Source organism: Vineibacter terrae (assembly GCF_008039615.1).
Classification (GTDB): domain Bacteria; phylum Pseudomonadota; class Alphaproteobacteria; order Reyranellales; family Reyranellaceae; genus Vineibacter; species Vineibacter terrae.
Window position 1 is genome coordinate 1 of sequence record NZ_VDUZ01000041.1, and the last position, 57,542, is coordinate 57,542.

The 57,542-nt window shown below is 68.7% G+C and carries 48 protein-coding genes, 1 tRNA gene and 2 pseudogenes (1 of these 51 running past the window's edge); 18 read left to right on the plus strand and 33 right to left on the minus strand.

All coding sequences use genetic code 11. From position 1 onward, the window contains the following. Positions 1-86: 86 nt before the first annotated feature. The gene (locus FHP25_RS29135) at positions 87-1,037 is read right to left on the minus strand and encodes a LysR family transcriptional regulator (RefSeq protein ID WP_178133864.1); all 951 of its coding nucleotides are present in this window, start codon (positions 1,035-1,037) and stop codon (positions 87-89) included. Between the two features lie 209 nt (positions 1,038-1,246). On the opposite strand from FHP25_RS29135, the gene FHP25_RS29140 reads away from it, so the two are divergent. The 4 genes and pseudogenes from FHP25_RS29140 to FHP25_RS29150 all read left to right on the plus strand — a co-directional run bounded on the left by FHP25_RS29140 (position 1,247) and on the right by FHP25_RS29150 (position 6,061). Continuing rightward, the gene (locus FHP25_RS29140) at positions 1,247-4,825 is read left to right on the plus strand and encodes an ABC transporter ATP-binding protein (protein ID WP_147850504.1); all 3,579 of its coding nucleotides are present in this window, start codon (positions 1,247-1,249) and stop codon (positions 4,823-4,825) included. Between the two features lie 517 nt (positions 4,826-5,342). Then, positions 5,343-5,483, plus strand: a pseudogene (locus FHP25_RS42720) (transposase); the annotation flags it as partial. A 27-nt stretch (positions 5,484-5,510) separates the two neighbouring features. Further along, entirely contained in the window at positions 5,511-5,780 is a 270-nt protein-coding gene (locus FHP25_RS42725; protein ID WP_231712519.1) for a hypothetical protein, read from the plus strand. A 32-nt stretch (positions 5,781-5,812) separates the two neighbouring features. Beyond that, entirely contained in the window at positions 5,813-6,061 is a 249-nt protein-coding gene (locus FHP25_RS29150; protein WP_178133865.1) for a hypothetical protein, read from the plus strand. 291 nt (positions 6,062-6,352) lie between these two features. On the opposite strand, the gene FHP25_RS29155 is transcribed toward FHP25_RS29150, so the two are convergent. The 6 genes from FHP25_RS29155 to FHP25_RS29180 all read right to left on the minus strand — a co-directional run bounded on the left by FHP25_RS29155 (position 6,353) and on the right by FHP25_RS29180 (position 12,930). After that, positions 6,353-7,261, minus strand: a complete 909-nt coding sequence (locus FHP25_RS29155) for a hypothetical protein (RefSeq protein ID WP_147850507.1) — start codon at positions 7,259-7,261, stop codon at positions 6,353-6,355. Continuing rightward, entirely contained in the window at positions 7,258-8,280 is a 1,023-nt protein-coding gene (locus FHP25_RS29160; protein WP_147850508.1) for an MlaD family protein, read from the minus strand. Before FHP25_RS29160 ends, FHP25_RS29155 begins: the two co-directional genes overlap by 4 nt. Further along, the gene (locus tag FHP25_RS29165) at positions 8,277-8,978 is read right to left on the minus strand and encodes a P-loop NTPase family protein (protein WP_147850509.1); all 702 of its coding nucleotides are present in this window, start codon (positions 8,976-8,978) and stop codon (positions 8,277-8,279) included. The genes FHP25_RS29160 and FHP25_RS29165 overlap by 4 nt, the downstream gene beginning before the upstream one ends. 2 nt (positions 8,979-8,980) lie before the next feature. Beyond that, entirely contained in the window at positions 8,981-9,802 is an 822-nt protein-coding gene (locus FHP25_RS29170) for an ABC transporter permease (protein ID WP_178133866.1), read from the minus strand. Between the two features lie 2 nt (positions 9,803-9,804). Next, entirely contained in the window at positions 9,805-12,183 is a 2,379-nt protein-coding gene (locus tag FHP25_RS29175) for a cache domain-containing protein (RefSeq protein ID WP_147850511.1), read from the minus strand. A 174-nt stretch (positions 12,184-12,357) separates the two neighbouring features. Beyond that, the gene (locus FHP25_RS29180) at positions 12,358-12,930 is read right to left on the minus strand and encodes a nitroreductase family protein (RefSeq protein WP_178133867.1); all 573 of its coding nucleotides are present in this window, start codon (positions 12,928-12,930) and stop codon (positions 12,358-12,360) included. Between the two features lie 168 nt (positions 12,931-13,098). Here FHP25_RS29180 and FHP25_RS29185 point away from each other — a divergent pair, with 168 nt between their 5' ends. Beyond that, positions 13,099-13,650, plus strand: a complete 552-nt coding sequence (locus FHP25_RS29185) for a carboxymuconolactone decarboxylase family protein (protein WP_178133868.1) — start codon at positions 13,099-13,101, stop codon at positions 13,648-13,650. A 55-nt stretch (positions 13,651-13,705) separates the two neighbouring features. Here the strand turns inward: FHP25_RS29185 and FHP25_RS40980 are convergent, their stop codons facing one another. Further along, positions 13,706-14,065, minus strand: coding sequence for a hypothetical protein (locus tag FHP25_RS40980; RefSeq protein WP_178133869.1), 360 nt, complete (start codon positions 14,063-14,065; stop codon positions 13,706-13,708). Positions 14,066-14,360: 295 nt separating this feature from the next. Between FHP25_RS40980 and FHP25_RS29190 the strand changes: the two genes are divergently transcribed. After that, the gene (locus FHP25_RS29190; protein WP_178133870.1) at positions 14,361-15,455 is read left to right on the plus strand and encodes a peptidoglycan-binding protein; all 1,095 of its coding nucleotides are present in this window, start codon (positions 14,361-14,363) and stop codon (positions 15,453-15,455) included. A gap of 86 nt (positions 15,456-15,541) precedes the next feature. Then, complete coding sequence (locus tag FHP25_RS29195; protein WP_147850515.1) at positions 15,542-16,873, plus strand: serine/threonine-protein kinase; 1,332 nt, start codon at positions 15,542-15,544, stop codon at positions 16,871-16,873. 256 nt (positions 16,874-17,129) lie between these two features. On the opposite strand, the gene FHP25_RS29200 is transcribed toward FHP25_RS29195, so the two are convergent. Continuing rightward, a complete protein-coding gene (locus FHP25_RS29200) occupies positions 17,130-17,759 on the minus strand; it encodes an OmpA family protein (RefSeq protein ID WP_147850516.1) in 630 nt (209 codons plus the stop codon). Positions 17,760-18,016: 257 nt separating this feature from the next. Between FHP25_RS29200 and FHP25_RS29205 the strand changes: the two genes are divergently transcribed. Further along, positions 18,017-18,092: transfer RNA gene (locus FHP25_RS29205), tRNA-Glu, on the plus strand. Positions 18,093-18,203: 111 nt separating this feature from the next. Here the strand turns inward: FHP25_RS29205 and FHP25_RS29210 are convergent. The 4 genes from FHP25_RS29210 to FHP25_RS29225 form a co-directional block, all read right to left on the minus strand. After that, positions 18,204-18,935, minus strand: coding sequence for a hemerythrin domain-containing protein (locus FHP25_RS29210; RefSeq protein WP_178133871.1), 732 nt, complete (start codon positions 18,933-18,935; stop codon positions 18,204-18,206). A gap of 17 nt (positions 18,936-18,952) precedes the next feature. After that, entirely contained in the window at positions 18,953-20,305 is a 1,353-nt protein-coding gene (gene hemN, locus FHP25_RS29215) for an oxygen-independent coproporphyrinogen III oxidase (protein WP_147850518.1), read from the minus strand. Between the two features lie 14 nt (positions 20,306-20,319). Further along, positions 20,320-20,757, minus strand: a complete 438-nt coding sequence (locus FHP25_RS29220) for a universal stress protein (RefSeq protein ID WP_147850519.1) — start codon at positions 20,755-20,757, stop codon at positions 20,320-20,322. 256 nt (positions 20,758-21,013) lie between these two features. Beyond that, complete coding sequence (locus tag FHP25_RS29225) at positions 21,014-21,436, minus strand: hypothetical protein (protein WP_147850520.1); 423 nt, start codon at positions 21,434-21,436, stop codon at positions 21,014-21,016. Between the two features lie 150 nt (positions 21,437-21,586). Here FHP25_RS29225 and FHP25_RS29230 point away from each other — a divergent pair, with 150 nt between their 5' ends. After that, complete coding sequence (locus tag FHP25_RS29230) at positions 21,587-21,982, plus strand: hypothetical protein (RefSeq protein ID WP_147850521.1); 396 nt, start codon at positions 21,587-21,589, stop codon at positions 21,980-21,982. Here FHP25_RS29230 and FHP25_RS29235 read toward each other — a convergent pair. Beyond that, on the minus strand, positions 21,889-23,133 hold the full coding sequence (locus FHP25_RS29235) for a CaiB/BaiF CoA transferase family protein (protein ID WP_147850522.1): 1,245 nt from the start codon (positions 23,131-23,133) through the stop codon (positions 21,889-21,891). The genes FHP25_RS29230 and FHP25_RS29235 overlap by 94 nt on opposite strands. Further along, entirely contained in the window at positions 23,130-24,824 is a 1,695-nt protein-coding gene (locus FHP25_RS29240; protein ID WP_231712522.1) for an N-acyl-D-amino-acid deacylase family protein, read from the minus strand. The genes FHP25_RS29235 and FHP25_RS29240 overlap by 4 nt, the downstream gene beginning before the upstream one ends. Before the next feature lie 216 nt (positions 24,825-25,040). On the opposite strand from FHP25_RS29240, the gene FHP25_RS29245 reads away from it, so the two are divergent. Next, on the plus strand, positions 25,041-27,134 hold the full coding sequence (locus FHP25_RS29245) for a hydantoinase/oxoprolinase family protein (RefSeq protein ID WP_147850524.1): 2,094 nt from the start codon (positions 25,041-25,043) through the stop codon (positions 27,132-27,134). 2 nt (positions 27,135-27,136) lie between these two features. Then, entirely contained in the window at positions 27,137-28,798 is a 1,662-nt protein-coding gene (locus FHP25_RS29250; protein WP_147850525.1) for a hydantoinase B/oxoprolinase family protein, read from the plus strand. 348 nt (positions 28,799-29,146) lie between these two features. Here the strand turns inward: FHP25_RS29250 and FHP25_RS29255 are convergent, their stop codons facing one another. From FHP25_RS29255 to FHP25_RS29265, 3 genes are read right to left on the minus strand one after another with little or no spacing between them, the layout of a single operon-like run. Beyond that, positions 29,147-30,064, minus strand: a complete 918-nt coding sequence (locus FHP25_RS29255; RefSeq protein WP_147850526.1) for an NAD(P)/FAD-dependent oxidoreductase — start codon at positions 30,062-30,064, stop codon at positions 29,147-29,149. A gap of 33 nt (positions 30,065-30,097) precedes the next feature. Further along, the gene (locus tag FHP25_RS29260; protein WP_147850527.1) at positions 30,098-31,339 is read right to left on the minus strand and encodes a hypothetical protein; all 1,242 of its coding nucleotides are present in this window, start codon (positions 31,337-31,339) and stop codon (positions 30,098-30,100) included. A 19-nt stretch (positions 31,340-31,358) separates the two neighbouring features. After that, positions 31,359-33,107: a UGSC family (seleno)protein gene (locus FHP25_RS29265; RefSeq protein ID WP_456243305.1), complete on the minus strand. Its 1,749-nt coding sequence runs from the start codon at positions 33,105-33,107 to the stop codon at positions 31,359-31,361. Positions 33,108-33,612: 505 nt separating this feature from the next. Between FHP25_RS29265 and FHP25_RS29275 the strand changes: the two genes are divergently transcribed. From FHP25_RS29275 to FHP25_RS29285, 3 genes are all read left to right on the plus strand, one after another. After that, on the plus strand, positions 33,613-34,623 hold the full coding sequence (locus tag FHP25_RS29275; RefSeq protein WP_178133873.1) for a TRAP transporter substrate-binding protein: 1,011 nt from the start codon (positions 33,613-33,615) through the stop codon (positions 34,621-34,623). A 68-nt stretch (positions 34,624-34,691) separates the two neighbouring features. After that, positions 34,692-35,216 carry a TRAP transporter small permease gene (locus FHP25_RS29280; protein WP_147850531.1) on the plus strand — a complete coding sequence of 175 codons (525 nt, stop codon included), beginning with the start codon at positions 34,692-34,694 and terminating at the stop codon, positions 35,214-35,216. Positions 35,217-35,269: 53 nt separating this feature from the next. After that, the gene (locus tag FHP25_RS29285) at positions 35,270-36,571 is read left to right on the plus strand and encodes a TRAP transporter large permease (RefSeq protein WP_147850532.1); all 1,302 of its coding nucleotides are present in this window, start codon (positions 35,270-35,272) and stop codon (positions 36,569-36,571) included. 21 nt (positions 36,572-36,592) lie between these two features. On the opposite strand, the gene FHP25_RS29290 is transcribed toward FHP25_RS29285, so the two are convergent. The 12 genes from FHP25_RS29290 to FHP25_RS29345 all read right to left on the minus strand — a co-directional run bounded on the left by FHP25_RS29290 (position 36,593) and on the right by FHP25_RS29345 (position 51,365). Continuing rightward, a complete protein-coding gene (locus FHP25_RS29290; RefSeq protein WP_147850533.1) occupies positions 36,593-37,849 on the minus strand; it encodes a thiolase family protein in 1,257 nt (418 codons plus the stop codon). Positions 37,850-37,868: 19 nt separating this feature from the next. Next, entirely contained in the window at positions 37,869-39,422 is a 1,554-nt protein-coding gene (locus FHP25_RS29295; protein ID WP_147850534.1) for a class I adenylate-forming enzyme family protein, read from the minus strand. Positions 39,423-39,444: 22 nt separating this feature from the next. Then, positions 39,445-40,413: a Bug family tripartite tricarboxylate transporter substrate binding protein gene (locus tag FHP25_RS29300; protein ID WP_147850535.1), complete on the minus strand. Its 969-nt coding sequence runs from the start codon at positions 40,411-40,413 to the stop codon at positions 39,445-39,447. Between the two features lie 227 nt (positions 40,414-40,640). After that, positions 40,641-41,126 carry a MarR family winged helix-turn-helix transcriptional regulator gene (locus tag FHP25_RS29305; protein ID WP_147850536.1) on the minus strand — a complete coding sequence of 162 codons (486 nt, stop codon included), beginning with the start codon at positions 41,124-41,126 and terminating at the stop codon, positions 40,641-40,643. 399 nt (positions 41,127-41,525) lie between these two features. Next, a complete protein-coding gene (gene recJ / locus FHP25_RS29310) occupies positions 41,526-43,373 on the minus strand; it encodes a single-stranded-DNA-specific exonuclease RecJ (RefSeq protein ID WP_147850537.1) in 1,848 nt (615 codons plus the stop codon). A gap of 274 nt (positions 43,374-43,647) precedes the next feature. Further along, positions 43,648-45,474 carry a flavin-containing monooxygenase gene (locus FHP25_RS29315; protein ID WP_147850538.1) on the minus strand — a complete coding sequence of 609 codons (1,827 nt, stop codon included), beginning with the start codon at positions 45,472-45,474 and terminating at the stop codon, positions 43,648-43,650. Positions 45,475-45,516: 42 nt separating this feature from the next. Then, the gene (locus FHP25_RS29320) at positions 45,517-46,662 is read right to left on the minus strand and encodes a thiolase family protein (RefSeq protein WP_178133874.1); all 1,146 of its coding nucleotides are present in this window, start codon (positions 46,660-46,662) and stop codon (positions 45,517-45,519) included. Between the two features lie 26 nt (positions 46,663-46,688). Then, positions 46,689-47,105: a Zn-ribbon domain-containing OB-fold protein gene (locus FHP25_RS29325; RefSeq protein ID WP_147850540.1), complete on the minus strand. Its 417-nt coding sequence runs from the start codon at positions 47,103-47,105 to the stop codon at positions 46,689-46,691. 121 nt (positions 47,106-47,226) lie between these two features. After that, the gene (gene glpX, locus FHP25_RS29330) at positions 47,227-48,216 is read right to left on the minus strand and encodes a class II fructose-bisphosphatase (RefSeq protein WP_231712520.1); all 990 of its coding nucleotides are present in this window, start codon (positions 48,214-48,216) and stop codon (positions 47,227-47,229) included. Between the two features lie 59 nt (positions 48,217-48,275). Then, positions 48,276-49,574: a homoserine dehydrogenase gene (locus FHP25_RS29335; protein ID WP_147850541.1), complete on the minus strand. Its 1,299-nt coding sequence runs from the start codon at positions 49,572-49,574 to the stop codon at positions 48,276-48,278. An 18-nt stretch (positions 49,575-49,592) separates the two neighbouring features. Then, positions 49,593-50,849, minus strand: a complete 1,257-nt coding sequence (locus FHP25_RS29340) for an LL-diaminopimelate aminotransferase (protein WP_147850542.1) — start codon at positions 50,847-50,849, stop codon at positions 49,593-49,595. Positions 50,850-50,972: 123 nt separating this feature from the next. Next, the gene (locus tag FHP25_RS29345; protein WP_147850543.1) at positions 50,973-51,365 is read right to left on the minus strand and encodes a hypothetical protein; all 393 of its coding nucleotides are present in this window, start codon (positions 51,363-51,365) and stop codon (positions 50,973-50,975) included. Between the two features lie 186 nt (positions 51,366-51,551). Between FHP25_RS29345 and FHP25_RS29350 the strand changes: the two genes are divergently transcribed. Both FHP25_RS29350 and FHP25_RS29355 read left to right on the plus strand, forming a co-directional pair. After that, positions 51,552-53,360 (plus strand): PHA/PHB synthase family protein, encoded by a 1,809-nt coding sequence (locus FHP25_RS29350; protein WP_147850544.1) that lies wholly within the window; start codon positions 51,552-51,554, stop codon positions 53,358-53,360. Positions 53,361-53,385: 25 nt separating this feature from the next. After that, positions 53,386-54,504 carry an acyltransferase family protein gene (locus FHP25_RS29355; RefSeq protein ID WP_178133875.1) on the plus strand — a complete coding sequence of 373 codons (1,119 nt, stop codon included), beginning with the start codon at positions 53,386-53,388 and terminating at the stop codon, positions 54,502-54,504. A 17-nt stretch (positions 54,505-54,521) separates the two neighbouring features. Here FHP25_RS29355 and FHP25_RS29360 read toward each other — a convergent pair whose 3' ends face one another. Then, positions 54,522-54,833 carry an antibiotic biosynthesis monooxygenase family protein gene (locus FHP25_RS29360; RefSeq protein ID WP_147850546.1) on the minus strand — a complete coding sequence of 104 codons (312 nt, stop codon included), beginning with the start codon at positions 54,831-54,833 and terminating at the stop codon, positions 54,522-54,524. Further along, positions 54,830-55,521 (minus strand): annotated as a pseudogene (locus FHP25_RS29365) (acyl-CoA dehydrogenase family protein). Before FHP25_RS29365 ends, FHP25_RS29360 begins: the two are co-directional and overlap by 4 nt. A 167-nt stretch (positions 55,522-55,688) precedes the next feature. Between FHP25_RS29365 and FHP25_RS29370 the strand changes: the two are divergent. Further along, positions 55,689-56,549, plus strand: coding sequence for a helix-turn-helix domain-containing protein (locus FHP25_RS29370; protein WP_147850547.1), 861 nt, complete (start codon positions 55,689-55,691; stop codon positions 56,547-56,549). A gap of 37 nt (positions 56,550-56,586) precedes the next feature. Continuing rightward, the gene (locus FHP25_RS29375) at positions 56,587-57,303 is read left to right on the plus strand and encodes an alanyl-tRNA editing protein (RefSeq protein ID WP_147850548.1); all 717 of its coding nucleotides are present in this window, start codon (positions 56,587-56,589) and stop codon (positions 57,301-57,303) included. A gap of 22 nt (positions 57,304-57,325) precedes the next feature. Here the strand turns inward: FHP25_RS29375 and FHP25_RS42730 are convergent, their stop codons facing one another. Further along, positions 57,326-57,542, minus strand: the final stretch of a protein-coding gene (locus tag FHP25_RS42730; RefSeq protein WP_408068556.1) for a type II toxin-antitoxin system VapC family toxin. Its footprint extends 275 nt past the window's final position; the window shows 217 of its 492 coding nt (coding positions 276-492); its start codon lies off the right edge, out of view; it ends in the stop codon at positions 57,326-57,328.

Consider the following 57,542-nt stretch of genomic DNA (forward strand, 5'->3'; position numbering starts at 1 on the left):
CCTACGCTCCTTCATCGCATCGGTCTCCAGCCACGGCATGCTCACCTCCATGCCAAAACTGTTACCGATGTATCCGGTCTATTCCGTCACCGATCTAATCGGTCTGTACACCCTCCCTCTCCCCGCTCCCGCGGGGCGAGGGGTAAACGGAGCCCCTCCAGCGCCGCGCGCTCTTCCTGGAACAGCTCGATCACGGCGTCCATGACGCGGCGCACGCGCGAGAGCGTGCGCAGGTCGCGATGCACCAGCAGCCATTGGTCGACCGCGACATCCTCCAGCACGGCGCCCAGCCGCCGCAGGTCCGGATCGCTGTCGCCCAGGCAGCAAGGCAGCACGGCGAGGCCGGCCCCGGCGCGCGCCGCATCGTGCAGGATCATCCAGTTGTTGACGCGCACGGCTGGCCGCGGCCCGTCGAGCAGGTCCAGCAGCCATCTCTGGCCGGGCATGTAGTTGTGCGATTCATCGAAGCCGGCCCACGGCATGCGGCGCATCGCCTCGCGCGTGACGCCGGCATGCGGCACGAGCTGCGGATGGCCGTAGACCGCGTACGCGACGCGGCCGAGCCGGCGCGTCATGATGCCGGCAAGATCGGGCACCTGCTCGCGGATCATCAGGTCGGCTTCGCGGCGCGACAGGTTGGCCGGCGTGTGGCTTTGCGACAGCTCGAACTCGACGCATTGCAGGTCGCGGCGCAGCCGCGGCATGTGCAGCGCCAGGAACGATATCATCACCTCGCCGGCCGAGATGCGCACCGTACCCTTGGTCGTGTCGGCGGCGAGACCGGTGCTGCGGCGATGGATCGACTCGGCAGCCTGCTCCATGGCCTGCGCATCGGCCATCAGCTCCTCGCCGGCGGCGGTCAGCACGAAACGGTCCGGCAGGCGGTCGAACAGACGCGCCCCGATGGCCTCCTCCAGCGCCTTGGCGCGCCGCGCCACCGTGGGGTGGCTGACGCCGAGCTTGCGCGCAGCCGCGGTCAGGTTGCCTTCGCGCGCCAGGGTCAGGAAAATCCGCAGGTCGTCCCAGGCCGCGATCATGACCGCCATCCTCCGACATCAGCCGTTCAGGAATGTACAAGGTAGGTTCGTTTTTGTCGATTGGCGGAACACCGATGTTCAGCCTAGCGTCTGCCTGTCGAGCTTGGCCCGTCATCCCGAACGCAGCGAGGATCTCCTCAGGATCGAGACTCCGTTCTCAGGAGATCCTCGCTGCGCTTGGGATGACGGGACGCACGAGGAGCAGGTTCATGCATTTCGAGCCGCGTCTGTGGGTCTTCACCGAAGGGGTGCGGCTGCGCATCGCCTGGGCGGTCGTGATCGGGCTGGTGGCGGTCGGGCTGGGCGTGGCGCGGCTGGGCCTGCTGGGCTGGCTGATCGGCGAGGTGTTCGCCGGCCGCAGCGTCGAGGCGCTGGCGCTGCCGATCGCGCTGATCGCCGTCGTGATGGTGCTGCGCGGCGCCTTCGAGCACTGGCGCGCGATGGTGGCGCATGAGACCGCGGCGCGGGTGCAGAAGAAGCTGCGGCGCGCCGTCTACGATCGCGTCGCGGCCCTGGGCCCCGGCACCGTGGGCCGCCAGCGCTCGGGCGCGCTGACTCTGTCGCTGACCGACGGCGTCGAGCAGCTCGAGGTCTATTTCGGCCAGTTCCTGCCGCAGTTCCTGATCTCGCTGCTGACGCCGGTGCTGATCTTCGCCGCCGTCGCCTTCATCGACCTGCCGGTGGCGGCCGTGATGCTGGGCTTCGCGCTGCTGGCGCTGTTCGCGCCGGCGCTGTGGCACAAGCGCGACGTCGCCAACTCGCTGGGCCGGCAGAAGGCCTATGCCGCCTTTGCCGCCGAGTTCCTCGATTCGATCCAGGGCCTGGCGACGCTGAAGGCGTTCGGCCAGAGCAAGGCGCGCGCCGACAGGCTGGAGGTCGAGGCGCGCGACCTCTTCCAGCGCACGATGTGGGTGCTGGGCACCAACGTGCTGGCGCGCGGCATCACCGACAGCGCCATCGCCTGCGGCGCCGCCGCGGCGTTGGCGCTGGGCGCCTGGCGGGTCGATTCCGGCGCGATGGCGCTGTCCGCGCTGCTGGTGATCCTGATGCTGGGCGTCGAGATCTTCCGGCCCATGCGCGAGCTGCGCTCGGTGCTGCACCAGGGCATGGTGGGCATGTCGGCCGCCCAGGGCATCTACCGCATCCTCGACGATGCGCCGCTGGTGGCCGACGCGCCGCCGGCGTCGCTGCCGCAGGCATTGGCGCCCACCATCGCCTTCGAGGGCGTGCGCTTCCGCTATCCCGGCACGCGCCGCACCGTGCACGAGGCGCTCGACTTCACGGCCGCTGCCGGCGAGCGCATCGGGCTGGTGGGATCATCGGGCGCCGGCAAGTCGTCGATCGTGCGCCTGCTGCTGCGCTTCTACGATCCCGATGCCGGCACCGTGCGCATCGGCGGCCGCGACCTGCGGCAGCTCTCGTTCGCGCAGATCCGGTCGATGATCTCGGTGGTGAACCAGGACACGTTCCTGTTCCACGGCACCATCGAGGACAATATCCGCATGGGCCGTCCCGACGCCACGCACGCCGACATCGAGGCCGCGGCGCAGGCCGCCAACATCCACGACTTCGTGGCCGCCCTGCCGCAGGGCTACGCCACCGTGGTCGGCGAGAAGGGCATCAAGCTTTCGGGCGGCCAGCGCCAGCGCGTCGCCATCGCGCGCGCCCTGCTGCGCAACACGCCGATCCTGGTGCTCGACGAGGCGCTGTCGGCGGTCGATGCCGAGAACGAGGCCGTGATCCAGGAAGCGCTGGACCGGCTGATGCGCGGCCGCACGACCCTGATCCTGGCGCACCGGCTGTCCAGCGTCATCGACTGCGACCGCATCCTGGTGCTGGACGGCGGCCGGGTGGCCGAAAGCGGCCGGCACGAGATGCTGATGCGCCGGGGCGGCGTCTATGCCGCCCTGATGGCCGAGCAGGTCAACGCCCAGCCCGCCGAGACGATCGACGTGTTGCCGGCCCGCGCCGGCGGCGGCGCCGGCGCGACGCTGCCGGTCGGCGCCGTGAAGGTGGCGACCGAGGGCGTGATCAAGGCCGAGGGCCTGGGCTGGCACCAGCTCGTCACCGAGCTGATGAAGCTGATCACGCCGTGGCGTGGGCGGCTGGCCGCGACCTTCGTCTTCGGCGTGCTGCGGGTGGTGACCTTCATCGGCGTCGGCGTGCTGAGCGCGCTGGTGGTGCTGGCGCTGAAGAACGGCCAGCCCTATGCACCCTACCTGTGGGCGCTGGCCGTTGTGGCGCCGCTGTCGGGCGTGCTGCACTGGCTGGAGTCGTGGATCGCGCACGACATGGCCTTCCGCCTGCTGGCCGAGATGCGCATCGACGTCTTCCGCAAGCTCGACGCGCTGGCGCCGGCCTACCTGGTGCGCCGCCGCACCGGCGACCTGCTGGCGCTGGCGACCAACGATGTCGAGCTGGTGGAATACTTCTTCGCCCACACCGTGGCGCCGGCTTTCGTCGCCATCCTGGTGCCGGCCGCGGTGCTGGCGGTGCTGGCATCGGCCAGCCCGTGGATCGCGCTGGCGCTGGCGCCGTTCCTGCTGGCGGTCGGGCTGAGCCCGTTCCTGATGCGCAAGCGCGTCGACCGCCTGGGCTCGCAGGCGCGCGAGGCGGCAGGCGAGCTGGGGGCCTTCGCCGTGGATTCGGTGCAGGGCCTGGGCGAGATCGTGGCATTCCAGCAGGAGGCCAGGCGCGGCGCCCGGCTCGATGCGCTGTCGGACCACCACATCCGGCTGCGCCTGCCCTTCTTCAGCGAGCTCACGCTGCAGCACAGCCTGCTGGAGGTGTTCACGGGCCTCGGCGGCCTGGCCGTGGTCGTCACCGGCGCGGCGCTTGTGGCACAGGGCGCGGTCGATGCCGCCCTGCTGCCGCTGCTGACCCTGCTGGCGATGGCGGCGTTCCTGCCGGTGTCGGAGATCGCGCAGGTGGGCCGCCAGCTGGCCGACACGCTCGGCGCCACGCGGCGCATCTATGCGCTGGCCCACGAGCCGGTGCCGGTCACCGACGGCCCGGGCGTGACCCCACCGCCCGGCCCGCTGGCGCTGGCAGTGCAGCAGGTCAGCTTCGCCTACCCCGGCCAGCATCGGCGCGCGCTGGCGGATGTCGACATCACCATCCCGGCCGGCAAGACGATGGCGCTGGTGGGCACGTCAGGCGCCGGCAAGACCACGACGGCGCAGCTGCTGATGCGCTTCTGGGACCCGGACCAGGGCTGCATCACGCTGGGCGGCAGCGATCTGCGCCACTACAAGCTCGACGACCTGCGGCGGCGCATCGCGCTGGTGGCGCAGGACACCTACCTGTTCAACGACACGCTGCGCAGCAACATCCTGATCGCGCGGCCGGATGCCGACGCCGCGGCGCTTGAAGCGGCGGTGGCGCACGCCTCGCTCGCCGACCTCGTCGAGGCGCTGCCCGACGGACTCGATTCGCCGGTCGGCGAGCGCGGCACCAGCCTGTCGGGCGGCCAGCGCCAGCGGGTCGCGATCGCGCGCGCCTTCCTCAAGGACGCGCCGGTGCTGATCCTGGACGAGGCGACATCACACCTCGACGCGGTCAACGAGCAGGCGGTGCGCCGCTCGCTCGATCGCCTGCAGGCCGACCGGACCACCATCGTGATCGCGCATCGCCTGTCCACCGTGCGCGAAGCCGACCTGATCGTGGTGCTCGATGAAGGCCGTGTCGCCGAGACGGGCACGCACGCCACCCTGCTGGCGCGCGGCGGGCTCTATGCCCAGCTTGTCTCACGCCAGCTCGCTGCCAGCTACGTCGCCGCGGCGCAGTAAGATGACCGCGTCAGGGCCCTGACGAGCCGACATTGCCACCGCTGCCGCCGGCACCATCGGCGCTCCCTGCTCCTTGGGCGGCGCCGGTATCAGCAGCACCGAAGCGTCGGGCTCAGCCGACAACTTGATCCGACGTATCATCGGCCATCATGACCACGTTGAAATCAATCACGCGGTGTGGCCGGCGACCTGCATGTGATTTCTCAAGTAGAGCCCAGGCGGCGTCGCGACCACATCCTGGTCACAGACAAGGCCACCGGGATTTACCGGGGCCGGGCCCACTTGCCCAGGCGAGATTGCAGTCATCTCCGTGTCAGCTTCGACCCGCGATGCCAGGCGATCACATGCGCCGAAACATCCTTGGCTTGTGACGCTTCGCACCCGTAATTTTTTGACAAACCACCGTGATATCTGTTAGAAAATGAGTGTTATCAGTGAGCACACGCCAAATAATATCCTCCGACTGACACTCAGAGATTCTATGTGAACGAACGCCTATGCTTGGGGGAGGACCGCGATGTCAAGCACAGGCATCGGCACCGTCGGCGACATCAATCTGTCTCCTTTCCAGAACGAAGAGGCGGCATATCGGTTCGTGGAGCAGTGCGTCTGGCCCGAGGGTCCGGTGTGTCCGCGGTGCGGTGGATCCAAGCGTGTCAGGCCTCTGCGTGGCCGCAGCGTGCGAATGGGCGCCTACAAATGCTACGCCTGCCGCAAGCCGTTCACCGTGAAGGTTGGCACGATCCTCGAATCGAGCAATCTGCCGATGCGCAAATGGCTGCAGGCGATCTTCCTGACCTCTCGCGAGGGCGAGCGGCTGGACGCCAATACGCTGCACCACGCGCTCGATGTCGCGCCGCGCACCGCATCGTACGTACTGCAGCGTGTGCAGAGCGCCCTGTCCGCCGCAGAGCAACCGGTCCAGCGGCCGCGAGACGACAGCGGGCAGAGCTGACGACGCAACCATCGCAAATCCAGGCGATGGACATGGTGAAGAAGAGGCGGAAGGTGCCTTCCCGACCAGCAGACAACGAACCGCCGGCGGCGGCGGGCGGACCGCGTTTCACGCATTTCCCGCACGAAGGCGGCCGGATCGACGAGCAGGCCGAGCAGGAGCTCGCGACAGCGATCAGGCGGCTGATTCCGCCCCGGGCTCCCGATAACGCCACGCGTCCGGAAACCGACGCGCCCAGGCGACGCAAATCCCGGCGCCGTTTCGATCCGCCGCAGGATTGATGCAGAACCTCGTTTCATCCGAGCCCCCGCGGGCAGGGCATTCGCATATGACCTCGCTGTCATCCCGAGCGCCCCCTTCGACAGGCTCAGGAGAGGCGATCTCCTGCGGCAAGGCGCACGGTGCGCAATTCGCGGGAGATCCCTCGCTACGCTCGGGATGACGGTAGGGGCATATGCGATTGCCCTGCCCCCGCGGGGGACCTCCCGCATTGGCGCATCGTGCGTCCCTGGCAGGAGATCCCTCACTGCGCTCGGGATGACAGATGTGTCAGCGACCGGCGATTCCGGATACTACGGTCCGGCGCGCTCCGCTGCCAGACGCCTGACGCGTGCGATCTCGGACATGGTGTCGGCCATCCCGCCTTGGCGCGCCAGGCCCTCGGCACGCCTGAGCTGGGCGAGGCCGCCGGCCGTGTCGCCCTGCAGGACGAGGCTGCGCCCGGCGCGCAGGAGGAAGATCGCGGCGTCGGCCGGGCGGCCCAGGCGCTGCGCCGCATCGCCGGCCAGCACCAGCGCGCGGGCCATGCCGCGGTAGTCCTGCTCCTCCTGGCGGCGCTGGGTCGCCAGCTCCAGCGCTGCCAGCGCCTCGGCCGTCCGGCCCTCCATCAGGGCGAGCCGGCCCAGCAGCTCCTGGCGATCCGCCTCCAGGCCGGGTTGGGTCGACGGCGGCAGCGCGCCGGCCGCTTCGCGCACGCCGTTGACGTCGCGGCGCTCGGCCAGGATCACGCCGCGGATGTACCAGGCCCGCGCCGCCGTCTGCGGCTCGCGGGCCGCGGACGCCAGCACCTCGCCTGTCGCGGCGAAGGCGGCGCTGGCATCGCCGGCGCGATAGGCAGCCGCACCTTGGACCAGCACCAGGTCCGCGGGCGGTGGCAGCTTGCGCCGCTCGAGCTCGGCGCGGGTCTGGCGCGCCACGCGCAGCGCCTCCTTGCCGTCGCCGGACCGCAGCAGCGCCACCGCGAGGTTGTAGCCGATATCGCCGATCGCGCCGGCGTCGTCGCGCTCATAGGCCCGCGCCAGCGCCGTCCGGTATTGCCGGATCGCCTCCGCCGGCAGGTTCATGGCCAGCGCCTGCGTGCCGGCCCGGTTGGCCTGGTCGAGACGCAGGTCCGGCGGCGGCCCCGGATCGGCATCATCGCCGCCGCATCCGGCCAGCGCCGACAGGATGGCGGCCGCCAGCGCCGCGCGCAGCCGCCTCATGGACGCACTTCGACGGCCGGCGCACGCCGGCTGGCGGGCGGCGGCGGCGCGCTGCCGCCCAGCAGCCAGTGATGGCGCAGCTGGCCCAGGAGAAGCTCGAGCTCGCGCGCCGTCATCTGCGCTTGCAGCAGCGTCGAGGGCACTGCCTCGGTCGATGACGCGACGTTCTGCGTGATCTGCGGAATCTGCGGGCTGGCACGCGCCAGGTTGCGCGTCGTCGTCTGCAGCGCGCTCAGCACCGCCTCGGTGCGCTGAAGCAAGGCCGGGATGCGCGCGTCCTTGGTCGACCGCTCCAGCTCGGTGAGCAGGCTGCGCGCCCGCACCAGCGTCTCCTCCGTGGCGGCCAGCGACGCCTCGACGTGCTTCGCCATCTGGTCGTCGAACAGCAGCTTGCCGACGGCGCCGTCGCCGCGCTCAAGGCGCTGGGTGACGCCGGCCACCGATGCCAGCGTCTGCTGCATCGGCCCGGCCGGGTCGGCCAGCCGGTTGGCGACGGCGGTGAAGGCGACCACGCCTTTCTGCACCTCGTCCAGCAGCGGGATCAGCCGTGCCCGCAGCTCGTCGACCACCTGGCCGATGGTGTCGGTCGGGGCGCGGTCGGTGCCGGCCGACAGCACGGCAAAGCCCCAGTCCATGGCCTCGCCCGTGCCGCGCGAGACATCGAGGTAGGCGGCGCCGGCGACGCCGAACTGGCGCCGGATCACGACCTGCGAATCGCGCCGGATGAAGGCGGTCATCTGGTCGTCGATGCGCGCCTCGGCATGCATGCGCTGGCTGGGATCGATCACGATGCGCCGCACCTCGCCGGCGCGGATGCCCAGCACCTGCACCTCGGCGCCGACCGCCAGCCCCGCCACCCCCTGCTCGGGCAGCAGGATCCGCAGCGTCGCCGACGGCTGGAACCAGCCCTTGAGGAGCCCGGCGTTCACCAGCGCGGCCACGAACAGAACGATACAGATCAGGACGATCGCGCCGGTGACCTCGCTGAGCTGCGACACGCCGAAGGTCGAGCGTTTCATGGGCTCCTCCGCATCGGGGCGAGACCCCGATCTCCAAGGCGCAGCGCCTGACCGGGCTGGACGAACCGCGCCGCCGGGGCGCCCTCCGGCCCGATGATCCAGAGAACCGCGCCGCCACGATCCTGCACCGCCGCGACTGCCTGCGCCATCGCCACGCCCAGCGCGGCCATGGCATCGAGCGCCGGGTCCTGGACCACGACCAGCGCCGGCGCGCCGAGGAAGGCGCGCACACAGGCAGCGCGGACGAGCTCGCCGGCAGCCGTCGCGTCGCGCTGCCCGGCCGGCACGCCCGGCAGGCCGAACGTCCGCGCCAGCGCCGTCGCCTCGGCGGCGGCCTGATCCGGCGTGCGGTCGCGATGGTAGAGCCGTGGCGCCAGGATCGATTCGGCGATCGACAGATGCGTCGGCCAGACCTGGCTCTGGACCACGCTGCCGATGCGGCTGCGGGCGGCGAAGCGCTCGCCCGGCGACAGGCCGCGCCAGTCGTGGTCGAGGAACCGGGCTGCACCTGCCGGCGGATCGACGAGCCCGAGGCAGAGATCGACCAGCGATGCCGCCGTGTCGGCGGCATCGACCTCGACGACGGCGGCATCGCCACGCCCCAGCTCCAGATCGATGCGGCACGACGGTGCCGCCCGCCGGTCGGCGAAGGCGACGCCCTGCAGCGACAGGATGGCGGGTGCGCCGGATGCCGCCATCGTCACAGGGCCAGGTCGAACAGGCCGTTGACCAGCAGGATGGCGATGGCTGAGCGCACGAAGCCACGCGGCACCACGCGTTGCAGGTCGTCACCCTCCTCGCGCCGCGCCAGGCCGATCGCGCAGCAGACCAGGCCGACGAAGAAGCCGATCGCCAGGCATTTCAGCGGCGGCAGCACGAAATCGCGCGGCCCCATCGCCTGCAGCACGACGCCGGCGAAATCCCACAGGGAGTACGCCACCAGCCCGATCGCATGCGCCACGAGATAGCCTGCCAGCAGCGTGGATGTGATCAGGATCGTGGCCAGGCAGAAGGCGCCGACCGCAAAGCCCAGGGCGCGTGGCATGATCAGGCAGGCGACGGGATCGAGCCCCTGCATCTCCATCAGCCGCAGCCACCCTTTGGGCCTGGCCTCGCCCAGCTCGATCAGCGTCGCCGTGCCGCTGCGCCCCAGCACGATCAGCCCGACCAGGATGGGCGCGATCTCGCGCACCAGCACCAGCACGATGATGGTGCCGATCAGGCCGGTCTGCCCGGTTGCCGCCAGCCAGTAGGCCGCCTGGGTGACCAGCGCGAAGCCCAGCAGCACGCTGGCGACGATGGTGGTGCCCAGCGCCCGCACCGTCACGCCGTGCAGCACACGCCGCAGCTCCAGCCGGACCAGCGGGCGCCATGTGCTGCGGCGCAGGCCAGCCAGCACGACCGTGGCGGCCAGCGCCGCGAAGGTGGCGGCGCCGCGCAGGCCGCCCAGCGTCGTGTCGCCAACCGCCGCGAACAGGCGCCGCAGCGGCCGGCGCGGCGGCAAGGCGTGGACGCCGCGCACCGTCATATCGGGCCGACCAGGACGAAGGTGCGCATCGTGCCGGTCTCGGGCAGGAAGTAGCGGCCGACCGGGCGGAACAGGAAGTCGTCCGACAACAGCTCGTAGGTGGTCTCCGACGCGCTGATCGTGCGCGGCCCTGCTGCCGCCGCCAGCGCCTTGGCGACACCGACCGCGCCACCCCAGATATTGCAGGTGGCCGCGTCGCCATCGACGCCGGAGACCATCACCGGACCGATGTCGATGGCGAGGCGGAATCCCAGGCCGACCGCCAGCGCCTCCTCCGCTTTCAGCAGCCGGTCCCGCAGATCCAGCACCGTCAGCGCCATGCGCCGCGCTGACGCTTCGGCTTCGGTGCCGGGAGCCGACAGAGCCACCAGCACGACCTGGTCGTCCATCAGCGCGGCGTAGCCGATACCGCCCTGCTCGACCGCGTGGCGGATCTCCTGCACCAGGGTGTCCATGACCGTGCCGTTGGCGCTGCCGGCCGGCCGCTCTGCCGCCGACAGCCAGTCCGGCAGCTTCACGACGGCGACCGCCGTGCGATCCATCTGTCCCGGGCCAAGGCCCTCGGCGGCAGCGCCGCGCTGCATGAGCGCGCTCCTGAGGCTGGTCGCGCGCGCCGCGGCAGCGCCGCCTGCCGCCTTGTCGACGGCGGGCCGTGACGCCGACCTGTCCGGTGCTGCCGGCGCCGGTGCGCCGGCATCGGCGCCCGCGAAGCGAAGGGCGAACAGCGAGGCCAGCGCGGCGCAGAACTCAGCCAGCCCGGTGCCCCGATCGCCGCGCCGCGGCTCCTCCACCAGCAGCATGCCCAGCGGCCGGCCCGCCGCGCCGATGGGCGCGACATAGACGCTGGCGACCCCGAGCGGCGCCAGATAGGCCGCCGACAGCTCGGCCGTGCGGCGGTCGTCGCCGGCCTGCAGCGCGTCGATCGGCTCGCCCTGCGCGAGTGCCGCGAACAGGTTGGGCAGCTCGTCGCGGTGCAGCTCGAGGCCCGCGGTATGGGCGGCGGCATCGCGGTCAAAGCTGTCCTCGCAGCGCAGCGTGCGGCCGGCTGCGTCCAGGCGCCATGCGCCGGCGCGCCGGGCGCCAAGCGTCGTGGCCGCGCTTTCGAGCGCCTGGCGCAAGCCGTCGGCCACGGTGCGGTCCATGACAGCCGGCGTGCGCGCCAGCTCGGCGAAGGCACGCGCGTGCGACTCGAGCACGCCCTGGCGTACCGTCGCCGCGGCCGCGCGCCGCTCGGCGCCGATGCCGCGCCAGGCCATCGTCGTGGCCAGCGCCGCGACGATCAGCACCACCAGGGCTGACAAGGCCAGCGCGATCCAGCCGCTTGCCGTCACGAAGCCGATGAAGTCGGTCTCCGGAACGATGATCACGATGGCCCAGTCGCGTCCGATCAGCGTCTTGAGCGGCTCCGACGATACGATGATGCGGCGGTCGCCGAGATCGAGCAGCTTGCGACCGTAGCCTTCCACGCGCAGGCGGTTGAAGACGCGGGTCAGGACGGGATCGCCGAGCTCATCCAGGCGCGGCGCGGCGGCTCCGGCGCGATCGGCAGGCAGCCAATCGTCGCTCGGATAGGCCACCACCCGGCCGTCATGGTCGACCACGATCGCCTTGCCGCTGACGCCGATCTCGAGCTGCTTCAGGAAGGTGCACAGCGACGCCAGCTCGAGGTCGACGGCCAGCACCGCCCCCAGCTTGCCGTTCGGGTCATAGCGCGGCGTCGCCAGGGTGATGCCGGGCTTGCGCAAGGTGAAGAACAGGTAGGTGTCGGTCCAGTAGCGGCCGCGCGCCGCCACGGCGCCGGTGTACCAGGGGCGCTCGCGTGGATCAAAGGTGTCGTCAGGATCCTCGCTGCGGCCGGTCACGGCGCCGGCGGCGTCCCGGCGCGTCCAGGTCACGCGGCGACCCGAATCACGGCGATCGACGAGCTTGGTGTCGTAGCCGCCCTGCGGGTTGCGCACGACGAACATGAAGTTGCCGTCGGGATCGGCATAGCTGAAGCCGGTGATCGTCGTGGTGCGCGGCAGCGCCTGCAAGGTGAACGGCTCGATTGCGGTGCCGCCGCTGAAAACCCCGCGTGCCGCCGCCATCTCGCCCGCCAGCTCCAGGAACTGCTCGGCCGGCGAGAGATAGGTGTGCAGCTGCACGGCGATGCGACGGTCGATCGCATCGATCAGGTCGTTGGAAAGCGAGACCGCGCCGCGGCGATTGCTTTCGTAGATGTAGGCGCCGATGGCCGTGATCAGCATCGTCACGACAATCACCCCGGCGATCGGCAGGCCATGCCGCGCCAGGCGGCGCCAGCGCGACCCGCTATCGCCGGCACCGACCGCAGGTGCGATGGTGGTCGTGGTGGTGGATGACGGCGATGCCGTCATGCCCTTGAACAACCGGCGGCCTGGCGGAACGCGGCCGCTTGCCGGGCGCTACTCCTCGATCTCCTCCTCACGCGGCGATCCATGCATCCCAGCCGTGTCGAAAGCAACCACGGCGCAAGTGTATCGGATCGGACTCGCCACGAGAATAGCCTGGTGCGACCGGGCGTTGCAGGGTCAGGCGGACGGCGCCCCGCCCCACGGCCGCACGAAATCGCGCCAGCTGGGCTGGGGCACTGGCGACGGGCCGGTGCTGTCCGTGCCGACATAGAGGAAGCCGACAATGGCATCGCCCGCGGCCAGGCCCAGCGCCGTCTTGACGTCGTCGTCATAGGCGGCATCGCCGGTTTTCCACATCGCGCCGAAGCCTTCGGCGAACACCGCCAGCATGATGTTCTGGGCCGCGGCGCCGGCAGCCAGGATCTGCTCGATGACCGGGATCTTGGCGGTGGGATTGCAGGCGGCGGCCACGACGATGATCAGCGGCGCGCGCAACGCCTTCCCGCGCTCGCGGTTCAAGGCGTCCTCGGGCGCGTCGGGGCGCCGTCGCCGCAGGCTGTCGGCCAGCAGGTCGCCGAACTGCAGGCGCCGATCGCCGTCGATCAGGATGAACCGCCACGGCCGCAGGCGCCCATGGTCCGGCGCCCGCACGGCGCTCGACAGGATCCGCTCGAGCGCCTCGGCGGCGGGCGCCGGGTCCGACAGCTTCATGGCCGAGTAGCGGTTCAACAGAAGATCAGATGCATGCATCCCTATCACCTTCATCGCAAATGCCGCGGCATCCGCCGCCGCAGCGTGCCCGCTGCCGACGGCGTTGTACACGCCCAGTTGGTGATGTGGTTCATGCGCAAGCGTGATTCCACCCCGATGCGATCCGCCCTAGCATCCGCCCCCACCCGCACTGAACGGAGGATCGAAGTGATCAAGCGGACCCAGCGCATTCCGATGCGCGATCTGGCAACCCTGGCGGCCGAAGACCGCGAGACCGTCGAGAAGAACGCGATGAACGGCCAGGTCTTCAACATCTTCAAGGTGCTGGCCCATCACCCCAAGCTCGTCAAACGGTGGACGCCCTTCGCCGGACATATCCTGTCCAAGCAGAGCCTGCCGTTCCGCGACCGCGAGCTCTTGATCCTGCGCATCGGCTGGCTGAACCAGGCCGAGTACGAGTTCGCGCAGCACGAGCTGATCGCCCGGCGCGGCGGGGTCAGCGAGCAGGACATCGAGAAGATCAAGCAGGGTCCCAAGGGGAGCTGGAACGAGCACGAGGCGGCGCTGATGCAGGCGGCCGATGACCTCTACGAGAATTCCGTCGTGTCCGATGCCACCTGGGCGACCTTGTCCAAGGCCTACTCGACCGAGCAGATGATGGACGTGGTCTTCACCATCGGCCAGTACAACCTCGTGTCCTGGGCGCTGAACAGCTTCGGCGTGCCGCTCGACGACTTCCTGCCCAAGGCCAAGGCCTGAGCAGCCGCGGGCGCAGCGCCGGCTATCGCGCTGCGCCCGTTCCGAAGAACGGCAATCAGAAGGCGATGCGCCAGTCGTCCTTCGCCACCTCGCACAACGGCGCGTGGTAGGGGTAGCCTGGCCCCTTGGTGAAGCTGTGCAGCACCATGGCGCAGCGCCGGCCATTCTCGGTGTAGATGCGCGTGATCGTTGCGGTGCCAGCCCGCTTGCCGTCCGCCGATTGCCAGTCCTGGCGCGCGCTCAGGACATATTGCTGCAGCACGCTGCGGATCGCTGCTTTCACCCGGGCGGCATCGTCGGTCGAGATCCCGACCGTGTCGTTGCCGAACGGGTTGATGAGCTGCGCCCGCGCGGCGCCGGCGACAACCACCGCACCGATCGCGGCGGCCACCAGGGCACGGAACTCTTTGCGCATGGCGAGGCCCTTTCATGGGTCCGGACGCGCCGGCCGAGCCGGCGCACCATGCGTTATCAGCGGCTTGCGGGCAGGTGGTCTATCCGAAAACCGAACCCGGCACTTCCGTCATCCCGGGCTCAGGAAGGTGAGCGAAGCCGGCAGCGCATGCGTCGAAAACCGTCGTGCGGCTTCCCGGCAACCCTGCCGCCTGCTATCGTTCGTGCAGTCTCGAAGTTCTTGTCGGCAGGCCGGATCGGCCGACGCCGACACAAGCGTTGCCGTTGCTCATCGCGTCTTCGAGGAGCCCGTATCGATGTCAGGGGACAACCGGCAATCGGTTTGGACGTGCATGGCGGCCGGCGGGATGGCGGCGCTGGCGGCCCTTCTGCCCGCCGGCCCGGCGACGGCCCAGCCGTCCCGCGTCGCGCTGGTGATCGGCAACGGCGCCTATACCGGGTTTCCGCCGGCGCCGGCGTGCCCGGCGGCGGCGCGGGCGGTGGCCGAGAAGCTGCGCGCCGCCAAGTACGAGGTGGTCGAGCGCAACGACCTGACGACCGGCGGCTTCGACGGGGCGGTCGGCGACTTCATCACCGCGCTGGCGCGAGCGCCGGGGGCGACGGCGTTCGTGTATGTCTGCACCCGCGGCGCCAGCCTCAACGAGCGGCCGTTCCTGCTGCCGGTATCGGCCAACCTGACGCGGCCGACCGACCTGTTCACGCAGGGTGTGCTGGCCAAGGTCATGTACGACGCGCTGGCGCGCGGCAGCGCCGGCCCGGCCGTGGTCGCGCTCGACGTCGTGCAGACGCAGACCGGCGCGCTCCTGACCGGCTTCGACGGCCTTGCCGAAGGCGCCGGCATCGACGGGCTCGCGGCGATCACCGTGGTCGAGGCCAGCGCCAGCGGCGCGGCCACGCCGCTGGCGGATGCGCTGGCTGCCGTCCTCGACCGCCCGGCTGTCCAGAACGGCCAGCTCGTGTCGGCGGCGCAGGAGCAGATCGCCGCTGCCGCCGGCACGTCGATCGCCGTCGTCCACCAGCCGAAGGCAACCGGCCACATGGTGGGCGAGCAGCCGCCGCCGCCGCCACCGCCGGCGCCGCCCCCACCGGCGCCCGCGCCGGTCGCGGCAGCGGAGCCCGCGGCGCAGCCGGCGTCCCCGCCGCCGGAGCCGTCGCCGCAGGCGGCGGCAGCGCCGCCGCCCACGATGCCGGAAGAGCATCTCATGACGTACGACGACCGCCGCCGGATCCAGGAAGCCCTGCGGACGCTGGGGTACTACACGATCCAGATCGACGGCATCTTCGGGCCCGAGACCCGGGCCGCGATCCGCAAATACCAGATGCAGCTCATGGCCGAGCCGACCGGGCGCCTGACGCCCGAGCAAGCCGGGCTGCTCGTGCAGGGCCGCTGACGGAAGGCCGCGCGATGGCACTGATGATCACGCCCCACCCGATGCACGATATCACCGTGCGGCAGCTGCCCGGCAGCTAGGATCAAATGGCGCAGCCCTCGATACCGGCGCGAATCGGCCGTTATGTGATCCAGTCGACCATCGGCCGCGGCGCGATGGGTGTGATCTACCGGGCGCACGATCCGCTGATCGACCGCACGGTGGCGCTGAAGCTGGTGCGCGCCGACCTGCTCGAGGGCGACGAGCGCCGCGGCTTCGTCGAGCGCTTCCAGCGCGAGGCGCAGGCCGCAGGCCGCTGCGCTCACGCCAACATCGTGGCCATCTACGACTACGCCCTGCACGAGGACAACCCTTACATCGCGATGGAATTCATCGACGGCTCGAGCCTGGCGCAGGTGATCCAGGGAAGCCGGCGCACGCCGGTCGATCGCGCCGCCTGGATCGTGCATCAGGTGCTCGCCGCGCTGGGCTGCGCGCACGGACACGGCGTGGTGCATCGCGACATCAAGCCGGCCAATGTCCTGCTTGCCATCGACGGCCACGTCAAGGTGACGGATTTCGGCATCTCGCGCCTGGGCGGCTCGTCATTGACGCAGACCGGCGCCCTGATCGGCACACCCAACTACATGTCGCCCGAGCAGCGGCGCGGCGAGGCGGTCGATGCGCGCAGCGACCTGTTCTCGACCGGCGCCGTGCTCTACGAGCTGCTGACCGGCGTGCTGCCGTTCGCCGGCCGCAGCTTCTACGAGGTCGCCGATCCGATGCTGTTCGCCGCCCCGGCGCCGCTGTCGCAGCACCTGCCCGAGGCGCCGCCGGCGCTGTCGTCGTTCATGAGCATCGCGCTGGCGCGCGATCCGTCGCAGCGCTTCGAGTCGGCGCTGCGGATGTCGGCGGCCCTGGCCGACGCGGTGCGCGGCATCGAGCCGCCCCGCCCCGTGGCGGCGCCAGCCGGCGGCCCGGCGGCAATGCCTCCAGCGCCGGCGCCGGCCGTATCGCCCGTGGCCGAGATCGAGCGCAAGCTGGCGTACTATGTCGGGCCCATCGCCCGCTTTCTCGTGCGCAACGCCGGCAACAAGACATCGTCGCTCGACGAGTTGTGCCAGTCCGTCGCCGCCAGCATCGAGCGGGCCGACCTGCGCGACGCTTTCCTGCGCGACGTACGTGGGCTGCTGGGCGCCGGCCTCGCGACCCAGGTCGCCAACGCCCCCACGACGGCGGCGAAGCTGCCGATCATCCAGGCCGATCTCGACCGGGCCCAGGCCGACCTCACGCGCTATATCGGACCGATCGCGCGCGTGCTCGTGCGCCGCGAGCTCGATGCCTCGGCAAACCTCGACGATTTGTGGCAGCGGCTCGCCACGCATATCGAGCGTCCCGCCGACCGCGCCGCCTTCCTGCGCGGACGCCCGCCGCGGTAGCACTCGCGATCGGTGGAAGGTGGGTCGCCACTGTCATCCCGAGCGCAGCGAGGATCTCCCGCCAGGGATGCACGGTGCGCCATTCGCGGGAGATCCCTCGCTGCGCTCGGGATGACAGGTGTGTCACCGACCCGTGATGCCACGTCGTAGGCAACACCCAGGATGACAACGCCGGCGCTCGACGTGCCGGCGGGAAAGGCGCGTCTGGGCCGCCTTTCCCGCAGATCATCCACAACGCCCGCGCCTGGCGGCGCTGCTACATGCGTGGCGGCAGCGCGATCCTGGCGTCGGTCAGCAGCTTCTCCAGCACCGGGATCGCCGGGCCCGGGTTGCCGCCGTCGCACTGCGACAGCGCCAACCCGGCATCGCCGTCGGCCTGCGTGTTGCCAAGGTAGCGGCGGTATCTGGCGGCCATCTCCTTGCAGTAGGCCAAGTCATTGGGCGCCGCTGCCACCTGGCCGCCGGTGAGCTCGACGCGGCGGTTCTGCGGCTCGCGCACGCCGTCGGCGGTCGGCACCAGCGGCTGGGTCTCGCCGCGGCCGACGGTGGTGATCGACGCCGCCGGCACGCCCTCGTGCACGAGGGCGGCCTTGACCGTGTTGGCGCGCCGCAACGACAACGCCATGTTGTAGGCGTCCGCGCCCGACTTGTCGGTGTGGCCAGTGTCGGTGATGCCGGGACTGCCACTGGCCTTGAAGGCAGCCGCCGCCTGCTTGACCGTGCTCAACGCCTGTGGCGACAGCGCCGTGCTGTCCCAGTCGAAGAACACCATGTATGACGCGGGTGGCGGCGCCGGCGGCGGCGGCGGCGCCGCAGCCTGCTCGGGCTGGCCGCATGCGCTCAGAAGGGCTGCGGTCGCGCCCAGAACCATCACTTTTCTGAACATAATCCCTCTCTCCCCTAGCCAACGCCGACCGGCACGGCGGCCGGTGCCTGGATCGCCTTGCCGTCGGCGCAGGAATTTTCAGGGCGGCGGCAAACGAGGGCTATCCGAAAGACGAACCGACGCGGTTTTATGGCTGCTCGCTCAAATGGTCCGCCGATGTTGTGGAAAGCTTACATCAGCCTGACTTTCCAGCGGCAGATACCCGCAAGCTCTTGATTCCCGGGGACCGACACTGTAGACGAACGGCCGCTCTAGCTGTCCCCATCGTCTAGAGGCCTAGGACACCAGCCTTTCACGTTGGTAACACGGGTTCGAATCCCGTTGGGGACGCCAGAACAAAACTCCAAAGAAAATCAATAAGTTATAGAGAAATAAGGCGAACCTTGCCGTAGCTCGTGACGGCCTTTGCCGTCGCCGTGGAACACCTCTCACGTGTCGTGCGCGTCACGCTCTGCCTGCCGCGCCCTCATCCTGGCCGAAGCGCCCGGATCGCAGGAGTTCGAGCGTCGTTGTGTCGCCGTCAGCCGCATCGAGCGCGGGCCCGAGGCCGATCGGCGCAGGTGCGAGGTTGACGATCCGCGTGAACAACGCCCGGAAATCGCCGCCGTTCGTGCCGGCGCCGTGCAGCGGATCCTGATGGCTCGAGAATGCTGCATCCATCTCCGCCCAGTCGGCTGCGCTGAAAGTTTTCTCGGCGAGAGGCAAGACCACGTCTTCTTCGATCCGCATGTGCTTCCAGTGAAACGTCGCATAGCTTTCGACCGAATCAAGGAACGCGGCTGCAGCCGTCAGACACCTGATTCTGCCCCAGCCGGAATTGGACAAGGCGTCAGCATCGACCGGCACCGGTATCTCGACGCACTCCCGGTATTCAGCCAGTGCCCGCCCGAGATGAGCGAGACGGTTCTTTCCGTCACGATGCTGCGCTGCAAGCTCGTCCAACGTCGGCGCCGCGTCGGGCGCATGCAGCCGCAGCAGCCGGAAGAGATAGGCGTCTTCCTTGGGATGATGGCATGCTTCGGGGAAGCCCTCGATGTAGGCGACCATCGCCTCGAGCAGGCGGAAATCGAGCGTGGCCCCTCGCTTCACCGCGTTCCTGGCAAGGTAGCGCAGACCGTGCAACACGGCCGCAAGCGAGCGATGCTCGTCAAGGATGGTGAGTGTCGCCTTGTGCATGGCCTCCTCCGGCGCCATCAGATGGCGCGCGAATGCCGGGCATCCGATGTTGGCAGGTGGTGATCGAATGCAGCGCAGATCAGCCGCACGGCCAAACGGCCAGCCTCGGTGACGCGCAACCGGCCATCCTGCAACGCGATCAGCCCTTCATCTGCAAACGACTGCAGCCGCCTGACATCGTCGTCGAAGATGTCTTCCGGCATCCCGTGCCGACGCGCGATATGCGGCAGATCGGCCTCGAATTCGCACATCAGGCGTTCGATGACATCGGCGACCAGCAGATCGTTCGAAGTCATATGCACGCCCCGCGCCGTTGCATACCGCCGGTCGCGGATCGCGGCCTCATACGCGTCCAGAGCCCCCGTGTTCTGCGCCAACCCGCCGGGCAGGCTGGAGATCGCTGTGGCACCGATGCCGATGAACGTGTCCGCCTGGATGTCCGTATAGCCCTGGAAGTTGCGCCGCAGACGGCCCGTATCGGCTGCGATCGCCAACGGATCGCCAGGCAGGGCATAGTGATCGAGGCCGATCTGGCGATAGCCGGCCTTCGTCAATATCTCGGCCACGAGGCAGGCCATGGCATGGCGCTGGCCCGTATCAGGCAGTGCCGCCTCATCGATGGCACGTTGCCGCTTGGCCATCCAAGGCACGTGCGCATAGCCGAAGACTGCAACGCGTGACGGCCTCAGGCGCACGGTCGTCGCCAGCGTCGCGGCCAGCGTTCCAAGCGTCTGGTGCGGCAGGCCATAGACCAGGTCGACGTTGATGCGCTCGATGCCTGCGGTGCGCAGCATCCGCATGCAGTCCGCCGTCATGGCCTCGGGTTGGATTCGATTGATGCCGCGCTGCACCGCCGGATCGAAATCCTGCACACCGATGCTGACGCGCGTCACGCCAGCCGCCGCGAGAATATCCACCAGGTCCGGTGTCACGTAGCGCGGATCAGTCTCGATGGAGATCTCGACATCGGACACTGGCGTGAAGCGGCTCATGACGTGGTTCACGATTCGGAGCAGCGCCTTGCCGCCGAGCTCCGTCGGCGTGCCGCCGCCAAGCTGCATCGCCATCAGCTTTCTGCCCTCGCCCAGGTCGGCGGCCAGCAGGTCGAGCTCGCGCTCAAGCAACCCGGCGTATGCCTCGATCTGTGACAGCTGGCGGGCGACCCGCGTGTGGCAGGCGCAATACCAGCAGATCGACCGGCAGAACGGCACATGTGCGTATAGCGCGATCGGCTGGCCGCCCGGCAAGGTGCGCAGCCATTCACCGTAGATCGATCCGTCTACGCCGGCATGAAACTGTGCCGCCGTGGGATAGCTGGTATAGCGCGGCACGGCGCGCTCATACCGCTGCGGACTCGCCTGGTGCTGCATCCTTCACCCGCCGATCAGCGATAGACGAGCACCGGAATCTTCGAATGGGTGAGCACCTTGATCGTCTCGCTGCCGACCAGCAGCGCCGCCAGGCCATGCCGGCCGTGCGACGACATGGCGATCAGGTCACACCCCTCCTTGGCGGCGGTGTCGATGATAGCCTGATAGGTGTGCTCGTCCTTCACATGCAAAGTTGCGCATCGAACGCCTGCGGCTGCGACCTCCGCCTCGGCCGCCGAGAGATACCGCCCGGCGTGCTCGGCCGTAAGCCGCTCATACTCGGCCGGCGTAGCGGTCACGATCACGGGATCGACGGCCAAGACGTGAAAGGGCTCGGTGACCGTCATCACCGTCATCCGGGCCCCCAGCGCCTTGGCCAGCGCCGCGGCCTTGCCCACAGCGCTTGCCGAAAGCGGGGAACCGTCGATAGGAACGAGAATGTGCCGATACATGCGCCTCCCTCCCGCACGGATTTCGGTGCAAATCTAGCCCACACGCGGATGGTGGACCTTGAGCTGCATCAAATGCCCGCCATCTCTTGGCTGGGCTTGCCGCGCAGAAGGTCGAAGGCCGCGACCTCGCCGATGACCGACGTCTCGGTTCGGACCCGCCTCGGCCGACAGGTCGCCCTGGTTCATACGCAACAACAGCCGCCGGGGTCGGCCGCGGGCGCGAGCCCGGCTGCTGATTGTCAGACGGCGCCCGGCGTCAGCCGATGAACCGCGACAGGATGGGATGCCGGGCGACGAAGCGCAGTCGAAACGCCAGCTCCTTCGGGGTCATCCTGCCGCCGTAGTGGCAATCGCACAGCAGGCGGTGCGCTTCGCCCGAAGTCAGCTCGAAGAAACGGGAGCCGTGGCCGAACGCGTCATTGCGCAGCCCCTCAGCCCTCAGGACCGGGTCGCTCGCCGCCAGCGCCAGCGGTGAATCCGCGCTGCGCAAGCTCGCGCGCTGGTCGGGCGACAGGAATTCGATGCCCCGCAGCGGCCGCACGCATCCACTGTGCGCATCGAGCAGCGCCGCCCATCGTTCCAGCTTCGCTCGCCGCGTCATGGCCGGTCTTGCGGCGTGCGTGTCCGCCGGGGACGTGGCCGCCATTGCGTCGATCTGGTCACGGGTTTTGAGTTCCATCGCAACCTCCTGCGCTTTTCCACGAGGCTGACGTGATGCTCCCCAAGGCACGGCCTCGCGTCCAACGTGCTGGCGCTTCAGGCGCCGGTCGCCGTTCAGGGCCGCCTTGGATTGCTCTCGCTACCGATACCCGACGGCGACAGGTGCGGGATGCCGCTGCAACGCCAAGGACGCGCTGAAGTTCCCGACTCCTGCGAACTGAAGAACAAATCCGCCGGGCCGAGACGGGAACTTGCCCTGCTGGCTGAGCGCCACGACACCGTCGTCGGCAGCTCCAGGAAGGACGACCCGCGCGACGTGGCCCACGGCAGCTTCGACACGATGATGAGCGGAGGCGCAGGCGTCGTCAACAGTTGGAAGAACAAGCTCGAGACCGTCCTGGCGACCATCGCGCCGGCCGCGCGATTGGCGGAGAAGCATCGCAGGATCGCCAAGCCCGGATCCGCGCGCCATCAGGCGCTTTCAGGCCACGGTCGGAGCCGGCGGGACGGGATGGCATGGACCACGCCCTCGGCGGCAAGCCGCTCGATGTCGGCGCCGCCGTAGCCCGCCCAGCGCGCCAGGATCTCGGCGTTGTGCTCGCCAAGGTCCGGAGCGACGAGGCCGGTCGCCTGCGGAAACGCCGAGAAGTTCAGCGGGCTGCCCGGCACCTGGAAGCGCCCCAGCACCGGGTCGTTGACATCGCGGATCGTGCCGCGCGCCAGCAGGTGCGGATTGCGCATCGCCTGCGCGACGCTCAACACCGGCGCGCAGGGCACCCGGCTGCGGCGCAGCACGTCCAGCGCCGCCTCGTCGCTGGGCTGCGCCGTGAGCCAGGCCTCGATGATCGCCACCAGCGCGTCGCGGTTCGCCATGCGCGCCGCGTTCTCGGCAAATCGCGGATCGGTCTGCAGATCCTCCCGCCCCATGGCGACGGTCAGCCGCCGCCACATGTCATCGCTGACCGGCACCACCATCATGTAGCCGTCGCGCGACCGGAACACGCCCAGCGGCGCCAGCTGCGTGTGGTAGCGGCCGGTGCGGTGCGGATGGACCGTGCCGCCGCTGGCGCTGTGCAGCTCGACCGACAGGCCGTGCGTGTGGAAGTAGAAGTCGATCAGGGAGATATCGAGATACTGGCCGGTCCCGCCCGGGCCGCGCCGCCAGTAGAGCGCCGCGTTGATGGCCGCCAGGGCGCTGATGCCGGCGCCGACATCGCCGACGGCGATGCCGGTCAACGGCGGCGCCTCGTCCGGCTCGCCGATCATCGAGGTGACGCCGGTATAGGCCTGCGCGATGAAGTCGAAGCCCGGCTGCTCGGCCAACGGGCCGCTTTGCCCGAAGGCCGAGATCGAGCACATGATGATCTGGGGATTGATGGCGTGCACCACCTCCCAGCCCAGCCCCATCCTGCCGATCACGCCCGGCGAGAAGTTCTCCACCACCACGTCGATCTTCGGCAGCATCGCCTTCAGGGCCTCGATCGCCGCCGGCTTGCGCAGATCAAGGCAGAGGCTCTTCTTCCCAAGATTGTGCTGCACGAAATAGGCGCTGCGCCCGTCCCTGATCAGCGGCAGGGCACGCGCCTGGTCGCCCTTCGGCGCAAGCTCGACCTTGATGACCTCGGCGCCCAGCTCGGCCATCTGCCGGGTCGCGACCGGCCCGGCGATGTATTGCGTGAAGTCGAGGACCGTGACCCCTTCGAGCGGTCCCTTCACGTCCCGCCCCGCACCAGCTTGCCCGGCAGCGCCTCCGTCGCCTCGCCGTCCTGCCGCGTCACCGCACCTGACACGATGGTGACGTCATAGCCGTCGGCCCGCTGCACCAGCCGGCGGCCACCGGCCGGCAGGTCTCGCACCATCTCCGGCGCGCGCAGGGTCAGCCCATCGAAGTCGATGACATTGAGGTCGCCCTTGCGCCCTGGCGCCAGCACGCCGCGATCGGCAAGGCCATAGAGCGCCGCGGTGCCGCTGGTCTGCTGGCGCACCACCTCCTCCAGCGCCAGCTTCGGGCCCCGCCGGCGGTCGCGCGCCCAGTGGGTCAGCATGTAGGTCGGCGTGCTGCCGTCGCAGATCAGCCCGCAATGGGCACCACCGTCGGAGAGCCCGAGCAAGGTGTTGGGATGCGCCATCATGGCGGCGATATCGGCGTGGTCACCGGCGGCGTAGTTGAAGGCCGGCATGAACAGGAGCTCCTGCCCATCGCGCTCGAGGAGCATGTCGTAGGCGACCTCGGCCGGGTCACGGCCCTCGCGCCGGCCGATCGCCTCGGCGCTCAGCTCGGGCGGCGGCTCGTAGTCAGGCGGGTCGCCCAGCCGGAACATGCGGTCGAAGCGCTGCGTCACCGTCCGCATGATGTCGCTTCTGTGGCTCACCCGCTCCCCGACGATCGCGTCGCGCACGGCCGGATCGCGCATCCGCGCGACCCGGTCCGCCAGCGGCAGCTCGGCAATCGCCCGGTACGCCTGCCTGGACACGAACGGGTGCAGGCTGCTCTCCAGGCCCAGCATGAAGCCGATCGGCCGGCCGGCCACCTGCGCCAGCAGCGGCTCGTTCTCCTCGCTGGCGCGCTTCGTCGCCGCCAGGATGCGCTTCCACTTGTCGGGATCGTCATTGAACTGCACCAGCAGGAACCACACCGGCCGTCCACTGATGCGCTGCAGGCGCCGCATCCAGGCGATCTCATCGTCGACGTCGCGGAAGTCGACGTTGACACCGATCGCCCCCTTGCCGGCGCGGCGCAGACCCGCCGAAATGCCGATCAACTCATCGACCGCGACCTCATAGCCGGGGATGTGGTTGCCGTGCTTGTCGCGGTGCACGTTCGTGCGCGAGCTGGTGAAGCCCAGCGCCCCTGCCGACATGGCCTCGGCCGCCAGATCCGCCATGCGCGCGATCTCGTCGGGCATCGCCGGAGCGTTGGTCGCGCCGCGCTCGCCCATGACATAGGCGCGCAACGCGCCGTGCGGCAGCTGGGCGCCGATATCGATCGCGCGCGGCATGCGGTCGAGTACATCGAGATATTCCGGAAAGCTTTCCCAGCCCCAGGGAATGCCCTCCGAGAGGGCCGTGCCGGGGATGTCCTCGACACCCTCCATCACGCCGATCAGCCATTCGTGCCGGTCGCGCTGCACCGGGGCGAAACCGACGCCGCAATTGCCCATCACGATCGTGGTGACCCCATGCCATGACGACGGCGCCAGCCACGGGTCCCAGGTCGCCTGGCCGTCGTAGTGGGTGTGAATGTCGACGAAGCCCGGCGTCACGAGACGGCCGGCGGCCGCGATCTCGCGGCGTCCGGGGCCGGCCTTGCCGCCGACCTGCACGATGCGGTCGCCATTGAGCGCCACGTCGCCATGGAAGGCTGCCGCTCCTGTTCCGTCGACGATCAGGCCGTCGCGAATCACCATGTCGTGCACGGGCTCCTCCCATTCGGTTCGTCTATCGCTGTCAACAGTACCGCATCCACCGGTCCGCGCTGTGCGCAAGGGCGCAGGTCAGACGTGCCCAATCAGCATTGGCGCATGCGGTGCAGTCCGACAGGATCGATGGCGCGTCGGCCTGAAACCGGGGCAAGCAGCCGGGACGCGCCGCGCCACGCATAAGATGCACGTCGGAGGGAGTTTGTGAGCTATCGCCTGGGTGTCGATATCGGGGGAACCTTCACCGATCTTGCGCTGTTCGACGAGCGCAATTCCGCAATGACCATCCACAAATTGCTGACCACGCCGGACGATCCCGCCAGGGCCGTGCTGCAGGGCGTGCACGAGCTGCTGGAGATGGCCGGCGCGCCGATCGAGCACGTCACGGCGCTGATCCACGGCACCACGCTCATCACCAACGCCGTGATCGAGCGCAAGGGCAGCCGGTGCGCGATGCTGACGACGGCCGGCTTTCGCGACGTGCTGGATATCGGCATCGAGAACCGGTACGACCAGTTCGACATGCGGCTGAAGTACCCTCGGCCGCTGGTCGAGCGCACGCTGCAGCTCGAGGTCAACGAGCGTGTCGGCCCGGACGGCGAGATCCGCCGCCCGCTCGACGAGGACGAGGTGCGCAGCGTGGTCGCCCGTGCGGTCGAGCGCGGCGCCGAAAGCCTCGCGGTCTGCCTGCTGCACGCCTACGTCCAGCCAGCCCACGAGAACCGCATTCGCGCCATTGTCAAAGGCGCATTCCCCGACCTGCCGGTCTCGACCTCGGCCGAGGTGCTGCCGTTCATGCGCGAGTTCGAGCGCTGGACGACGACGACGATCAACGCCTACACTCAGCGGATGGCCGATACCTACCTGCGGCGCCTGGAAGACGGGCTCGCCGGCATGCGCTTCGCCGGCCAGTTCTACATCATGGCTTCCAATGGCGGCACGGTGACACCTGCGACGGCAAGGCGCTTTCCCGTCCGCCTGCTGGAGTCCGGCCCGGCCGCCGGCGTGCTGATGTCGAGCCACCTCGGCCGGCTGCTGGAAGCACCCAACCTGCTCTCCTTCGACATGGGCGGCACGACGGCCAAAGGCGCGCTGGTCATCGGCGGCGAGCCGCAGAAGAAATACGAGCTGGAAGTCGCGCATGTGCATGAGCACAAGGCCGGCAGCGGCTTCACCGTCAAGATCCCTGTTATCGACATGGTGGAGATCGGGGCCGGCGGCGGCAGCATCGCCGACATCGACGAGCGCGGCGTCATCCGGGTGGGGCCACGCAGCGCCGGCGCCGTGCCGGGCCCGGCATGCTACGGCCGCGGCGGGACCGAGCCGACGATCACCGACGCCAACGTGCTGCTCGGCTTCCTCGATCCGGCATTCTTCCTGGGCGGGCGCATGCGGCTCGACCTGGAGGCCGCGGGCATCGCGATGCGGCAGCGCCTGGCCGAACCGCTGGGTGTCTCGCTGATGCGCGCCGCCTGGGGCGTGCACCAGACGGTCAACGAGAACATGGCGCAGGCGTTCCGCCTGCACGCCTCCGAACGCGGCTACGACTACCGCAATTTCACCATGACCGCCTTCGGCGGGTGCGGCCCGATCCACGCCGCGCGCATCGCCCGCATCCTGCACATACCGCGTGTGATCTTCCCCGTCGGCGCCGGTGTCATGTCGGCCTTCGGGCTGCTGGTGAGCCCGCTGTCGTTCGAAACCGTCCGTTCGCATCCGCTGGCCGTGGATCGCCTGACCGACCATGACCTCGCCGCTGCGTTTGCCGCCCCGATCGCCGAGGCCACGTCCTTCCTCGACCGTGCCGGCGTCCCGGCGCGCGACATCAGGGTGAAACGCCGCCTCGACATGCGCTATCGCGGCCAGGGCTACGAGATCGAGGTGGTCCTGCCGGATCCGGACGGGCGCCTGACCGGCGTTGCCGACCTGCCGGACCTGTTCAGCCACGAGTACGCGCGCATCTTCTCTGCCGCCCAGCTGAACGAGCCGCTGGAGATCGTGAACCTCAAGGTCGAGGCGCTCGGTCCGCGACCGGCGATGGCCAAGGGCTGCCATCTCGCGGGCATCGAGGGCGGGGCTCGGCTGAAGGGCAGCAGGCGGGTCTACCGGCCGGAGGCCGACGACCTCGTCGACTGTCCGGTCTACGACCGCTATGCGTTGCAGCCCGGTGACGTGGTCGCCGGGTCGGCGCTGATCGAGGAGCGGGAATCCACCTGCGTCATCAATTCGGGCGACGCGGTACGCGTCGATGCCGATCTGAACCTGATCGCCGACATTGCCCTCTCCGGAAGGAACTGAGCATGCGCCAGCTCGATCCCGTCAGCCTTGGCATCATGTGGGATCGCCTCAATGCGGTCACCAACGAGATCACGACCGCGCTGGTGCGTACCTCCTTCTCGACCATCGTGCGCGAGAGCTACGACCTGTCCGTGGTGCTGTTCGACGCGAAGGGACGTCCGATCTCGCAAGGACGCCTCAGCGCGCCCGGGCACAGCGGCACCGCCGCCAACACCGTGCGCTACATCGCCGAGAGCTTCCCCATCGCGGAGATGCGCCCCGGCGATCTTTTCATCACCAACGATCCCTGGCACGGCACCGGACACATCTACGACATGAACTTCGTCCGTCCGGCGTTCCGGCGCGGCGAGCTCGTCGGCTTCACCTTCAGCGACACCCACATGGCGGATATGGGCGGCGTCGGCTTCTCCGCCAACACGGCCGACAAGTTCGCCGAAGGCCTGCACCTGCCGGCCTGCCGCCTGATGCGGGACGGGGTTCTCGACCGCACGATCATCTCCATCATCCGCAGCAACGTGCGCGTCGCCGACCAGGTCATCGGCGACATGATGGCGAACGTCACCTGCAACGAGCTCGGCGAGCGGCTGCTGGTCGAGTTCATGGACGAGTACGAGATCGACGACCTGAGCGTGCTGGCCGATGCCCTGCTCGGCCAGTCGGAGCGGGCCATGCGCGCAGCGATCCGGTGTATCCCCGACGGGGTCTACGCCAACCGCGTGCAGATCGAAGGGCTGGGCACGCCGCTGACGCTCGCCGTCACCTGCGATGTGCGGGACGACGAGATCCACGTCGATTTCGCCGGCACCGATGGCCTGGTGCAGGGCGGCGTCAACGTGCCCTTCTGCTACACGCGCGCCATGTCGATCTTCGCGCTCCGTCTGCTCACCGTGCCGACATTGCCCGCCAACGACGGCTCGACCCGGCCGCTGCATTTCTCGGCGCCGGAGAACTGCGTCCTCAACGCCTTGCCGCCGGCGCCGACGGCGGGGCGGCATGTGGTCGGCCACTTCGTGACGCCACTGGTGATCGGCGCCCTCGCCGACGCCCTGCCGCATCGGGTGCAGGCCCAGTCCGGCATGATGGACCTGGTGAGCATCCAGGGCCGCCGTGGGGATGGCCGCGAGATCTCGACCATGTTCTTCGGCGCCGGCGGCTATGGCGCCATGGACGGCATGGACGGCATGGCGACGATCCCGACGCCTGCCAGCATGCGCGTCACGCCGACCGAGGTCTGGGAAAACCTCTACGGAACCACCATCGAGAGCAAGCGGCTGATCCCGGATTCCGGCGGCGCCGGGCGCTATCGTGGCGGGCTCGGCCAGGAGATCGTCATGTGCAATGACCGCGCCGGCCCGCTGGCCCTCGCCTTCTTCGGCCGCCAGACCGCTTTCCCACCGGCGGGCATCCGCGGCGGCGCCGCGGGAAGCCCGCACGGCTACGCGATCGAGGGCCGGCCCGTGCCGCCGATCGGACGCTCCACGCTGCAGACCGGGGAACGGCTGGTCATCCGCCTGCCAGGGGGCGGCGGCTACGGCGATCCGCGCGCCCGCGATCCCGAACGCATCCTGCAGGACGTGCGCGACGGCTTCGTCAGCGTCGACGGCGCTCGCCGCGACTACGGTGTCGCGGTCGACGTGGAAAACGCGACGGTGCGGCCGCTCTGAGCGTAGGGCTATCGCACATGGTCGGAAGTGTCTGTTTTCGACTACCTTCCCCCGCTTGCGGGGGAAGGTGGCGCGAAGCGCCGGATGGGGGGCGCTTCAACGCATATGGTGCATCCCATCAGCATCTGCGCTGTTGCGACACCCCCATCCGCCCTTTCGGGCACCTTCCCCCGCAAGCGGGGGAAGGTAGAAGCCGTCGCTGAGATTCGGCAACCCGACGCCATATGCGATCGCCGTGACTCTGAGGCAGCGGGGCCGATCAGCGCCGCAGCCTCGACATCGAGGTCGTACAGCGTGAGCAGCGGCCCGACCGCGCCGTAGAAGACCGTCCTGCGCGCGTTCATATCGTCATGTCTCGCAGCGTTGCGCCGCCAGCTCGGCGGCAGTGGTCGCTTCGGCCACGGCCTGGGTCAGCCGGCCGCCGTAGCCCGCGCGCACCGCGCCGACCGCGAACACCCCCGGCAGGGTGGTTTCGAAACGCCCGTCGGTGACCACGAAGCCGGCGGCGTCACGCGTCACCTCCGGCCCCAGCAACGCTGCGTGGGGTGCCAGCCCGACGAACACGAAGAGCCCGCTGCAGGCAATCTGCTCCTCGCTGCCGGTTTCCCTGTCGCGCACGCGGACGCCCTCGACACAAGAGGAACCCAGCACTTCGGTGATCTCGCTCGCGAAGCGCAGCCCGAAGCGTTCGTCCGTGGCGATGCGCGACACGTAGCTCCGGCGGGCCCGGAACTGCTCGCCGCGCGTGACGATCGTGATCCTGCTGGCGAACTGGCCGAGATGCAGCGCTTCCGACAGCGCCGCGTCTCCGCCGCCCGCAACCACGACTTCGGCACCGCGATAGAGGCCGCCGTCGCACCATGCGCACTGCGACACACCCTGCCCCGCGAGCCGCGCCGCGCCGGGGACGTCCAATGTTTTCAGGGCGGCGCCGGTGGCCACGATCACCTGGTTCGCGCGCCAGGCGCCCTCCGGGCCACGCAGCGTGCGCGTCGCGCCGCCCTTGATCGCGTCGATGCGCGACGGGATCAGCGTGACGCCCAGCGTCTCGTTCTGCCCGACGAGGCCGCCGGCTAGCTCGGCGCCCGCGACGCTGCCGGTGGCGGGCCATCCGTCCAGCGCGCCCACGTTCATCACCAGCCCGCCCGGCAGGCCGTCCTCGACGAAATGCACCACCGAGCATCCGGCCAGCGCCGCATGATGGGCGGCCGTGAGACCAGCGATGCCGCCGCCGATCACCGCAATGTCGAACCTGCTTCCTGCCATATGATCTTCTCCGGCCTCCGGCGGTCGGCGACCTTATCGCGCGACGAGCGCTTCCGCATCCTCCGACGCATCCGCGAGAAGCTGCGTCCAGTCGGCCGGCAGGCGTATTTCGCGCGTGATCCGGGCCGGCGGGAATCCCCATGACGGGCAATAGGCATTCTGCGGAATCGGGATGTCGCCGCCCGCGACCACGAGCACGATGTCATCAGGCGTGCGGGTCGCCGGAATGTCGCCGCGGCTCGCTTCCGCCTCCACCCAGTCCGGCCAGCGCCGATTGGCCAGGATGCGCTCGGTGAGCCAGGATTTCTCCCAGTCCGCCCGCCGCCAACGCCCCTGTTCCCAGAGGAAGCGGCGCACCTCGTCCTTGCCCAGGCCGCGCCGGGCGCAGTCCGCTGCGACCGCAGGCGCGATCAGCACCGTCGGCCGGCCGCTCCATAGGATGCCGAAGCCCGACGCCGCCGAGCCCATGACGCTGGCAATCTCGCGCAGCCCGCCCGTCACGTTGATCACGCTCTCCGCCCGCGTCAGCGTGACGGCGCTCTGGTCCGCCGCCATTCCGGCCTCGACATGCAGCGGCGCCCAGGGGCTTTGCGCTTCGTTCTCGGCCAGGCACAGCGTGTAGCGTCCCGGCTGTCCCAGGCCGGCGAAGGATACCGCCCCCGGCCAGCCGCCGCCGATATTGTTCATCACCAGCCGGATGGCGCGGCCGATCGTGGCGTTCGCCTGCCAACCCGGCCCCAGCGCGCCGAACCCGCCATTGATCGCCAGCAAGCGCGCCACGGGTCCGTTCACGACCAGCAGCGGCGTCACGTTCTCATCGGTCGTCTGCACGCCGCGAAGGTTGAACGCGGGATCCAGCAGGCACTCGACCGCGGCCAGCACCACTGGAAGATACTCCGGCCGACACCCCGCCATCACGGCGTTGGCGGCGGCCCGCTCCGTAGTGGCCAGCCCTTTGAGCGGCTCGACCTCGCCCAGCACCTCGGCGGGCCCCCGCGACGTGAAACGCAGCGCCGCCTTCACGCGAGCGATGGTCGGCGCCACCACCGGCAGGCCGTCAGTCCAGCCCCGGCGGAGAAACAGCTCCTGGACGCGTTCCGCCGCGTTCGGTCCGCGCACCACTTCGACGCGCTGGCGCGGGAAGTCGGCGGCGAGCGGCACCCTGCCGCTCATGCCCTGCTCGGCCGCGCGCTGCTTCAGCGTGTCGTCGACCCACGCGCCGGAAGCCTGCTGGCCGGCCGGCACGACGAGCCACAGGCTGTCGCTGTCGGTCATGCGGCGGCCGGTCCGGCCATCAGGCCTGCGCGTCGCGCAGGCGCGCCCGCCAGCTCTGCGGCAGCTTGACGGTCTTCGTGGTCGGGAAGCCGAGCATTCCGTTGTGCACGAACAGATAGCAGTTGGACCGCAGCGGATCGCCCGACACCGCGATCATGATGTGCTCGGGCCTCGTCACCACCGGCACCAGGCGATTGGGATCGTTGCCCGCGAAGGCCCTGGGCAGCTTGCCCAGCCGCACCCAGTCGTTCAGCGTGCGCTTGCCGGGCACGAGGTTGGTCCAACCCCAGAGATACTTCTCGAACAGGTGCGCAGGCATGCGCGCGTTCTCGTACAGCCAGCTCTGCATGTCCTGCTTGGTCATCGTCCTGGCGATGGTTTCCGCGATCAGCGGGCTCAGCACCAGCAGTGGCCGATAGGTGCCGGTCGCCAGGCCGACGGTGAAAACCAGCTCCCACCCCGTGTGCATGACCAGCGCGTTGCCGAGATAGGGCAGCACCTTCTCCGCGCTGTCACCGAACACGGAGACGATCACGTTGCCGCCGGTGAAGCGCGAGATCGTCACTGCGCTGTCGCCGGCCGGCGCGCCCATGTCGACCGACACCGTCGGCCAGTTGAGCCTGGCGAGGCAGTCCTCGTTCTCGGCCAGCACCACGCGCCAGGTGTTGCCGAAGGTCCCCTTGTCGTTCTGATGCAGCAGGAAGCCGGCGACATTGCGCAGGTAAAGCCGCCAGAACCGGCCAACCGAGGTGTTGGGCTGGAAGCCGTCGCGCAGCGCGCCCTGCTCGTAGTTGAAGCCCAATTGCTTGATCAGCGGACCGTTGAGCACGATCAGCGTCTCGGCGCCCGGCGTATTGCCGGAATGCTCGACCCCGTACTCCGGATCGGCCATGGCCTCCGCCAGCGCCACCAGGATCGGCATGTACTCCGGGCGGCAGCCGGCCATGACGCCATTCGCGGCGACGTTCCATACCGTGGCCAGACGGTTGTCGGGCGGCAGCTTGCCGATCAGATGATCCGGCGCAAGGTCCGTGAAGGCCAGGAACGCCGCAATCTTCTCCTTGGTCGGCGGCACGATCGGCAGCCCGTCGCTCCAGCCATTCTCCAGGAACAGCCGGTTGACCTCCTCGAAGCTGCCGTCGAGCACGATCTCCTGCGGGTCGGGGTCCTTGACCGCGGTCACGGCCGCGATCTCGCCGGTCAGGTTCCGGATCACATGCTCGACCGTGGTGCCGAGCACATTGCGGCGCAGGTCGGCATCGGTCTGAACGTCGACATGCCCTGGAACGGTGGCCAGGGCGAGGTTGGGATAACCCAGGCCGACGGACGTCGTCTTGGCCTGCCCGAGGAAGCCCTCGCAGCACAGCGACGACGTCGGCACGCCGGCTTCTTCTGCAATCGCGCTGACCCGCAACACGGCGGGCGTGCAGCTCCCTCAACACCCCATGCCGGAAACGACGGCATCAATCTTCAGCGACTTGATCTTGCCCGGCAGCTCCGCCAGCACCCGATGCTCCTCGTCGCCATGCGTCGAGCCGAACGCATCATGGTCGATGAACGTCATGTTCGAGTAGCGGCGCGACAGCTCCTCCTTGAGCATCGGCCAGATTTCGTCGCCGCGGAACAGATTGTCCCACAGGAACGCGATCGTCTTGCCCTCGAGCGTATCGAGCCGCCTGGCCAGCGGCTTGATGTCGACCGTCTTGGCGCCGCGCGGCCAGACCACCGGATAGCTGCCGTTGTCCCGCTGTGCCATGCGCTTCTCCATCCCGTCGTGTTGCTTGCTTGTGGATCTGTACTAACCGCGCCTGCGCCCGAGAGACAGTGTTCCGATGGCGTGGCAGCTCTGCCGTGAAAGCTTACCTCGAGCAGCGGGCCTTCTGGCGATTCCCGAGACACACACGTCATCCCGAGCGCAGCGAGGGATCTCCTGCGAATGGCGCACCATGCGTCTTTCGCAGGAGATCCCTCGCTACGCTCGGGATGACGGCGGCTATGCGGTTGTAGACGCCGCCTACTTCTTGCGTATTCCAGTATAGCGCCCGTTGCGGAACGCACGCCGCCGACTTGTTGACATCGCCTGTCAGGCAATGGAACGTTACGTCCAAGCCGTCGACCGAGCGGCTATCGGGGAAACATCAAGCGGCGTTTCCGGCAGCAGCCATCGCATATCCGCGAATCGCCATGACCTTGCGGCGCAGCCGCCGGCTCGGAGCCGGCCCGTTGCGTCTTGTCACGCAGCCCGCCCACGCGGGCGATTTGGGAGGGATCGCATGCTGACCATCCACAGACGTTCCGTCGTGCTGGGCGTGCTTGGTGCCGCTGCCGCGAGCAGCCGCGCCACCGCACAGTCTCCGGTCAAATGGGACATGTACTCCATGGTCGGCGTCACGCATCCCATCACGCTGCGCTACAAGGCCTTCGCTGACGAGGTGAAGACGGCCACCGGCGGCAAGCTCGACATCATCGTGCGTCCTGCCGGCGAGCTGCCGTTCCGCGCCACCGAGGTCGTCAAGGTCACCGGCGACAACCAGGTGCAGCTCTCCGAGGGCTACCAGGGTTTCATTTCAGGCGCCGTGCCGCTGGCCTCGATCGCCAGCCTGCCGTTTCTGGTGCGCAACGGCGAGGAGCTCGAGAAAGTCTGGCCGATCATCGACAAGTACACAGCCGTCGAGTTCAAGAAGTCGGGCGTGCAGACATTGTTCCACCACACCTGGCCGGTGCAGAACATCTTCGGCCGCGGCAAGCCGATCAAGACTGTCGATGATTTCAAGGGGCGCAAGATACGCTCCACCGACGGCAAGCAGGCCGAGATGCTGAAGCAGCTCGGCGCCTCCTCCGTCAGCCTGACCACGGCCGAGGTGCCGGTCGCCATGGAGCGCGGCGTCGCCGAGGGGTTCATCACCGCAGGCTTCAATATCATCGGCGCGAAATGGTACGAATTCGTGCAATGGGGCTGGCTCGGGGATGTTCATATCGGCGGGCCTGACTACACGCTGGTCAACGTCGCCGCATACGACAAGCTCGACGCCGATACGCGAGCGAAGCTTGATGCCGTGGCCAAGGACTATGCGCCGCGCTTCCGCGCTGCCAACCTCGGCGACGAGGCAAAGGACCTCGATACGTTGAAGACCAAATACAAGGTCGATCTGTTCGTGCCGCCGAAGGAGCAGGTCGACGCCCTGATCGAGAAGATGAAGCCGTATTGGGAGCAATGGGCGTCCGGCCACGGCGCCAACGGCGTCGCCATGCTCAAGGAGATCCGGGCCGCCCTCGGCAAGTGAAGCGAATCCAGGTTGTCGATATTCGTCGGGATGGCCGCGTCGAACGCCGGTACCTGAAGGAGTGAGCCGTGCAATCACCGCCGCCGACCGCCAGCGCCAATCCACCCGACCGCGGCGCGGTCGATCGTGTCGTGGGGCGCATAGCGCATGCCGGCGCTCTGCTTGCCGCTGCCGCCATCGTCGCCATCCTCGTGATGGTGTGCGCCGAGACGGCGCTGCGCCAGTTCCGGGTCTCACTGCTGGTGACCGACGAGATCGCCGGCTACCTCAACGCCGCAGCGGTCTTTCTCGGGCTGGCCTGGACCTTGCGCGAGGGCGGCTTCATCCGCGTCGAGATTCTGTACGATCGCGCCCGGGGCATTGTCGGATCAGCGCTGCGCTGGCTGATCGGGCTTACGTCGATCGCGTTCGCGGCGATCATGCTTTGGGTCTGCGCGCGGCATGTCCTCTACGCGCTGCAGCACGACACGCGCGCCGTATCGATCATCGAGACGCCCGAATGGATACCCCAGTCGGTCATGGTGATCGGCCTGGCGATCCTGTTGCTGCAGCTGCTCGCCTGGCTCGTTGCCCGCTTCCGCAACATTCCCTGACCGGCCGTGCGATCACGCCCGCGTTGTTCATCGCTCCCTGGTGACCGGATCCCATGAATCTCGAGTTGCTGACACTGATCCTGATCGCGAGCCTTGCCGTCATGCTGACGGCCGGCCAATGGACCGCCTTCGCGCTCGGCATCTGTGGCGTGCTGGTGCTCTACCTCAGCAAGGGCTTGCTCGGCCTCACCGCGCTTTCCTCGGTGGTCTGGAACAACGCCAACAGCTACATCCTGATCGCCGTGCCGATGTTCCTGCTGATGGGAGAGGTCATCCTGCGCAGCGGCGTCAGCGGCTATTTCTACCGCGGCGTCGTCGTCCTGCTCGGCAGCCTGCCCGGCGGCCTGCTGCACGCCAACATCACGAGCTGCGCGGTGTTCTCCGCGGTCTCGGGATCCAGCGTCGCCACCGCCGCCACGGTGGGAACCGTGGCCATTCCCGAGATGCTCAAGCGCGGCTACGAACCGCGGACGGTGTTCGGCTCGCTGGCCGCCGGCGGCACGCTCGGCATCCTGATCCCGCCGAGCATCATCATGGTGCTGTATGGCGCCCTGGTGGAGGAATCGATCGCCAGGCTGTTCATGGCCGGCGTCCTGCCCGGCCTGCTCATGGCTGCCGTCTTCATGACCTTCATCGCGCTGCTGCTGCTGTACAAGCCGCACTATGCGCCGCCGCGCGGCGCGAAAGGGGCAAGACCGCCGGCCGGCGACGTCGTCCACGTCTTTCCCGTCCTGGGCCTGCTGGTCGTGGTCCTCGGCAGCATCTATTCCGGCATCGCAACGCCGACCGAAGCCTCGGCGCTCGGCGCCTTCGGCGCCATCCTGCTCGCGGTGGGCTATCGTGCCTTCTCCCGCCGTGTCTTCGCCGAAGCGCTGATGTCCACGGTGAAGACCACCTGCATGGTGACGCTGATCATCATCGGTGCCCAGATCCTGTCCACCGCCCTCACCTATTCCGGCGTGAGCCGGACCGTCAGCGAGTGGATCATGGGCCTCGGCCTGGGCAAGTGGGAGTTCTTCGTCGCCCTGGTCATGCTCTACATCGTGCTCGGATGCTTCGTCGACGGCATCTCGATGATCTACATGACCCTGCCGGTCTTGCTGCCGGTGGTGAAGGCCTTCGGCTTCGACCTCGTGTGGTTCGGCGTCGTCCTCACCGTGCTGATCGAGCTCGGCCAGATCACGCCGCCCGTGGGCCTCAACCTGTTCACCATCCATGCCATCTCCGGCGGCCACAAATTCGCCGAGGTCGCGATCGGCTCGACCCCGTACGTGGCCCTGATGCTCCTGGTCATCGCGATGCTCGCGTTCTGGCCCGAGATCGCGCTCTGGCTGCCCAACACCATGCGCGGCTGAGCGGCGGCGTTGCGGCTCCCATCACGACCGCCCGTAGACCACGACCGCAGCCAGAGCTTCTTCGAGGCCGATCACGCCGCCGCCGTTCTCCTGCACCGCGATGCTGGCACCCTCGACCTGGCGTGGCCCGGCCTCGCCGCGCAGCTGGGTGACCAGTTCAGCGCACATGGACAGCCCGGTAGCGCCTATGGGGTGGCCCTTGGACACCAAGCCCCCGGACGTGTTGACCGGCACCTTGCCACCCAGGGCCGTAGCCCCGCTCGCGACGAACGGCCCCCCTTCACCCTCGCCACATAGGCGCAGCATCTCGCACTGATAGAGCTCGCAGTACGAGGTGGCGTCATGCACTTCCGCCACATCGATATCCGCAGGGCCGATCCCCGCCATCCGGTAGGCGCGGTCGGCGGCAGCGCGGCTCAGGCCGGGCTCGTCCAGAGCCCGATACTTGCCGCCCGCGAGTCCGATGCCGCGAATGGCGATGGCACGCGCGCGCACCTCGGGTGGCTGGCGGCGCAGCCAGTCGCCCGAGCACACCAGTGCTGCGGCTGCCCCATCGCCGATAGGCGCGCACATGGAGCGGGTCAGCGGCTCGCTCACCAGCCGGTCCGCCAGCACCGCTTCGGGCGTGGTCGTGAAGCGGTACTGGGCATTGGGATTGAGCGCGCCGGCGTTGTGGTTCTTGGCGCAGGCATAGGCGATCTGCTCCACGGTGGTACCGTAGTGCTGCATGTGCAGCAGAGCCTGCATGGCATAGGTGTCCATGGGCGCGGAGCGGTCCGGCCCGGTGCTGAAGCTGCGGCCGAGGCCGCGCGCGACCGCGCCGTAGTGGCCGATCCAGTCCTGTGGGTCGATCTGGTCCATGCCCTGCGCGAACGCGGCGAGCACGCGCGCCGGATCCACGGGGTCGTAGAGCTTCTCCACGCCGATGGCCAGCGTGAGCTGGGCGTCGCCGGCCTTGATCTCCTTATAGGCGCCGGCCAGCGCCAGGCTGCCGGTTGCGCAACCACCCTCGACGTTGATGATGGGCGCCCGGTCCGGGAACAGACCTTCCCGCACCAGCGGGATGAAGCACACGTTACCGCGGATGGCGGACTGGCCCCAGACATGCATGAGGCAGCTGCCGAACCAGGCCGCCTCGATCTCGTCGCCGCGGGCCAGGCCCGCGTCGGCCAGGGCGCCCAGGTAGGCCTGTCGTGTCAGCTCCTTCAGCGACTTGTTCGGCCACCGGCCGAACGGCATGCAGTGGCTGCCGACGACGTAGACATCCGTGTCGTTCATTTGAGATCCCTCCGTGACATCAGACCAGACGCTCGCGGCCTTCCCAGAACCGCTTGCGGATCTCGGTCTTCTGCACCTTGTTGTTGTTGCTGCGCGGCAGCTGTTCCCAGAACTCAACCGATTTGGGCACCTGCACGCCGCCGAGCCGGACGCGTACCAGTTCCTGGATTTCCGCGGCGTCCGCCTGCGCATGGGGCTTGAGTTCGACCACGGCCTTGATGGCTTCGCCCCACTTGGTATCGGGTACGCCGATCACCGCGCAGTCCTGCACCGCGGCATGGCCCAGGATGACCTGCTCGACCTCGACGCTGAAAACGTTGAAGCCGCCCGTGACGATCATGTCCTTCTTGCGGTCGACGATGTAGACGAAGCCTTGCTCGTCCTTGAAGCCCACGTCCCCCGTGTGGTGCCAGCCGAAGCGCCTTGCCTCCTCATTCGCGCGCGGATTGAGCAGGTAGCCCTGGAACACCATGCCGCTGCGCGCGACGATCTCGCCCTTGCGGCCGGGCGGCAGGAGGTTGCCCTCGTCGTCCATGATCTCCACGCGCGTGCCCAGGGTCGCGCGTCCACAGCTCGCGAAGCGGGCCGGAGCGCCCGGCGCCGTCGCCTCCAGCAGGTCGGCCGTGGACAGGAAGGTCAGCAGCATCGGAGCCTCGGCCTGGCCGAAGGATTGGCAGATGCAGGGACCGAACACCTCCATCGCCTCCCTGAACTTGTCCGGCGCGATCGGTGCAGCCGCGACGATCAGGTATTGGAGGGAGCTGTAGTCGTATTGGCGGACGTCCGGATGCGCGAGAATCATGTAGATCAGCGTCGGCGGCAGATACATGTGCGTGACGCGGTGCCGCTGGATCGCCTCCATGATCGCGACTGGCTCCGCTTTGCGCAGCACCACCGAGGTGGCGCCGCCGGGGATCATCCACATGGCAACGGCGCCGGCGCCGTGCGTCATCGGCGCGGCCACCAGATGCACCGGCGCTCCCCTGGCGGGGCAGCTCGTCCACAGCGCCGCAGTCACCGCGTCCCAGGTCCGGTGCGTCCATACGGCCGCCTTGGACAGCCCGGTGGTCCCGCCCGTGGGCACGATGGCGATCACGCGGTCCGGATCGTCGGGAACTTCGGGCACCGGGCCAGGCTCCAGCGCCATCAGGATATCAAGCGAATGAGTGGCGGCCGGGTCCTGACTGTCGATGCAGACGATGGTCTTCACGCTCGGCGTGCGTGCCGCGATCTCGCGCATGTCGGCGGCCAGCGAACTGTGGAAGAACAGCACCGAGCAGCCGGCCTGGCGGAGAAAGGCCGCGTTGACCTCGACCGGATTGCGCACGTTCACCGGAACCCAGGGACAACCAAGCCGCATCGCCGCGACGATGCAGACGAAAGCGAGCGCATCGTTGGGCGAGTACACCGCCACTCGGGCTCCGTCCGGCGTGCCGGCAGCGAACAGTCCGCCCGCGATGCGTGCCGACATCTCGTCAGCCTGAGCGAAGGTATACGACTTGTCGGGATCGACGAAGGCCAGGCGCTGCGGATCGCGCTGAAGGCCATGGTGGAAGTAATCGATGATGCGCATGGAGATCGCCCTCGGTAGCGGCTCAGTCCAGGGACAGGTTCAGCGAACGGGCGATCGGGCCCCAGCTGTTGCGGTCCTGGGCCGCCCGCTCGCCGAATGCGGTGGGTGTGGAAGGCGCCGCGAAAAAACCCTGCGTCTCCAGCACCTTGCGGACGGCCGCATCCTCCAGCGCCTGGTTGACCAGCTTGTTCATGCGCTCGACGGCGAGTGGCGGCGTGCCTGCGGGGGCGAAGACGCCGTACCACAGCACGGGCGCGAAGTTCAGGCCCTGCTCGACGAATGTCGGCACGTCGGGCAGCATGGGAGCACGGCGGGTACCCATGACCCCAAGGACCTTCATCTGACCTTTGTCGAGGTATTGCGCCACTTGGCCGTAGATAAGCAGCGAAACATCAATCTCCTTGTTCAGCAACGCGGAGATAAGCTGCGGCACGCCCTGATAGGGTACGTGCGTCACGCTGCCGTCCAGTGATTCGTTCAACCGTGTCAGCATCAGGTGCGATGAGCTCGCCACACCGAAGCTGCCCCAGTTCACCTTGTCCTTGTTGGCCCTGGAATAGGCAGCCAGTTCCTTCATGTCCTTCACAGGAACAGTGCTGTTGGCGGCGAGAACCACGGCAAAGTCGGCGACGCTTGCGACCGGTACGAGATCCTTCTCGGCGTCGTAGGTGATCTTCTTGAAGACGTGCGGATGAATCGTGACCACGTCCGACAGCACGAGGCAGTAGGTATAGCCATCCGGAGCGGCGTTCTTGCATGCCGTGGTGCCAATCATGCCGCTGGCCCCTGCCCGGTTCTCCACGATCAGACGCTGGCCCGACTGCCGTGTGATGGAGTCGCCCAGCGTGCGCGCCAGCAGGTCGGCGCCGCCGCCCGCAGGATAGACCACGATCATGCGCGTCACCTTGGACGGAGAGGCGTCCTGGGCGGACGCTGCGGCGCAGCAGGCCAGCGCGACAAAGGCGAGCACAGTGCAGAACAGTCGCTTCATGGCCGTCTCCGGATCTTGTCTTCGGGCTCCTCACAGCCCGGGACAAAGCTTAGGCACATTTCGGATATAATACAATCTTATTGTATTAATAATATTCCTAGATAGCCGCGATGAGATGGGGTTTCGGGCTTTACTTATTGCAATTCCCTTGCAGTTGTTCGCGGCACGGCAAAAGCCCACCGACAGAACCGTCGGCGGTCTCGCAGAAGAAAAATGGAAAGGAGAGGCTATTCGCCGATCAGCCGGCGCGCCCAAACCGCATCGGCGGGGTCGATCAGCGACTGCTGCACACGAAGGAAGATCTGAAAGTCGGCATCACCGACTTCAGCGTAGGTGCGCTCCAGTCTCACCCATTGGCGGCTCAGCAGCCGTTCCACCAGCTTACGGCCTTTGGCGGAGGTGGACAGCGTCCTTTGCCGGCGGTCCGTCTCGCCAGGCTTGACGAGCAGATAGCCACCGTCCACCAGCTTCTTCATCGGTAGGCGAATGTTCTGGTGCGTGACGTGGAGGACCTCCAACACCTCGTTCACTGTGATGCCTGGCGCCTGCAAGGCCACCATCAGAATCCGATGGTGCGGCCGTCCCATGCCCAGGGCCGCCAGCGTGTCGTCCGCATCCGCCGCCAGCGACATGTTGACAAAGAAGTGCAGCAGCAACCCCTTCATCAATTTCGAGCGCCTGTCATTGGTGTTGAGATCAGCGGAGGAAGACATGTCGTTGCTCGCGGCTTGGCCTAGAGTTCCCGTCAAAACCTCAGGATCCTAGCGACTTCCTCCTTGGCGGTCCCGCGCCACGTGACGGATATGCAAAGGAGCTTCGATCGACGAAACTGGCAGGAGCTTGCGTCGCATTGCTCACGCCTCTCTGCTCAGGGCCCGCCCCCATAACTGGGCTGATGCGATTCCCATGCGCAAGGCTTGGACAGCGACCAAGATCGCGCGTCCTCAGTATCGTGGTCAAACCGAAGCCTCAGATGATTGTGGGTCGGTGAGATGGACCTGGTCGATCAGCGAGAAACGATGTTCGTTCGCCTCGCCAAGCACAGGGTACGAGGCGCGCGGGTAGTCGCCATGGCGCGTCTCAGCCATCCTCATCAGCCTGATCTCTAGCGGTCAGCTTTTGAGCGTCACAGACCGATCCGCGATACGTCCGTCGCCACGTATCAGCGCCGCGTCCTCGATGCGCAGGCTCACGGTCTCGGTGCCGTTCCAGCGGTCGATGCGCAATGTTCCGGCGACATGCAGGGTGGGCGAGGTGGTATCGGCCAGCGCCGTCCCCAGCGGCTCGCCGGCGGCGCGGAACGCGATCGCCGACACCCGCGCCCCGTCGCTGCCGACCAGGGTGCAGCGGATATGGGCGTCGCCGACCGGGCGCGACCATGTCGCGCGCACCTGCGGCAGCACGAAGCGCGGCTCGGGATTGCCGGCGCCGAACGGGCCGACCTGGGCGATGCTCTGCACCAGCGCGACGCAGGCCGCCTGCGGGCTGAGCGCGCCGTCGACGGTCAGGCTGCGCGGCGGCGGCGATGCGCCGGTCGCTCCGGCCACGTGATCGGTGAAGAAACGGGTCCAGTCGGCCAGGCGGCCGCGCTCGATCGTCAGCCCGGCCGCCGCGGCATGGCCGCCGCCGTTGACCAGCAGCCCGGCCTGGCGCGCGGCGATCACGATGCTGCCCAGGTCGACACCGCGCACCGACCGGCCGGAGCCCTTGCCGAGCGCGCCGTCCATGCCGATCACGAAGGTCGGCCGATGGAAGCGCTCGACCAGGCGGCTGGCGACGATGCCGATCACGCCGGGATGCCAGCCCTCGCCCACCGCCACCACGGCCGGCGGCACCGCGCCGGCGCCGTCGATCTGCGCCACGGCGGCGTCGAGCACCGCCGCCTCGATGGCGCGGCGCTCGGCGTTGTAGGCGTCCAGCCGCATGGCCAGGCCCTTGGCCTCCTGCGGATCGTCGGTCGACAACAGCCGTGTGCCCAGGCCGGCGGCGCCGACGCGGCCGCCGGCGTTGACGCGCGGCCCCAGCAGGAAGCCGAGATGGAAGGCGCCGGCGGGCTCGCTGATGCGCGCCACGTCAGCCAGCGCCGCAAGGCCGGGATTGCCGTAGTTGTTGAGGATCTTCAGGCCCTGGCGCACCAGCATGCGGTTGACGCCGGTGAGCGGCACGACATCGCACACCGTGCCCAAGGCCACCAGATCGAGCCAATCGCGCAGGTCGGGCTCGGGCCGCTGCGCGCCATACCAGCCGGCGGCGCGCAGCGCGCGGTTGACGCCCACCACCAGCAGGAACGCCACGCCCACCGCCGCCATCTGCTTGTGCGGGCTGGGCTCGTCCTGGCGGTTGGGGTTCACCACCGCCACGGCGCGCGGCAGGCGCGGCTCGGCCTTGTGATGGTCGACCACGACCATCTCCAGCCCGGCTTCGGCAGCCGCCTCCAGCGCCTCGAACGCGGTGATGCCGCAGTCGACGGTGACGGCGATGGCGACGCCTTCCGCGCGCAGGCGCAGCAGCGCCGGCGCGTTGGGCCCGTAGCCTTCCTTCAGGCGATCGGGGATGTAGGCCCGGATGTCGCCGCCCACGGCACGAAAGAAGCGCAGCAGCAGCGCCGAGGACGTGGCGCCGTCGACGTCGTAGTCGCCGAACACGGCGATCTTCTCGCCGGCGCGCACCGCGCGCACGAGGCGGTCGACGGCGGCGTCGAGGTCCTTGAGGTGCGACGGATCGGGCAGGAAGCGCCGCAGCGTCGGCTCCAGGAAGTCGCCGACGGCGTCCGCCGCGACGCCGCGCGCCGCCAGCAGCCGGGCCACCGCATCGGGCAGGCCGTGACGCTGGGCGATGGCCATGGAGCAGGCCTCGTCCCCCTCACGCAGCATCCAGCGCCGGCCCGACAGCGATCGTTCGACTCCCAGGAACGCGGACTCGATGGCGACGGCGGGTACGGGGGCGAGGGCCAGCGTCATGCGGCCGTCACGGAAGCACCGCGACGATCCGCCGGCAAGGGCCGCGTCCTGTGTTAATCACGGATAACTTGCGCCCAGGCGGCCGCCCCGGCAGGCGAAAGGACGCAGGGCGTGCAGGTCATCGAGTACCGGCTATCGGTGGGCGGTGAGGCGCGATTGTCATCCCGAGCGCAGCGAGGGATCTCCCGCGAATGGCGCACCCTGCGTCGCTTGCAGGAGATCCCTCGCTGCGCTCGGGATGACGGGTGTGTCAGCAGCGATTCCAGGTATTGGCTCAGTGGGCCAGCTCGAGCCCCGGCATCGAGCCATCCTTGCGCCAGCGGTCGAGCAGCCTGATGAACGCGATCGGCCCGCGCCAGTACTGGTTGTTCCTGGCGATCCGCATATCGAATTCGCCACCCTCGTTGTTGTAGTAGCCGGGGGTGCACTCGCGCAGGAAGGGCTGGCGTCCGACCGCGAGCTTCACGATCGTGTCGCCCCATTCCTTTTCCGCTTCAGCGGTGGGCTCCAGGGTCTTGATCCCGCGCGCGCGGGCCTCGGCGATGATGAAGGCGATATGCCGCGCCTTCTCGTCGAGCATGTGCTGGAAGTTGGCGCTCTGGCCCGACTGCCTTGTGGCGACGATGAAGCAGTTGGGAAAGCCGCGCGTCAGCAGGCTGTGCAGCGTCTCGGCGCCATCCTTCCATTTGTCGGCCAGCGACTGCCCGCCGCGGCCGTAGATGTCGAAGCCGACATTGTCGATATAGTCGACGCCGACCTCGAAGCCGGTGGCGTAGATCAGGCAATCGAGCGGATACTCCCGGCCTGCCACGACGACGCCCGTCTCGGTGATCCGCTCGACGCCCCTGCCCCTGGTGTCGACGAGATGGACATTGGGCCGGTTGAAGGTCGGCAGGTACTCGTCGTGGAAGCACGGCCGCTTGCAGAACTGGTTGTACCAGGGCTTCAGCGCCTCGGCGGTCTGCCGGTCCTCGACCACGGCATCGATGCGCGCCCGCACCTGCTCCATCTTGCGGTAGTCGGCGAGCTGGATCAGGGCTTCGGGATCCTCGACCGGCTGGCCTGCCTGCGCCCGCCGGCGAGCCGCCAGCAGGATGTTGCCGATCAGGTCGGTCCAGCCGTCGTTCACCAGGTCGACGTCGAACTCGCCGCCGGAAATCACGGTGGTGAAGTTGTCGATCCGCTCCTTGTGCCAGCCCGGCTTGAGGCTGCGCGCCCATTGCGGGTCGGTGGGATGGTCGTTGCGCACGTCCACGGACGAGGGCGTGCGCTGGAAGACGAACAGCTCCTTGGCGTCCCGCCCCAGGTGCGGAACGCACTGCACCGCCGTGGCGCCGGTGCCGATGATGCCGACCCGCTTGTCCTTCAGCCCGGCAAGCCCGCCCGAGCTGTCGCCGCCGGTATAGGCATAGTCCCAGCGGCTGGTGTGGAAGCTGTGGCCCTGGAAGCGCTCGACACCCGCAACGCCGGGCAGCTTCGGGCGCCCCAGCGTGGTGCCGCCGGCCAGGATCACGAAGCGAGCGGCCAGCCGGTCGCCCCTGTCGGTCACCACCGTCCAGCGATCGAGCGCGTCATCCCAGCGGACCTCGTTGACGACGGTCTGGAACACGGCCCTGCGGTACAGGTCGAAATGCCGGCCGATGCGCTGCGCATGCGCTAGCAGCTCGGGTGCCTTGGCGTATTTCGTCGTCGGGACGTAGCCGGTCTCCTCGAGGAGCGGCATGTAGATGTAGCTTTCGGTGTCGCACGCCGCGCCGGGATACCGGTTCCAGTACCAGGTGCCACCGAAGTCGCCAGCCTTCTCGACGATGCGGAAGTCGTCGATGCCGGCCTGGACCAGGCGCGCCGCGGCGATCAGGCCGCCGAAGCCGCCGCCGACAATGACGACCTCGCTTGCCGCCACGATCGCCGGCCGGGTGAAGCCGGGGTCGGCATGCGGGTCGTCGAGATAATGCTCGAACGCACCCACCGTCCTGACGTACTGGGTGTTGCCGTCCGTCCGGATACGGCGGTCGCGTTCGATGCGGTACCTCTCGCGCAAGGCCGCGGGGTCGAACCCCGGGGCTCCCGCGCCATCGGCGCCAGACGTGCCGTCGGTCACACAACGCCTCCTTGGCGGAACACGCGCGTCAGCGGTCCCCTGCTAGACCTTCTCGAGCACATGGATGGCGCAGGCCGAGCCCATGCCCGGGCCGCCGCCCACGACATGCGTCAGGCCCAGGCGGGCGCCTTCGACCTGGCGCTCGCCGGCGGCGCCGCGCAGATGCGTCGACACCTCGTAGATGTTGGCGATGCCGGTGGCGCCCAGCGGATGCCCCTTCGACAGCAGGCCGCCCGAGACGTTCACCGGGACGCGGCCGCCGAGCTGGGTGTCGCCCGAATCGATGAGCTTTCCGGCGTCGCCGTCGGCGCACAGGCCCAGGTTCTCGTAGTGGACGATCTCGGCGGTCGCGAAGCAATCATGCAGCTCGACCAGGTTGATGTCCTGCGGCCCGATGCCGGCCTGCTCGTAGGCGTTCTTCGCCGCCAGCCGGGTCGCGGCGCTGAAGTCCGGCATCGCCAGCTGGCGCTCGGCGAACGGGTTGCTGCTCAGCTCCGAGGCGCGCACGCGCACCGCCCGGTCCATCAGGCCGAGCTGCTTCACCTTCTTCTCCGAGGCCAGCACCGCAGCCGCCGAGCCGTCGACATTCACTGAGCACATCAGCTTGGTGTTGGGATAGGCGATCATCTCCGCCGCCATCACCTCCTGCAGCGGCGTCTCCTTGCGGTACATGGACTTGGGATTCATCGTCGAGTGCCAGTGGTTCTTCACCGACACGCGCGCGAACTGGGCGAAGGTCGTGCCGTACATACGGGTGTGCTCCATCCCGATATGCGAGAACATCGCCGGCATGGTGCCCGAGCCGATCACGCCTTCCGTGGACACGCCCTCGCCGCCCCCGAGCAGCCCCTTGCCCATCTGCTCGACGCCGACCGCGAGCACCAGGTCGTAGACGCCTGCCTTGATCGACATCCAGCCATCGCGGAAGGCGGTCGCGCCGGTGGCGCAGGCATTCGCGACGTTGGTCACGGGAATGCCCGTCTGGCCGATCTCCGCCAGCATGCGCTGGCCGATCATGCCGCGGGCCTGGCCGAGATTGCCACAGAACAGCGCCTGCATGTCCTTGATGGTCAGGCCGGCGTCATCCAGGGCCAGCAGCGCCGCTTCCGCCGCCAGGTTCGGGACGGTCCGGTCCGGGAAGCGGCCGAACCTGATCATGTCGACACCGACAATGTAGACGTCGCTCATGGCACGCACCCTTTCCGAGGCAGAGGTCAGGCGGGAACGAAATAGTAGGTGAGGTAAGGCTTGCCGCCGGAATTCACCGGCTGCGCCTCACGGTAGGCCACCTTGACGCGCATGTTGAACTTGATGTGGTCCGGGTCGGGCTCGACGCCTTCCAGCGTTCCCTTCAAATGCGAGCCGTCGTCCAGGTCGACGATCGCGTCGACGAACGGCACGGCCACGCCCGGGAAGCTGCGCTTGACCACGGTGTAGACATAGAGCTTGCCGGTCTCGGCCAGGCGCACCGCCTTCATCTTGTCGCGGGCGGCGCATTTGGCGCAGACGCTGCGCTCACCCACGAAGACATGGCCGCAGGCCTCGCAGCGCGAGCCCCCCAGGTACGGCTTGGCGCCGTCGCGATGCAGAAAAGGAACGATCGGCGGAACGCCGCCTGACACATCGCCCATCGCAAAGCCTTCCTGCCCGGCCGTTCGGCCCGGCTTATCCGCAAATGATAATGGCGCGCTCGAGGCGCGCCATTATTCTAGGTCTGATTAGAAAATCGGCGCAAGAGAGCCGTTTCGCATCTCAAGCCCAGGATGGCAGGCCGCTCTTGACGTTGAAGTTGTGCCGCGCCTCGACGTAGCGCACGGTGCCGGTCTTGGACCGCATGACCAGCGAGTGGGTCTCGGCGCCGCCGGCGAAGCGGCGCACGCCCTTGAGCATCGAGCCGTTGGTGACGCCGGTGGCGGCAAACATCACGTCGCCCTTGGCCATGTCGAGCATGCCGTATTTGCGGTTGAGGTCCTTGATCCCCCAGCGTGCCGCGCGCGTCTTCTCATCCTCGTTGCGGAACAGCAGCCGGCCCTGCATCTGGCCGCCGATGCAGCGCAGCGCCGCTGCCGCCAGCACGCCCTCCGGCGCGCCGCCCGAGCCCATGTAGATGTCGACTCCCGACTCCGCCTGTGACGTGGCGATGACGCCCGACACGTCGCCGTCTCCGATCAGCATGATGCGGGCGCCGGCCTCGCGCACCTTGGCGATCAGGTCGGCGTGGCGCGGACGGTCGAGGATGCAGACCACGAGATCCGACAGCTCGGCCTTCTTGGCCTTGGCGAGGTTCTTCAAGTTGTCCGCCACCGTCGCGTCGAGGTCGACGACGCCATCGGGCAGGCCGCCGCCGACCGCGATCTTGTCCATGTAGACGTCGGGCGCGTTCAGGAAGTTGCCGTGCTCCGCCATGGCGATCACGGCCAGCGCGTTGGGGCCGCCCTTGGCGGTGATGGTGGTGCCCTCCAGCGGATCGAGCGCGATGTCGATCTTGGGGCCGTTGCCGTTCCCGACCTTCTCGCCGATATACAGCATCGGCGCCTCGTCGCGCTCGCCTTCGCCGATCACGACGGTGCCTTCGATGTTGAGCGCGTTCAGCGCCTGGCGCATCGAATCGACCGCGGCCTGGTCGGCGGCCTTCTCGTTGCCGCGACCCATCAGCTTGGATGCGGCCAGCGCCGCCGCCTCGGTCACGCGCACGGCCTCGAGCGCCAGGTTGCGGTCCATCGTGGATTGGGTGGTGGCCATCGTCGTTTCCTCCATGGGTCGCGCCCGCGGGCGGCCGGGCGCCGCCACGCCAGAAGCGCTCAGAGATCCTCGATACGGATCAGGATGGGCTTTTCACGCAGCATTGCCAAGCCGGCGATGCGCTGCAGGGCACGGCGCATCGCCGCTTCTTCGGTCACGTGCGTGGTCAGCACGACCGGCACGGTGTCGTCGGGACCGCGCGCACGGCCATGCTGCAGCATCGACTCCAGCGACACCTGCTCGTCGCGCAGCGCCGCCGTGACGTCGGCGATGACGCCGGGCCGGTCCAGCACCATCAGGCGCAGGTAGTAGGCGCCGCGATGCCGCTCGATCGGCGAGCCGGGGCTGGACGCCAGGCGCGCCGCCGGCACCACGAAGGCCGGCAGCCCATGCCCGCGCGCCACGGCCACGAGGTCGGCGACCACGGCGCTGGCCGTGGGGCCGGCGCCGGCGCCGCGGCCCTCGAACATGGTCTGGCCGACGAAGTCGCCTTCCACGGCAACGGCGTTGAACACGCCGTCGACCGACGCGATCGGCGCCGTCTTCGGCACCAGGCAGGGATGCACGCGCTGCTCGATGCCGTGCTCGGTCTCGCGCGCCAGGCCCAGGAGCTTGATGCGGCAGTCGAGCTCCTCGGCGAAGCGGATGTCGAGCGCGCCGACCTTGCGGATGCCCTCGACATAGACGCCGGCGAAATCGACCGGCCGGCCGTAGGCCACTGCCGTCAGCAAGGCAAGCTTGTGGGCTGCGTCGATGCCGTCGACGTCGAAGCTGGGATCGGCCTCGGCGTAGCCCAGCTTCTGGGCATCGGCCAGCACGTCGGCGAAATCACGACCGCTCTCGCGCATGGTCGTGAGGATGTAATTGCAGGTGCCGTTGAGGATGCCGTAGAGGCGCTTCACCCGGTTCCCGACCAGGCCCTCGCGCAGCGCCTTGATGATCGGGATGCCGCCGGCGACCGCGGCCTCGAACCCGAGGATGACGCCCTTGGCCTCGGCCTGGGCGGCGATGGTGCTGCCGTGCAGGGCCAGCAGCGCCTTGTTGGCCGTCACGACATGCTTGCCGCCGGCGATCGCGGTCTCGATGACCTGGCGCGCGACGCCGTCGCTGCCGCCGATCACCTCGACGACGACGTCGATGTCGGGCGCGGTGGCCAGGGCCAGCGGGTCGCTCTCCAGGCGGATGCCCGCGAGGTCGACGCCGCGGTCCTTCTTGCGATCGCGGGCGCTGGCGGCCACGACCTGCAACGGGCGGCCGCAGCGCAGCGCCAGCAGCTCGGCATGCTCGCGCAGCAGCTTGACGGTGCCGGCGCCGACCGTGCCGAGGCCGGCGATGCCGATGCGAATCGGTTGGGACATGATGACTGGATCCGCGGCTCAGGCGCGCGCCTTCAGGCGGGTGATGTTGTCGCCCAGGCCGCTCTGATAGAGGTCGATCGCCTTGTCGGGGTCGGCCAGCACGGCACGGATGTTGCGGATCGCCTGGCGGATGCGGTGCTTGTTCTCGACCATGGCGATACGCACGTGATGATCGCCGTACTCGCCGAAGCCGATGCCGGGCGAGACCGCGACATTGGCCTGGGTCAGCAGCAGCTTGGAGAAGGCCAGCGAGCCCAGCTCGGCGAAAGCCGCGGGCAACGGCGCCCAGGCGAACATGCTGGCCGGCGGCGACGGGATGTCCCAGCCCGCGCCCTTCATGCCCTCGATCAGCACGTCACGCCGCGACCTGTAGGTCGCGCGTGCTTCTGCGACGCAATCCTGCGGCCCGTCGATGGCGGCCACGGCCGCGACCTGCACCGGCGTGAAGGCGCCGTAGTCGAGGTACGACTTGATCCGCGTCAGGGCCTGGATCAGGCGCCGGTTGCCGGCGGCGAAGCCGATGCGCCAGCCCGCCATCGAGTAGGTCTTGCTCATCGAGGTGAACTCGACGGCGATGTCACGCGCGCCGGGAATCTGCAGGATCGACGGCGGCGGCACGTCGTCGAAGTAGATCTCGGCATAGGCAAGGTCGGACAGGATCCAGATCCCCGCCTTGCGGCAGTAGTCGACCACCGGCCGGTAGAACTCGAGGTCGACCACCTGCGCCGTGGGGTTGGACGGATAGTTCAGCACCAGGGCCAGCGGCTTGGGCACGCTGTGGCGCACGGCGCGGTCGAGCGCCGGCATGAACTCGTCGATGGTGGTCTGGCCGGGGACCGGGATGTGGCGGATCGACCCGCCGGCGATGATGAAGCCGTAGGGATGGATGGGATAGCTGGGGTTCGGCACCAGGATGATGTCGCCCGGCGAGGTGATGGCCTGCGCCAGGTTGGCGAGCCCCTCCTTCGAGCCGATGGTGACGATGATCTCGCTTTCCGGATCGAGCTCGACCCCGAAGCGGCGGGCGTAGTAGCGCGCCTGGGCCTTGCGCAGGCCGGGGATTCCGCGCGAGTTGGAGTAGCCGTGGGTGTTGGGGTTGCCGGCCACCTCGGCCAGCTTGGCCACGATGTGCGGCGGCGTCGGCAGGTCAGGGTTGCCCATGCCGAGGTCGATCACGTCCTGCCCGGCCGCGCGCGCCTTGGCCTTCATCGCGTTCACTTCGGCGAACACATAGGGCGGCAGACGCTTGATGCGGTGGAATTCGGTGTCGTCCATGGCCAATAGCCTTCTTGATGGCCGCGCCAGGGCGGCGGTCGAGGGTCTCCTGGCGGAGCCGGCCCGCGGACGGGCCGGCTTGCGCGCGGTTGTGCCGATTCGCGCCGCGGAAGTCGAGCGCGATCAGCGCGGGTTCGGCGGCGGCTCGCCGCCCGCCGGCGTCCGTGGCGGCGGTGCGTCCGGCGCCCCGCCGGCCGGCTCCTGCGCCTGCGGCGGCCGGCGCCGCGCCTGGGAACCGATCACCGAGCCGCGTGTTTCGTCTATCGGTTGGGCGTCGTCGCCATAGCGGGCCCGCGCCCGATCGGAGGACAGCTGGCCGGCCAGCGCCGCGCGGTCGGCGGCCGTGGTCGTCTGCGGCCGCTCCGGGACCGTCCCCAGGTTGGGATAGCTCTGGCCGTCGCCGGCCGGCGCCGGCTCGACGCGTTGCGGCGGGGGCGGCGGGCTATCGTTGCAGGCGGCCAGGCCGGCCACCGACAGGGCAAGCGGCAGCGCGATGACGAAGCGGCTGCGGATCATGCGCAAGCTCCTGGAATGCATTCCCGTTGCATAGATGCGACCACCCCTGCCATCCGTTTGACGCCTGCCGACAGGCTTCCTAATGTGCCTATACACGACCTTGAGAAGTCGTGCGTGATTATCGCCCTAATCGGCACAAAGGCAATGATTTGACAAGCGCATCTGCGTTCCCGGGAGGAAGACGACATGCCGGATACAACATCAGGTCCGACGCCCCGCCTGCCTGATCCGACGGCCCTGCAGGAGGCCTGGAAGGACATCGCCGAGCGCAGCCAGCGCCTGCTGCAGGATTTCGCCGAGAAGCAGGCCAAGGAGGGCCCCACCAGCGCCCCGGCCGACGTCCTGAACCTGACCGGCACCTTCCTCGATTTCACTGCCAAGCTGATGGCCGATCCGCAGAAGGTGGTGGCCGCCCAGATGGAGCTGATGCAGCAGTACATGCGTCTGTGGCAGGCGACGGCCGATCGCATGATGGGCAAGCCGTCCGAGCCGGTGATCGACTCACCCAGGGACAAGCGGTTCGCCGACCCGGCCTGGCGCGACGAGGCGATCTTCGACTACGTCAAGCAGTCCTACCTGCTGACCTCGCGCTGGCTGATGGGGCTTAGCAAGGAGGTCGACGGCCTGGGCGAGCACGAGCGCAAGAAGATCGATTTCCACATGCGGCAGTTCGTCGACGCCATGGCGCCGACGAATTTCGTGGCGACCAACCCGCAGGTGCTGCGCGCGACCGTGGAGAGCGGCGGCGAGAACCTGGTCAAGGGCCTGCGCAACGTGCTGGAGGACCTGGAGCGCGGCAAGGGCCGGCTGGCGATCCGCCAGACCGACATGAAGGCCTTCGAGGTCGGCCGCAACGTCGCGACGGCGCCGGGCAAGGTCGTGTTCCAGAACGCCATGATGCAGCTGCTGCAGTTCAGCCCGACGACCGACGAGGTCTACGAGCGGCCGCTGCTGATCGTGCCGCCGTGGATCAACAAGTTCTACATCCTGGACCTAAAGCCCGAGAACTCGTTCATCCGCTGGGCCACTGCCCAGGGCTACACGGTGTTCGTGATCTCCTGGGTGAATCCCGACGAGAAGCTCGCCGAAAAGACTTTCGAGGACTACATGATCGAGGGCCCGCTGGCGGCGCTCGATGCCATCGAGAAGACGACCGGCGTGCGCAAGGTGTCGGCCATCGGCTACTGCATCGGCGGCACGCTGATGGCGGCGACCCTGGCCTGGATGGCGGCCCGCAACGACGATCGCATCGCCGCCTGCACCTTCTTCACTGCCCAGGTGGATTTCACCGAGGCCGGCGAGCTGACGGTGTTCATCGACGAGGAGCAGATCAGCAACATCGAGGCGATGGCCAAGCAGCGCGGCTACATGGACGGCACCGAGATGGCGACCACGTTCAACCTGCTGCGCGCGAACGACCTGATCTGGTCGTTCGTGGTCAACAACTACCTGATGGGCAAGGACCCCTTCCCGTTCGACCTGCTGTACTGGAACTCCGACGCCACGCGCCTGCCGGCGGCGATGCACAGCTACTATCTGCGCAACATGTACCAGAAGAACCTGCTGGTGCAGCCCGGCGGCATCACGCTCTGCAACGTGCCGATCGACCTGCGCAAGGTGGCGGTGCCCTGCTACATCCAGGCCGGCAAGGAGGACCACATCGCGCCGCTGCGGTCGGTCTACAAGCTGACGCAGGTGTTCAGCGGGCCGGTGCGCTTCATGCTGGCGGGCTCCGGCCATATCGCCGGCGTGGTCAACCCGCCGGCGGCCAAGAAGTACCAGCATTGGCTCAACGACACGCCCAGGAACCCGCCCACCTTCGAGGCCTGGATGGCGGGTGCCACGGAGCACAAGGGCTCGTGGTGGAACGACTGGGACAAGTGGCTGGCGCCGCTGAGCGGCCCCAAGGTGCCGGCGCGCGATCCGGCCAAGGGCGGCCTGCCGGCGCTCGAGGACGCACCCGGCAGCTACGTCAAGGTGCGTATTGTCGACTGACGCCGGGATGCTATACCCGGCGCCCATGTCCGAAGGCATATCTGCAGGCTACCTCCGGTCGCTCGAGGCGATCCGCGGCATCGGCGCTTTGGCGATCGTGCTGTACCACCTCGACGACCGGCTTGGCCTGCCGTTCTATTTCGACAATTTCTACATCGGCGTCGATCTGTTCTTCGTCCTGTCCGGCTTCATCATCTTCCATGTCTATGGCGGGCGGATCGAAGACCGGGCTGGCTATGCCCGGTTCCTCTGGCTACGCGTCGCGCGCATCTACCCGCTGCATTTCGTGACGCTGGTGGCCTTCGTCGCCTTCCAGGCGCTGACGATCGAGATCGGCGGCAGCCTCGCCGCCTCGATCGAGCCGCTCTTCGCGCATAACGACATCTGGTCGTTCCTTGCCAACCTGGCGGTGATTCACGCGCTCAACCTGCTCGACGGTCCCTCCTTCAACGTCCCGAGCTGGAGCATCAGCACCGAGCTCTATACCTATGTGGTGTTCGGCGCGTTGTTCTGGGTCGGCCTGATACGGCCGGACAGGCCGTTCGCCGTCCCGATCCTGATCGCGATCGGCGGCTTCGCCCTGATGGCGGCGAGGACACCGAGCTTCAATGCCATGCATGACCTGGGCTTCATCCGCAACATGGTCGGGTTCGCCCTGGGCATTGCCGCACGCGGGCTGCACGGGCTGCTGCCGCGCCCAACGACGCGGACGCTGACCGTGCTGCAGATCGCGGCTATCGCCATGCTGCTGGTCGTGCTGGCCGTGCCGGGCCGCAGCGCGCCCTATCTCAACTACACCGTGCCCCTGGCCTGCGCCGTGCTGATCCTGGCCTGCAGCCACGATCGCGGCGGCTTCTGCCCGATCCTGTTGCTGGCGCCGCTGCAATGGCTGGGGCGCATCTCCTACGCGCTCTACCTCACCCACTACATGCTCGTGCTCATCGTGAGCGCCCTGTATGTCGCCGCTGTCCAGCACGGGGTGATCACCGGCAAAGCCTGGCAACCCTGGGTGCTGATACCGGTGATCATCGCGATCACGCTGCCGGTCGCGCACGCCACCCATGTCTGGGTCGAGCTGCCGGCCAGGACGTTCCTGCGGCAATGGGGGCGCCTGCTGCCGTCGGCCGCATCACCGCGGACATAGCGCGCCACGCGCGGCCGTCACGTCCCGGTGCGCGACACGACCTCGAAATGCCGTGCGACCTCCTCGAACGCGGCCAGCACGGCGCGCGCTTCGGGCTCGACGACCGCGGCCTCGATGTCGTCGCCGGCGAAGGCCCGGATCGAGTCGCGCGACTCCCAGAGGGTCACGGCCAGGAATTCGACCTGGCCGCCGGCATCACGCCGCAGCAGCCAGGCGCCGCGATGGCCGGCGAGAGCGGCGAGCGCCGGAGCGACATGCCGGGTGAAATGGTCCTCGTAGGCGTCGGCTGTCGCCGGTGCCGCCAGCCCGCGCCAAAGCCGCGCGATCATGACACCCCCTGGAAGCCGGTCTCGGCGGCGAGCTGCCGGCCGATGACGAGGCGCTGGATGTCGGACGTCCCCTCGTAGATCGAGCACACCCGCACGTCGCGATAGATGCGCTCGACCGGAAAGTCGTTGAGGTAGCCATAGCCGCCATGGATCTGGATGGCGCCGGAGCAGATCGTCTCGGCGGCTTCGGACGCGAACAGCTTGGCCATGGAGGCCCCCTTCAGGCATGGCTGCCCGGCATCGCGCAGCGCCGCGGCGCGCAGCACCATCAGCTCCGCTGCCTGCAGCGCCGTCGCCATGTCCGCGAGGCGGAACGACACCGCCTGGTGCTCGATGATCGGCTTGCCGAAGGTGCGCCGGTCCTTGGCGTAAGCCAGCGCCGCCGCGTACGCCGCCCGCGCCATGCCGACCGACTGGGCGGCGACGCCGATGCGACCGCCCGCGGGTTGTGGACCTGGAACGCGGTCGAGGCGGCGCCGTCGGCGGCCGCGATCTCCATCAGCGTCAGGCAGTAGGCCATGCAGTCGGCGCCGGCGCCGCCGAACGCCTCGGGGACCATCATGCCCAGCAGGCCCAGCTCGCCCATGCGCGCGAACGCCTCGCCGGGGAACCGCGCCTCGCGATCGCGCGCGGCGGCGCCGGGCGCCAGCTCGCGTTGCGCGAATTGCCGCGCCGTGGCGCGGATCATCCTGTGTCGCTCGTCCAGCACGGTGTTTCCTTCCCTGGAGCGATGCCGATGGTGCGGCACGCCGGCTGCCCGGTATTGGCGAAAATTGGCGCCCTTGATTGACACCACCGGGAGCGCCGCTCATATCGGGAGCGGGCGGCCGGGCGCCGCCCGAGGAACGAACGCCGATGGCCCGCGTCGATCGCAGGAACATGACGCGCTACTGGTGGGACCGGCACACGCAGGGGCTGAGCCTGCTGCGCGCCGATTTCACCACGCACGAATACCCGCCGCACACGCACGAGGCGTTCGTGATCGCCATCACCGAGACCGGCGGCTCGGTCATCAAGAGCCGTGGCCAGGTCGAGGAAGCGCATCCCGCGACGTTGTTCGTCTTCAACCCGGCCGAGCCGCATGCCGGCTGGATGGGCTGGAGCCATCGCTGGCGCTATCGTTCGCTCTACCTGACGCAGTCGGCCATCGACACCGTGGCGCGCGGCCTGGGCATCGACGCGGTGCCCTACTTCACCCGCAACATGTTCGGCGACGCCGACCTGATCGACGCCTTCCTGGCGCTGCACCGCGCGCTGGAGGACGGGCGTGACGCCCTGCATGAGCAGGAGCTGCTGATCGGCACGTTCGGCCGCCTGTACCAGCGCCATGGCAGCGGCGGCGGCCGCATCGCGGCCGCGCCGCGCGACGAGGGCGCGCTGCGCCGCGCCATCGACATGATGCAGGCGCGCCACGCCGAGGCCCTGCACCTGGAGGCGCTGGCCCAGGGCGTCGACCTGACGGAGTTCCAGCTCATCGGCCTGTTCAAGCGCACGGTCGGCCTGACGCCGCATGCCTACCTGACGCAGATCCGGCTCAACGCCGCCTGCCGCCACCTGCGGCAGGGCGTGCCGCCGGCCGACGCGGCGACATCCTGCGGCTTCTACGACCAGAGCGCGCTCAACAAGCACTTCAAGCGCTGCTACGGCATCACGCCCCTGCAGTTCGCCCGCGCCGCCCGCAATTTTCGCCAATACCCGCCCGGCGCCGCCGCGTAAGCCTCGACGTCCCCGGACTGCGAGGATCCACGACGCGATGGCCGCCCACCTGTACTGTCACGATCATCCGGAAACGCTGACGCTGCAGACCGAGGCGCTCGACGCGCGGCCGGGGCGCGTGCTGCTGGCGCAGTCGCCGTTCTACACCGGCGGCGGCGGCCAGCCGGCCGACCGCGGCGTGCTGCGCTGGAATGGCGGCGAGGCCGCCGTCACCGGCTTCGACCCGGTCGACGGCCAGCTCTGGCATGTGCTGGACGGCACCGCCGAGGTCGCCGGCCCCGTCGAGGCGGCGGTGGACCCGGCGTTCCGGCGCATGATGCGCCAGCTCCACACCGACACCCACATCCTCAACGCCCTGGTCTACCAGGCCTTCGACGGCGCCCTGGTGACCGGCGTGCAGATGTACGACGACGGCACCGCGCGCATGGATTTCGACCTCCCCGGCGCCGACAACGACCGCATCCGCGCGCTCGAGGCGCCGATCAACGCGGTGATCGCGCAGAACCTCGCGCTCAGCTTCAGCTATGTGCCGCTCGAGGAGGCCCAGGCGCAGCACGGCCTGATCCGCAGCCGCTCCGTGGCGCCGCCGCCCACGACCGACGGCAAGATCCGCATCGTCGAGATCACGGGACTCGACCGCCAGGCCTGCGGCGGCACCCACCTCGCGGCCACCGGCGACTCGCCGCCGATCCGCATCCTCAAGATCGACAACAAGGGCCGCCACAACCGCCGTGTGCGGATCGGGCTGGCGTAGCCGCTCGTTGGCGGCCCGCCTCTCATGTCGGTGTCTGACCGCCGACGAGCGGGTTCACAACGTTGAAGCCAGCAAATCGGCCGAAATCTCGATCTGCCGACCAGAGTTCGCGTACACTATGCTGCCGACATAATGCCGCAACCCGGGCATCGTGGACCTGGGGTCCAACGACCTGCCCCCCGGCAACAAGCGCTCGCAGGGTTGGCCAATGTGTCACCGTCTCGGCCAGGAGCGCCAAG

Coding starts and splice junctions, on each gene's coding strand:
- FHP25_RS29135 (WP_178133864.1), bottom strand. CDS start 1,037: ATGATCGCGGCCTGGGACGACCTGCGGATTTTCCTGACCCTGGCGCGC.
- FHP25_RS29140 (WP_147850504.1), top strand. CDS start 1,247: ATGCATTTCGAGCCGCGTCTGTGGGTCTTCACCGAAGGGGTGCGGCTG.
- FHP25_RS42725 (WP_231712519.1), top strand. CDS start 5,511: ATGGGCGCCTACAAATGCTACGCCTGCCGCAAGCCGTTCACCGTGAAG.
- FHP25_RS29150 (WP_178133865.1), top strand. CDS start 5,813: ATGGTGAAGAAGAGGCGGAAGGTGCCTTCCCGACCAGCAGACAACGAA.
- FHP25_RS29155 (WP_147850507.1), bottom strand. CDS start 7,261: ATGAGGCGGCTGCGCGCGGCGCTGGCGGCCGCCATCCTGTCGGCGCTG.
- FHP25_RS29160 (WP_147850508.1), bottom strand. CDS start 8,280: ATGAAACGCTCGACCTTCGGCGTGTCGCAGCTCAGCGAGGTCACCGGC.
- FHP25_RS29165 (WP_147850509.1), bottom strand. CDS start 8,978: ATGGCGGCATCCGGCGCACCCGCCATCCTGTCGCTGCAGGGCGTCGCC.
- FHP25_RS29175 (WP_147850511.1), bottom strand. CDS start 12,183: ATGACGGCATCGCCGTCATCCACCACCACGACCACCATCGCACCTGCG.
- FHP25_RS29180 (WP_178133867.1), bottom strand. CDS start 12,930: ATGCATGCATCTGATCTTCTGTTGAACCGCTACTCGGCCATGAAGCTG.
- FHP25_RS40980 (WP_178133869.1), bottom strand. CDS start 14,065: ATGCGCAAAGAGTTCCGTGCCCTGGTGGCCGCCGCGATCGGTGCGGTG.
- FHP25_RS29190 (WP_178133870.1), top strand. CDS start 14,361: ATGTCAGGGGACAACCGGCAATCGGTTTGGACGTGCATGGCGGCCGGC.
- FHP25_RS29195 (WP_147850515.1), top strand. CDS start 15,542: ATGGCGCAGCCCTCGATACCGGCGCGAATCGGCCGTTATGTGATCCAG.
- FHP25_RS29200 (WP_147850516.1), bottom strand. CDS start 17,759: ATGTTCAGAAAAGTGATGGTTCTGGGCGCGACCGCAGCCCTTCTGAGC.
- FHP25_RS29210 (WP_178133871.1), bottom strand. CDS start 18,935: ATGCACAAGGCGACACTCACCATCCTTGACGAGCATCGCTCGCTTGCG.
- hemN (WP_147850518.1), bottom strand. CDS start 20,305: ATGCAGCACCAGGCGAGTCCGCAGCGGTATGAGCGCGCCGTGCCGCGC.
- FHP25_RS29220 (WP_147850519.1), bottom strand. CDS start 20,757: ATGTATCGGCACATTCTCGTTCCTATCGACGGTTCCCCGCTTTCGGCA.
- FHP25_RS29225 (WP_147850520.1), bottom strand. CDS start 21,436: ATGGAACTCAAAACCCGTGACCAGATCGACGCAATGGCGGCCACGTCC.
- FHP25_RS29230 (WP_147850521.1), top strand. CDS start 21,587: ATGCCGCTGCAACGCCAAGGACGCGCTGAAGTTCCCGACTCCTGCGAA.
- FHP25_RS29240 (WP_231712522.1), bottom strand. CDS start 24,824: ATGGTGATTCGCGACGGCCTGATCGTCGACGGAACAGGAGCGGCAGCC.
- FHP25_RS29250 (WP_147850525.1), top strand. CDS start 27,137: ATGCGCCAGCTCGATCCCGTCAGCCTTGGCATCATGTGGGATCGCCTC.
- FHP25_RS29255 (WP_147850526.1), bottom strand. CDS start 30,064: ATGGCAGGAAGCAGGTTCGACATTGCGGTGATCGGCGGCGGCATCGCT.
- FHP25_RS29260 (WP_147850527.1), bottom strand. CDS start 31,339: ATGACCGACAGCGACAGCCTGTGGCTCGTCGTGCCGGCCGGCCAGCAG.
- FHP25_RS29275 (WP_178133873.1), top strand. CDS start 33,613: ATGCTGACCATCCACAGACGTTCCGTCGTGCTGGGCGTGCTTGGTGCC.
- FHP25_RS29285 (WP_147850532.1), top strand. CDS start 35,270: ATGAATCTCGAGTTGCTGACACTGATCCTGATCGCGAGCCTTGCCGTC.
- FHP25_RS29290 (WP_147850533.1), bottom strand. CDS start 37,849: ATGAACGACACGGATGTCTACGTCGTCGGCAGCCACTGCATGCCGTTC.
- FHP25_RS29295 (WP_147850534.1), bottom strand. CDS start 39,422: ATGCGCATCATCGATTACTTCCACCATGGCCTTCAGCGCGATCCGCAG.
- FHP25_RS29300 (WP_147850535.1), bottom strand. CDS start 40,413: ATGAAGCGACTGTTCTGCACTGTGCTCGCCTTTGTCGCGCTGGCCTGC.
- FHP25_RS29305 (WP_147850536.1), bottom strand. CDS start 41,126: ATGTCTTCCTCCGCTGATCTCAACACCAATGACAGGCGCTCGAAATTG.
- recJ (WP_147850537.1), bottom strand. CDS start 43,373: ATGACGCTGGCCCTCGCCCCCGTACCCGCCGTCGCCATCGAGTCCGCG.
- FHP25_RS29320 (WP_178133874.1), bottom strand. CDS start 46,662: ATGAGCGACGTCTACATTGTCGGTGTCGACATGATCAGGTTCGGCCGC.
- FHP25_RS29325 (WP_147850540.1), bottom strand. CDS start 47,105: ATGGGCGATGTGTCAGGCGGCGTTCCGCCGATCGTTCCTTTTCTGCAT.
- glpX (WP_231712520.1), bottom strand. CDS start 48,216: ATGGCCACCACCCAATCCACGATGGACCGCAACCTGGCGCTCGAGGCC.
- FHP25_RS29335 (WP_147850541.1), bottom strand. CDS start 49,574: ATGTCCCAACCGATTCGCATCGGCATCGCCGGCCTCGGCACGGTCGGC.
- FHP25_RS29340 (WP_147850542.1), bottom strand. CDS start 50,849: ATGGACGACACCGAATTCCACCGCATCAAGCGTCTGCCGCCCTATGTG.
- FHP25_RS29345 (WP_147850543.1), bottom strand. CDS start 51,365: ATGATCCGCAGCCGCTTCGTCATCGCGCTGCCGCTTGCCCTGTCGGTG.
- FHP25_RS29350 (WP_147850544.1), top strand. CDS start 51,552: ATGCCGGATACAACATCAGGTCCGACGCCCCGCCTGCCTGATCCGACG.
- FHP25_RS29355 (WP_178133875.1), top strand. CDS start 53,386: ATGTCCGAAGGCATATCTGCAGGCTACCTCCGGTCGCTCGAGGCGATC.
- FHP25_RS29360 (WP_147850546.1), bottom strand. CDS start 54,833: ATGATCGCGCGGCTTTGGCGCGGGCTGGCGGCACCGGCGACAGCCGAC.
- FHP25_RS29370 (WP_147850547.1), top strand. CDS start 55,689: ATGGCCCGCGTCGATCGCAGGAACATGACGCGCTACTGGTGGGACCGG.
- FHP25_RS29375 (WP_147850548.1), top strand. CDS start 56,587: ATGGCCGCCCACCTGTACTGTCACGATCATCCGGAAACGCTGACGCTG.